The organism is Streptomyces sp. NPDC024687 (genome assembly GCF_055559055.1).
Map to the genome: position 1 here is coordinate 983,650 of NZ_JBVHLJ010000002.1, position 56,581 is coordinate 1,040,230.

The window sequence follows — 56,581 nt, forward strand, 5'->3', positions numbered from 1 at the left end:
GCCACGCCCGAACGGTCCGTGTCGACGAACACCTGACGGCGGCGGGCACCCGCAGAGGGTCCTCATCGGAATCTCAGCCGGTGGCCCGGTGATTCAAAGGATCACCCAAGGTGCGAGGCGCACGATGCATGCGCAAAGACGGATGTCTCAGGAAGGCCTGCAGTGGGCGACTCGCACATATCGAACCGGTCCGGGCAGTCGGAGAAGTGGTCCCGGCGCGGGATCCTCGCCGCGCTCGGCGCCGTACCGGCCGCGACCCTGCTGACGGGGTGCGGCGGCGAAGGTTCGGCGGACGCCTCGCCGGGGTCGGGGGCGACCGCGTCCGTGCAGACGGTGACCAAGAAGGCGGTCGTCTCGGTCACCCCGGCGGACGGCAGCACGAAAGCCGGCTTCACCAGCCCCGTCGTGGTCACGGTGACGGACGGCACCCTCGCCTCGGTGAAGGTGACGGGCAACGACGGCTCCACGCTCGACGGCTCCTACAACGGCGCCCGGACGACATGGACCTCGTCGAAGAACCCGTACTCGGGCACCAAGTACACGGTCAAGGCGACTGCGGAGAGCGGCACCGAGCAGACCTCGACCTTCACCACCACAGCCCCCGGCGAGACGTTCGTGGGCTACTTCACGCCCGAGGCGAACTCCACCTCCGGCGTCGGCATGCCCGTGTCGATCAACTTCAGCCACGCCGTGTCCGACAGGGCGGCCGTCCAGAAGGCGATCACCGTGACCGCGGAACCCGCGGTCGAGATCGTGGGCCACTGGTTCAGCGACACCCGGCTCGACTTCCGGCCCGAGACCTACTGGGCGCCCGGCACGAAGATCACGCTCGGTCTGCGGCTCAAGGACGTCCAAGGCACGGACGGCGTCTACGGCGTGCAGTCGAAGGACGTCACCTTCCACATCGGCCGCGAGCAGATCAGCACGGTCGACCTCGACACCAAGCAGATGGTCGTCAGGCGGGGCGGCAAGACCGTGGCAACCTACCCGGTCAGCGGCGGCGACTCCGACCACACCACCTGGTCCGGGGTCATGGTGATCAGCGAGCGGTTCAAGCAGACCCGCATGGAGTCCTCGACGGTCGGGCTCGGCGACGAGTACGACATCTCCGACGTTCCGCACGCCCAGCGCCTGACCACCTCCGGGACCTTCGTGCACGGCAACTACTGGGCCTCCACCGCGGTGTTCGGCCATCAGAACACCAGCCACGGCTGCGTCGGCCTGCACGACGCCAAGGGCGCGAACGACACGTCGGTGGACGGCTACAAGTTCTACGACAGCTCCATGCTCGGTGACGTCGTCATCGTGCAGAACTCCGGCGAGAAGACCGTCGAACCGTCCAACGGACTCAACGGCTGGAACCTGTCGTGGTCGGACTGGAAGGCCGGCAGCGCGCTCTAGAAGTCACAGGAGCCTGGCGAGGGCGGCCTCGGAGGGGCTGCCCGGGACCGCCTGGTAGACGATGATCACCTGCTGCTCGGCGCCCCCGACGGTGAGCGCCTGCCGCCGCAGGGCCAGTTCCCCGACGACCGGATGCGCGAAGCGTTTGAGCTCGTCGCGGGAGGGGCGCACGTCGTGCCGTGACCACAGCTCACGGAAGTCCTCGTCCGCCTCCAGCTCGGCGACGAGCCGCGCGACCCGGGGATCACGCGGGTCGGCCTCGGCGCGCAGGGCCGCGGCGGTCTGCGCGGCGATCCCGGGCCAGTCCGGGAACAGCCGGCGGGCTCCCGGGTCGAGGAACATGTCCCGGGCCAGGTTGTGCCCGGGCTCGTACAGCGGGGCGAGCGCGCGGGCCCACTTGTTGGCGGCCAGCACGTCGAACCTCCGGTCGCGCACATACGCCGGAGTGCCCGCCCACGCGTCGAGCAACTGGTGCACGTCCGGGGCGACTTCGGTCTCCGTGGGCGGTACGGGGCCGGGTGCGGCGAGCGCGAACAGGTGCGCGGAGGCATCGGCGTCCAGTTCCAACGCCCGGGCGAGCGCCCGCAGCACCTGCGGCGACGGATGCTGGTCGACACACTGCTCCAGCCGGGTCAGATACGGCTCGCTGATGCCGGCCAGCCGGGCCAGCTCGTCGCGGCGCAGTCCCGCGACCCGGCGCCTGCCGTGCGCGGGCAGGTCCGCACGCGAGGGCGGGACCCGGCCCCGCCGGGCCTTCAGGAACTCTCCGAGCGCGTTGTCGGCCGCCACCCCCGCAGGGTAACCCTGCGGGGGTGCTGGCTGCCGTCCGGTGGAAGTCGCAGGGTCGAGGGCATGAACAAGACCTGGTTCATCACCGGCGCGTCCCGCGGCTTCGGCCGGATCTGGGCCGAGGCCGCACTGTCCCGAGGCGACCGTGTGGCCGCCACCGCCCGCCGCCCCGAGACCCTGAAGCCCCTCGCCGACACCTACGGGGACAGCGTCCTGCCCCTCGCCCTCGACGTCACCGACCGGGCGGCCGCCCTCACCGCCGTGCGGCGGGCCGCCGACACCTTCGGCCGCCTCGACGTGGTCGTCAACAACGCGGGCTACGGCCTGTTCGGCATGGTCGAGGAGACCACCGAGGAACAGGCCCGCGCCCAGCTGGACACGAATGTGCTGGGCCCGCTGTGGGTGACGCAGGCGGCTCTGCCGGTCCTGCGCGCCCAGGGCGCCGGGCACATCCTTCAGGTGTCCAGCATCGGCGGCCTGGCCGCCTTCCCCTCCCTGGGCCTCTACAACGCCTCCAAGTGGGCGCTGGAGGGGATGAGCGAGGCGCTGGCCCAGGAGGTCTGCCCGCTCGGCGTCCGCGTCACCATCGTCGAACCCGGCCCCTACGGCACCGACTGGTCCGGCTCCTCCGCCGTGCACACCGAACCCCTCGCCGCCTACGACCCGATCCGCGAGGCCCGCCGGGCCGGCGCCGCCGCCCGCGCCCCGCAGGATCCCCGGGCCACCGCGGACGTCGTCCTCGAACTGGTCGACACGGACGAGCCGCCCCTGCGGCTCTTCCTCGGCACCTACCCCTATCCCGTCGTCGAGGCCGCCTACCGACAGCGACTGGACACCTGGAACGCCTGGCGGCCTCTCGCTGCCAGGGGTTGAGGCGGACTCGCGGGCCGGCACCTCGGCGGTGACCGAGGCGTCGGCGCCGATCCGCACCCTTCACTGGGTGAACTCACCTGCACCGCAGCGACTTTCACTGTTTCACCTCTTGACGACCGGAGTGACCGAGAGCACATTGGGCGCACTTTGAGAGCGCTCTCAGGGCGCTCTCGAAGGGCACCCCCGCACCCGCACCCCCACTCCGTACACGAGAGGCAGCACCCCCATGAGCGAACCCTCCGGCATACCCAGACGGCGACGGGCCCTCGTCGCCGTGCTGAGCACCCTCGGCCTGGCCGCCGCCCTCGCGACAGCAGCGACCCTCCCCGCCGACGCCTCCGCCTCCGCACCTCCCACGGGCTGGTCGCAGGTCTTCCTCGACGACTTCAACGGCTCCGCCGGGACCGGCGTCAACACCTCCAACTGGCAGTACGCGACGGGGACTTCCTACCCCGGCGGCCCCGCAAACTGGGGCACGGGCGAGGTCGAGAGGATGACCAACAGCACCAGCAACGTCGCCCTCGACGGCAACGGCAACCTGCGCATCACCCCGCTCCGCGACTCGGCCGGCAACTGGACCTCGGGCCGCATCGAGACCAACCGCACCGACTTCCAGCCCCCGGCCGGCGGCAAGCTGCGCGTCGAGGCACGCATCCAGATGCCCAACGTCACGGGCACCGCGGCCGAGGGCTACTGGCCGGCCTTCTGGGCCCTGGGCGCGCCGTACCGCGGCAACTACCAGAACTGGCCGAGCGTCGGTGAGCTGGACATCATGGAGAACGTCCAGGGCATGAACCGCGTGTGGGCCACCATGCACTGCGGCACCAACCCGGGCGGCCCGTGCAACGAGACGACGGGCATCGGCAACAACGTCGCCTGTCCGGGCTCGACCTGCCAGTCCGGCTTCCACACTTACACGATGGAGTGGGACCGCTCGGTGAGCCCCGAGACGATCCGCTTCCTCGTGGACGGCACGCAGTTCCACTCGGTCAACGCGAGTCAGGTGGACGCGACGACCTGGTCCAACGCCACGAACCACGGGTTCTTCGTCATCCTCAACGTGGCGATGGGCGGCGCCTTCCCGGACGCGTTCGGCGGCGGGCTCGACTCCGGCACCCAGTCCGGCGTGCCCATGGTCGTGGACTACGTCCAGGTGCTGTCGGCGGGCGGGGGCGGCACCACCCCTCCGCCGAGCGGTGGCCGTGACGCCTACGGCACCATTCAGGCCGAGTCGTACAACAGCCAGAGCGGTGTGAGCGCCGAGACCACCACGGACACCGGCGGCGGCCAGGACATCGGCTCGCTCGCGAACGGGGACTGGGCGCTGTACCAGAACGTCAACTTCGGTTCCACGGCGGCGACCCAGTTCGTCGCGCGGGTGGCGAGCGGCGCGGCGGGCGGTGTCAGCGGTCTGGTCGAGGTGCGCCTGGACAGTCGTACCGCCACTCCTGTCGGCAGCTTCGCCCTCGCCAACACCGGTGGCTGGCAGTCCTGGAGAACGGTCCCGGCGAACATCAGCGCCGTCACCGGCACTCACGACGTCTATCTGACCTTCACCAGCGGCCAGCCGGCGGACTTCGTGAACGTGAACTGGTTCAACTTCGGCCACTGACCAGGCCGTCGGGATGCCTCGCGAGGGCGGTCGCCGCCTCGCGGGGCATCACTTCGCCACGAACAGACAGAACTCGTTGCCCTCGGGATCGGTCAGCAGAAGATGGTCCGCGTACCGGGCCACGACGGTCGCACCGAGACCGGTCAGCCGCCCGGCCTCCGTCTCCGGGTCGGCGGCGGACAGATCAAGGTGAACCCGGTTCTTGACGCTCTTGCCCTCCGGTACCAGCTGGAACCACAGCCGGGGCCCGCCCCGCGAGGACTCCACCAGCACGCTCGGATCGTCCTCGACGTCCGTGATCCCGAGGGCCCTGAGCCGGGCCAACTCCTCGTCGTCGTACGGCGCGACGGCACAGCCGTCCATCGCGGCGGCCCAGAACCGGGCCAGGGCCGCGGGTCGGGCGCAGTCGAAGACGATGTCACGCAGTCGGGCCATGGGGCACCTCCTACCGGAGTTCCGTCCGGAACGCCGCCGGTGTCATGTCGGTGTGCTGCTGGAAGAACTTGGAAAAGTTCGCGGCGTCGGGAAACCCCACCGCCGCCCCCACCCGCCCGATCGGCAGGTCCGTGTGGGCCAGCAGCCGCTTCGCCTCCAGTACGACCCGCTTGTCGATGAACCCCTTGGGGGTCTCCCCCGTCGCGGCGCGCACCGCACGCACCAGGGTCCGGCGGGAGTAGCCCAGCGCGTCGGCGTACGCGCTGACACTGTGGTTGGTGGCGAAGCCCTTCTCCACCGCGTCCCGGAACAGGGTGAACGTCGAGTCGGCCCGCCGCCCGGCCTCCGCCGAACTCGCCGCGAGGTGGGCCAGCCGCAACAGGAACGCCGTCAACGAGTGCCGCAGGACCGAGGTGTGCAGGCTCAGCGGGAGCGTCGAGGAGTCCTCGTACTCCCGCTGAAGCTGGGTCACCGAGGCCTTCAGACCCGCCAACTGGGCGTCGGAGGGCCGCAACAGCGGCGGCAGGTCGTAGCGGTAGAGCCCCGTCGCCTCGACCGTCGCGCGCGGCAGAAAGCCCGGTTGCATGGTCAGGACGGTTCCGCGGTACTCGCTCGTCGGTGAGAAGCGGTGGACCTGGCCCGGGCGGATCCACAACAGATCGCCCGCCGTCGCCTCGTACTCGGCGAAGTCGATCATGTGGCGCACGGGACCGCCGTCGAAGAGCATCACGACATGGAAGTCGATGCGGTGGACGCGCTCCAACGGGGCATCCGCGTGCCAGGTGCGCCCTGCTCCCATCGGGCCGACCTGCATGCCGACTCCGCACACACTCAGTTCGCTGGGGAAGGGGAACGTTCTGATCCCGTCCACTCCGCCGTCACCGTCTCCGCCTTGGACGGAGGCTTGGGGTGTTCTGTCCGCCATGTCGTGCTCGTGCCGCCTGCCTGGAGCGTTCCGTGTCCCACTTTCACCACAGGCTGACACACCGCGACCTTCCACCGTAAAAGTCAGACTTTTAAGTTTGAACACGTCAGACCAGTCATCCCGCTCCGATCGAGGACTTCTTGAAGATGAGCACGCAGACACCGGACAGCTTCGAATGGACCGAACTCGACCGGCGTGCCGTCGACACCGCCCGCCTTTTGGCGGCGGATGCCGTGCAGCAGGTCGGGAACGGCCACCCGGGCACCGCGATGGCCCTGGCCCCCGCGGCGTACACGATCTTTCAGAAGGTGATGCGTCACGACCCGGCCGATCCCGAATGGACCGGCCGTGACCGCTTCGTCCTCTCCCCCGGGCACACCTCGCTGACGCTCTACACCCAGCTCTACCTCTCCGGGTACGAGCTGGAGCTGGACGACCTGAAGGCCTTCCGCACCCACGGCTCCAAGACGCCCGGTCACCCCGAGTACGGGCACACCGCCGGCGTCGAGACCACGACCGGGCCGCTCGGCCAGGGTGTCGCCAACGCCGTCGGCATGGCGATGGCCGCCCGCTACGAGCGCGGCCTCTTCGACCCCGAGACCCCCGAGGGCGAGTCCCCCTTCGACCACACCATCTGGGGGATCGTCTCCGACGGCGACCTGGAGGAGGGCATCTCCGCCGAGGCCTCCTCCCTCGCCGGCCACCAGAAGCTCGGCAACCTGGTCTTCGTCTACGACGACAACCACATCTCCATCGAGGGCGACACCGCCACCGCGTTCTCCGAGGACGTGCTGAAGCGGTACGAGGCCTACGGCTGGCACACCCAGCGCATCGAGCCCGGCGCCGACGGTGACATCGACGTCCACGCCCTGTACGCGGCCCTGAAGGCGGCGCAGGCCGAGACCGAGCGCCCCTCGATCATCGCGATGCGCACGATCATCGCCTGGCCCGCCCCGAACGCCCAGAACACCGAGGCCGCCCACGGCTCCGCGCTCGGCGCCGACGAGGTCGCCGCCACCAAGCGGGTCCTCGGTTTCGACCCGGAGAAGAGCTTCGAGGTCCCGGACGAGGTCATCCGCCACACCCGTCTGGCCCTGGACCGGGGCGCCGAGGCGCACGCGGCCTGGGACAAGCAGATCTCCGTGTGGCGCGGTGAGCAGCCCGAGCGGGCCGAGCTCTTCGACCGGATCGTCGCCGGCCAGCTCCCCGAGGGCTGGGAGTCCGCGATCCCGGTCTTCGAGGAGGGCTCCTCAGTCGCCACCCGTGCCGCCTCCGGCAAGGTCCTGCAGGCGCTGGGCCCGGTGCTCCCCGAGCTGTGGGGCGGTTCCGCCGACCTCGCCGGGTCGAACAACACCACCATCGACAAGACCAGCTCCTTCCTGCCGAAGGGCAACGCGCTCCCGGAGGCCGACCCGTACGGCCGTACCGTCCACTTCGGAATCCGCGAGCACTCGATGGCGGCCGAGATGAACGGCATCGCGCTGCACGGCAACACACGGATCTACGGCGGCACCTTCCTGGTGTTCTCCGACTACATGCGCAACGCGGTGCGCCTGTCCGCCCTGATGCAGCTGCCCGTCACCTACGTCTGGACGCACGACTCCATCGGCCTCGGCGAGGACGGCCCGACCCACCAGCCGGTCGAGCACCTCGCCTCGCTGCGCGCCATCCCGGGCCTGAACGTGGTCCGCCCGGCCGACGCCAACGAGACCGCGACCGCCTGGGCCGAGATCCTCAAGCGGCACGCCACCAACCCGGCCCCGCACGGCCTCGCGCTCACCCGCCAGGGTGTGCCGACGTACGCCCCGAACCCGGACGCGGCCAAGGGCGGGTACGTGCTCCGGGACTCCTCCACGGAGGTTCCCGACGTCGTCCTCATCGCCACCGGCTCCGAGGTCCAGCTCGCCGTCGCCGCACGGGAGCAGCTGGAGGCGGACGGGGTGGGCACCCGGGTGGTGTCGATGCCGTCCGTGGAGTGGTTCGAGGAGCAGCCGCGGGAGTACCGGGAGAGCGTCCTTCCGCCGTCCGTGCGAGCCCGCGTCGCAATCGAGGCCGGTATCGGTCTCACGTGGTACCGCTTCACAGGTGACGCAGGACGCATCGTCTCCCTCGAACACTTCGGCGCCTCCGCCGACGCGAAGGTCCTGTTCGCCGAGTTCGGCTTCACCGCCGAGAACGTCGTCGCGGCCGCCAGGGCTGCACTTGATTCAGCTACGGGCCTGGCCGCCGCGCGTGATTGATCCGACCGCCAGAAAGAAGATGATCACTGTGACCGAAGCGACCGCGACCGCGGGAGCACTCAAGCGCCTGTCCGACGAGGGCGTCTCCATCTGGCTGGACGACCTGTCACGCAAGCGGATCGAGTCGGGCAACCTCGCCGAACTCGTCGCCACGAAGCACGTCGTCGGCGTCACCACCAACCCGTCCATCTTCCAGGCCGCCATCGGCTCCGGAGCGGGGTACGAGGAGCAGCTGAGCGACCTCGCCACCCGGGGCGTGACGGTCGACGAGGCCGTACGGATGATGACCACGGCCGACGTCCGCGCCGCCGCCGACGTGCTGCGTCCGGTGTACGAGGCCACCGGCGGCCGGGACGGCCGGGTCTCCATCGAGGTCGACCCGCGCCTCGCCCACAACACGGCGGCGACGATCGCCGAGGCCAAGCAGCTCGCCTGGCTCGTGGACCGCCCCAACGTCATGATCAAGATCCCCGCGACGAAGGCGGGTCTCCCCGCCATCACCGAGGTCATCGGCCTCGGGATCAGCGTCAACGTCACGCTGATCTTCTCCCTGGAGCGCTACCTCGAGGTGATGGACGCCTACCTGGCCGGTCTGGAGAAGGCCGCCAAGAAGGGCCTCGACCTCTCGGCCATCCACTCCGTCGCCTCCTTCTTCGTCTCCCGCGTCGACTCCGAGATCGACAAGCGGCTGACGGTCCTCGGCACGGACGCGGCCCTCGCGCTCAAGGGGAAGGCCGCGCTCGCCAACGCGCGGCTCGCCTACCAGGCGTACGAAGAGGTCTTCGCGGGTCCGCGCTGGACCTCGCTCGGCGGCGCCCGCGCCAACAGGCAGCGCCCGCTGTGGGCCTCGACCGGCGTGAAGGACCCGTCCTACAAGGACACCCTCTACGTCGACGACCTGGTCGCGCCCGGCACGGTCAACACCATGCCGGAGGCCACGCTGAACGCCACCGCCGACCACGGCGAGATCACCGGCGACACGGTGAGCGGCCGTTACGCGCAGGCCCGCGCCGACCTGGCCGCCGTCGAGGCGCTGGGGATTTCCTACGACGAGGTCGTGCGGCAGCTGGAGGACGAGGGTGTCGCCAAGTTCGAGGCCGCCTGGCAGGAGCTGCTGGACGCCGTCACCAAGTCGCTGAACAGCAAGGGAGTGGACGCGGAATGACCATCACCGCCGACTGGGACAACCCCCTGCGCGACGAGCGCGACCGGCGCCTGCCGCGGATCGCCGGGCCCTCAGGGCTCGTCATCTTCGGGGTCACCGGCGACCTGTCCCGCAAGAAGCTGATGCCGGCCGTCTACGACCTCGCCAACCGCGGCATGCTCCCGCCGGGCTTCTCGCTCGTCGGGTTCGCCCGCCGGGACTGGGAGGACGAGGACTTCGCGCAGATCGTGCACGACTCCGTGCGCGAGCACGCGCGGACCGAGTTCCGTGAGGAGGTCTGGCAGCAGCTCGCCGAGGGGATGCGGTTCATCCCGGGCGACTTCGACGACGACACGGCGTTCAAGCAGTTGCGCCAGACCGTCGAGGAGCTGGACAAGGCCCGCGGTACGAGTGGCAACTACGCCTTCTACCTCTCGGTACCGCCGAAGTTCTTCCCGAAGGTCGTCCAGCAGCTCAAGAAGCACGGCCTGGCGAACGCGCCCGAGGGGTCCTGGCGGCGGGCGGTGATCGAGAAGCCGTTCGGCCGCGACCTGAAGAGCGCCCGCGAGCTCAACGCCCTCGTGCACGACGTGTTCGAGCCGGACCAGGTCTTCCGCATCGACCACTACCTGGGCAAGGAGACCGTCCAGAACATCCTGGCGCTGCGCTTCGCCAACCAGATGTACGAGCCGATCTGGAACCGGTCGTTCGTCGACCACATCCAGATCACGATGGCCGAGGACATCGGCATCGGCGGTCGGGCCGGCTACTACGACGGCATCGGCGCCGCCCGTGACGTCATCCAGAACCACCTCCTCCAGCTCATGGCGCTCACCGCCATGGAGGAGCCGGCCGCCTTCGACGCCGAGTCGCTGCTCACCGAGAAGCTGAAGGTCCTCAGGGCCGTGAAGCTGCCGGAGGACATCGGCGCGCACGCCGTGCGCGGGCAGTACGCGGGTGCCTGGCAGGGCGGCGAGAAGGTGCTCGGCTATCTGGAGGAGGAGGGCATCGACCAGGCCTCCACGACGGACACCTACGCGGCCATCAGGCTGAACGTCGACAACCGCCGCTGGGCGGGCGTCCCCTTCTACCTGCGCACCGGCAAGCGGCTGGGCCGCCGGGTCACCGAGATCGCGGTCGTCTTCCAGACGGCCCCGCACTCGCCCTTCGACTCCACGGCCACCGAGGAGCTCGGCTCCAACGCCATCGTCATCCGGGTGCAGCCGGACGAGGGCATGACGGTCCGGTTCGGGTCGAAGGTGCCGGGCACCTCGATGGAGATCCGGGACGTGACGATGGACTTCGCCTACGGCGAGTCGTTCACCGAGTCCAGCCCGGAGGCCTACGAGCGGCTCATCCTGGACGTCCTCCTCGGGGACGCCAACCTGTTCCCGCGTCACCAGGAAGTGGAAGAGTCCTGGAAGATCCTCGACCCGATCGAGGAGCACTGGGCGAACCACGGCCGTCCGGCGCAGTACGCGTCGGGTACCTGGGGACCCGAGGAAGCCGACGAGATGCTCGCACGAGACGGACGGAGCTGGCGCAGGCCATGAAGATCGACCTGACCGACACCACGGCAAGCAAGATCAACAAGGCGCTGGTGCAGGGTCGCCGCGCCATCGGAACCCCCGCGGTGGGCATGGTCCTGACGATGGTGATCGTCACGGACGAGGAGAACGCCTACGACGCGATCAAGGCGGCCGAGGAGGCCTCGCACGAGCACCCCTCGCGCACCCTGGTCGTCATCAAGCGGCACGCCCGCACCCCCCGCGACCGCACCAACTCGCACCTCGACGCCGAGGTCCGGGTGGGCGCCGACGCCGGCACCGGCGAGACGGTCGTCCTGCGGACCTACGGCGAGGTCTCCGACCACGCCGACTCCGTGGTGCTGCCGCTGCTGCTGCCGGACGCCCCGGTCGTCGTGTGGTGGCCGGTGGAGGCGCCGCAGAACCCCGCGAAGGACCCGCTGGGCGCGCTGGCCCAGCGCCGGATCACCGACCTGTACGCGGTGGAACACCCGATGCAGGTGCTGGAGACCCGGGTCCGCTCCTACGCGCCGGGCGACACCGACCTCGCCTGGACCCGGCTGACCCCGTGGCGCTCGATGCTGGCGGCGGCCCTCGACCAGGCCCGTACGGAGATCATCTCCGGGGCCGTGGAGGCCGAGGCCGACAACCCGGCCGCCGAACTGCTCGCGCGCTGGCTGGAGGCACGGCTGAAGGTGCGTATCGACCGCGTGGTCACCGACGGTCCGGTCGTCACGGCCGTCCGTCTGGGCACCGCGAACGGCGAGATCGTCATCGACCGTCCCGAGGGCCCGCTGGCCACGCTGTCCCTGCCGGGTCAGCCTCCCCGGACGCTCGCGCTGAAGGTCCGCACCACCTCCGAACTCATCGCCGAGGAGCTCCGCCGCCTCGACGCCGACGAGATGTACGCCGTCGCCCTGCAGGGCGAGGCCACCGAGGAGACCCCTGCTCATGTCTGACTCCCCTCTTCTGACGCGTCGCCCCGAGTGGACGGCCCTGGAGGACCACCGGGCCGCACAGCACGCGCATCTGCGTGAGCTGTTCGCCGACGACCCCGGGCGCGCGGAGCGGTACGTGGTGCGCGTGGGCGATCTGCGCATCGACTACTCCAAGCACCTGATCACCGACGAGACGCTGGCCCTGCTCCAGGAACTGGCCGCCGCCACCGACGTGTTCGGGCTCCGCGACGCCATGTTCCGCGGCGAGCGGATCAACCTCACCGAGGACCGGGCGGTACTGCACACCGCGCTGCGCGCACCCGCGGGCGCTGTCGTCGAGGTCGACGGCGAGAACGTCGTGCCCCGCGTGCACGCCGTCCTCGACAGGATGAGCGACTTCGCGAACCGGGTCCGCTCCGGCGAGTGGACCGGCCACACCGGCAAGCGGATCAAGAACGTCGTCAACATCGGCATCGGCGGCTCCGACCTCGGCCCCGCGATGGCCTACGAGGCCCTGCGCCCCTACACGGCACGGGAGTTGACGTTCCGTTTCGTCTCCAACGTGGACGGCGCCGACCTGCACGAGGCCGTGCGGGACCTGGACCCGGCGGAGACCCTGTTCATCGTCGCGTCCAAGACCTTCACCACGATCGAGACGATCACGAACGCCACGTCGGCCCGCACCTGGCTGCTCGACGGCCCGGCGGGTCTGCGCGACGACAAGGCCGTCGCCAAGCACTTCGTCGCGCTGTCGACGAACGCCGAGAAGGTCACGGACTTCGGCATCGACCCGGACAACATGTTCGAGTTCTGGGACTGGGTCGGCGGCCGCTACTCCTTCGACTCGGCGATCGGGCTCTCCCTGATGATCGCCATCGGCCCGGACCGCTTCCGCGAGATGCTCGACGGGTTCCGGATCGTCGACGAGCACTTCCAGAACGCGCCCGCCGAGGCCAACGCACCGCTGATCCTGGGCCTGTTGGGCATCTGGTACGGCAACTTCCACGACGCCCAGTCGCACGCGGTACTGCCCTACTCGCACTACCTGTCGAAGTTCACCGCCTATCTCCAGCAGCTGGACATGGAGTCCAACGGCAAGTCGGTGGACCGGGACGGCAACCCGGTCCAGTGGCAGACCGGACCGGTGGTGTGGGGCACGCCCGGCACCAACGGGCAGCACGCCTACTACCAGTTGATCCACCAGGGCACCAAGGTCATCCCGGCCGACCTCATCGGCTTCGCCCGCCCGATGGACGAGCTGAGTGACGAACTCAAGGCGCAGCACGACCTGTTGATGGCGAACCTGTTCGCGCAGGGGCAGGCGCTCGCCTTCGGCAAGACCGCCGAGGAGGTGCGCGCGGAGGGCGTGGCCGAGGAGCAGGTGGCCCACCGCACCTTCCAGGGCAACCACCCCACGACCACGATTCTGGCCAAGGAGCTCACCCCCTCCGTGCTCGGCCAGCTCATCGCCCTCTACGAGCACAAGGTGTTCGTGCAAGGCGCGGTCTGGAACATCGACTCCTTCGACCAGTGGGGCGTCGAGCTCGGCAAGGTCCTCGCCAAGCGCGTCGAGCCCGCCCTGTCCGAGGGTGCGGACGTCCCCGGTCTCGACCCCTCCACCACCGCCCTGGTGGCCGCCTACCGTGAACTGAAGGAAGTGCTCTGACATGACAGCGATGCAGCTCGGCCTGATCGGCCTCGGCAAGATGGGCGGCAACATGCGCGAGCGCATCCGCCGCGCCGGCCACACCGTCGTCGGCTACGACCGCAACCCCGAAGTGTCCGACGTGGCGAGCCTGTCCGAACTGGTCGACAAGCTCGAGGCGCCGCGCACGGTGTGGGTGATGGTCCCGGCCGGCGCCGCCACCCAGTCCGTCGTGGACGAGCTCGGCGACCTCCTCTCCCCCGGTGACACCGTGGTCGACGGCGGCAACTCCCGCTGGAGCGACGACGAGAAGCACGCCGAGGAGCTGGGCGCCAAGGGCATCGGCTTCGTCGACGCCGGTGTCTCCGGCGGCGTGTGGGGCCTGAAGAACGGCTACGCGCTGATGGTCGGCGGCGACAAGGAGCACGTGGAGCGGCTCCAGCCGATCTTCCACGCGCTCAAGCCCGAGGGGCCGTACGGCTATGTCCACGCGGGCAAGGTCGGCGCCGGGCACTTCTCCAAGATGGTCCACAATGGCATCGAGTACGCCATGATGCAGGCCTACGCCGAGGGCTGGGAGCTCCTGGAGAAGGTCGAGTCGGTGGACAGCGTTCGGGAGGTGTTCCGCTCCTGGCAGGAGGGGACCGTCATCCGCTCCTGGCTGCTCGACCTCGCGGTCAACGCCCTCGACGACGACGAGCACCTGGACAAGCTCAAGGGCTACGCGGAGGACTCCGGCGAGGGCCGCTGGACCGTGGAGGCGGCCATCAACAACGCGGTGCCGCTGCCCACGATCACCGCCTCGCTGTTCGCGCGGTTCGCGTCCCGCCAGGACGACTCCCCGCAGATGAAGATGGTCGCGGCACTGCGCAACCAGTTCGGCGGGCACGCCGTCGAAGCGAAGAAGTAGGCGCGTCATGGGGGATCTCCTCCTGGTCCGCCACGGCGAGACGGAGTGGAGCGCGTCGGGACAGCACACCAGCTGGACCGACCTGCCCCTCACCCGGCACGGCGAGGAACAGGCCAAGTCACTCGCTCCGCTCCTCTCGGGCCGGTCCTTCTCGCTCGCCCTGACCAGTGAGCTGGGCCGTGCGATACGCACCGCCGAGCTGGCGGGCATCACCGGGGCCCTGACCGACCCCGACCTCCACGAGTGGGACTACGGCGCCTACGAGGGCGTCACCACCGTCGACATCCACCGCACCCGGCCCGACTGGGACCTGTGGACCGACGGGGTTCCGCCCGGCCCGGACGGACACCCCGGCGAATCACCCGGGGAGGTCGGCCGCCGCGCCGACCGGGTCCTCGCCCGCGTCGAGGCCGCGCTTCCCGACGGTGACGTGGTCCTCGTGGCCCACGCCCACTTCCTGCGGGTCCTGACGGCCCGCCGACTGGGGCTCGCCCCGGCGGAGGGCCGGCTGTTCCAGCTGGCGACCGGCACGGTGAGCCGACTGTCCATGGAACACGACCGTCCGGTGATCGCGGAGTGGAACACCAGGGTCTAGAACGGCAGTTGCGCACGGCCCGGGAGCACAGGCTCCCGGGCCGTCGTCGTCCGCGGGCGTGTTGACACCGTGACGTGTGCGTTGGAGAGTCACGGCTGATGGAGATCGACAACCTGACCCCGGCCGAACTGCGGGTGTGGCGTGCCTTCCCGAAGGGCGAGGCCGTGGACTTCGGTACGGCCGAGGACGAGGACGTGGCGACCGGCGCCGCGTGGGGCCCCGAACGCACGGTCCGGGCCGTCGTGTTGCGGGCGCTGATGCTCAACGGGCCGGTCGAGGACGGGGAGATACCCGCCCTGAAGCTCGCGGGCGCCCGGATCACCGGGGTGCTCGGCCTCCAGTACGGGACGGTCGACCACGCGGTACGCCTCAGCCGGTGCTTCTTCGAGGACACCCCGCTGCTCTACGGCTGCCGGCTGCGCCAGTTGAACCTCAGCAACTCCGTGCTGCCCGGACTGACCGCCGCCACCATGCGCGTGGACGCCGTACTGCGGCTGACGGACTGCAGGGTGAACGGCCCGGTGCGGCTCGGCGGGGCACAGATCGCCGGAGCACTGTTCATGGACCGCGCCGAGATCACCGCGGTCGACGCGGGTGAACCCGCGCTCCAGCTCAACCACATGAGCATCGGCGACGACCTGTGGGCGCCGGGGCTGCGCGCCCACGGCGAGGTCCGCCTCAACGGTGCCACCGTCGCCGGTTCCGTCAACCTCATCGACGCCCGGCTCAGCCACCCCGGCGACATCGTCCTCGACGCGCAGACCCTCGTCGTGGAGGGCGACATCCATCTGCGCCGGGTGCACACCTTCGGCTGGATCGGTCTGCGGGGCGCGCGGATCGCGGGCCGGCTCGACTTCTCGTACGCGCATCTGTCGAACCCGGGCGACGCGGCGCTCCGGGCGAACAGTTCCACCATCGGGGAGCTGTGGCTGCGCAAGGGGCCGCGCATTCAGGGCACCCTGAGCCTGCGCCGTGCCCAGATCGACGACCTGTTCCTGGAACCCGAGGTGGTGCCGGAGGAGGTCCAGTTCAACAAGCTCGTCTACACCTCGCTCACCCCCCAGGAGCCCGCCGAGCGCCGCCTGCCGATGCTGGAGCGGGACCGCGAGGGCTATGTCCCGCACGCCTACGAGCAGTTGACCGCCGCCTACCGCCGGATCGGCGACGATCGCGCCGCACGACTGGTCCAGCTCGCCAAGCAGCGCCGCCACCGCGCCACCCTCGCCTGGTACGGGCGCCTGTGGGGCCACGTCCAGGACGCCACCGTCGGCTACGGCTTCCACCCCCTGCGGGCCTGCGTCTGGCTGCTCTCCCTGCTCGCCGTCGGCACGGTCGCCTACAGCCTCCACCACCCGCCGCCGCTCAAGGCGGACGAGGCCCCGCACTTCAACGCGCTGTTCTACACCCTCGACCTGCTGCTGCCGGTGATCTCCTTCGGCCAGGAGGGCGCCTTCGCGCCGCAGGGGTGGTACCAGTCGCTGTCGTACACGCTGGTCATCGCGGGCTGGATCCTGGCGACGACGGTCTTCGCCGGTGTGACCCGGACCGTCAACCGCCAGTGAACCCTGCTTACTTGGGAGCGCCGACCACGCCCGCCAGCTCCGCGATGTCCCCGAGCATCCGCGCCGCGTCCGGCTCGCGCCCCGTGAACAGCCGGAACGCGTCCGCGGCCTGGAAGACGGCCATCCCGCCTCCGTCGAGCGTGGCGCAGCCGAGTGCGCGGGCGGTGCGCAGCAGTTCCGTCTCCAGCGGGCGGTAGACGACCTCGGCCACCCACAGTTCGGGGCGGAGCAGGTCGGCCGGGAGGGGCAGACCGGGGTGGGCGGCCATGCCGGTGGGGGTGGCGTGCACGAGGCCGTCGGCGTCGGCGAGCAGCCGCGGCAGTCGGTCGGGTACGGCCGCGGCCGCCCGGCCCTCGCCGAAGTGACGGTTCAGGGAGGCCGCGAGGTCGGCGGCCCGGTCGGCGAGCGCGTCGACGACGGTGATCCGCCCGGCGCCCAGGGTGAGCATGGCGTGCGCGACGGCCGCCCCCGCACCGCCGGCGCCCAGCTGGACGACCCGCTCCAGGGGTGCGTCGGGCAGTCCGCGCGCGAAGGACGCGGCGAAGCCGGTGACATCGGTGTTGTGGCCGGTAGCCCGGCCGTTCTCGAAGACGACGGTGTTGACCGCGCCGAGCGCCTCGGCCTGCGGGGCGAGCGCGTCCAGGTGCCCGATGACCAGCTGCTTGCAGGGGTGGGTGATGTTCAGCCCGTCGAAGCCCAGGTCGCGGGCGGCGCGCAGCAGTTCGCCGACCGCCTCGGGGCGCACCCCGAGCACGTCGATGTCGATGAGCCGGTACAGATAACGCAGGCCCTGCCGGTCCGCCTCCCGCTCGTGCAGCGCCGGGCTCAGCGAGGGGCCGACACCGGCGCCGATCAGTCCGACGAGAAACGAGTCCTTGGCCACACGGACCTCCCGAGCCGAGCACGAATGTACGAACCAGTACGTTAGCTATATCAGCCGGGCCGCCGCCGGGGAAGAGCCGGGCGGCGCCTTCTAGAATCTGCGGCACCGGCCGCTCTCCCGAAGGAACCCGATGACCAGCGTCGACGAACCGGCACGACCGAACGGGCGGATCCGCGACGCCGCCCGCACCCAGGCCGAGATCCTCGACGTGGCGACCCAGGAGTTCGCGCGGGCCGGCTACGACGGCGCCCGCGTGGACGAGATCGCCGCCCGCACCCGCACCACCAAGCGGATGATCTACTACTACTTCGGCGGCAAGGAGCAGTTGTTCACCGCCGTCCTGGAGCGGGCGTACGGCGTGATCCGCGAGGCCGAGCAGGAGCTGGACGTCGAGCACCTGGACCCGGTCGCGGCGATCCGGCGCCTGGCCGAGGTGACCTTCGACCACCACGAGCAGCACCCGGACTTCATCCGCCTGGTCAGTATCGAGAACATCCACGGGGCCGAGCACATCGCCGCCTCCGAGAAGCTGGGAAAGATCGGCTCGCCCGCGCTCGACGTGATCCGCCGCATCCTGGCCTCGGGGCAGGAGTCCGGCCTGTTCACGGCCGACGTGGACGCGGTCGACCTGCACGCGATGATCAGTTCCTTCTGCTTCTTCCGGGTCGCCAACCGGCACACCTTCGGCGCCCTGTTCGGTCGCGATCTGGTCGCGCCGGAGCAGCGCGAGCACTACCGGGCCATGCTCGGCGACATGGTGATCGCCTACCTGACGGCGGAACGGTCCGGCCGCTGAGGCGGTGCGGCCGGACCCCTTGACACCCGGGACCCGTGAGCGCAACATCCGTGGGCAACCGCTACTAACTACCCAGTGGGTTAATTAACTGGGTAGCTCCCCCGGAGTCCCCCCGAATGGAGCACCGCCGTGTCCGTCCCCGCCGAAGCCGTCGGGCAACCGAAAAAGGCCGCCACCGCCGCCTGGATCGGCAGCGCCCTGGAGTACTACGACTTCTTCATCTACGGCAGCGCCGCAGCCCTGATCTTCCCCAAGGTGTTCTTCGACGAGTCCGACCCGGCCACCGCGACCCTGCTGTCGCTGGCCACGTTCGGTGTCGCCTACGCGGCCCGGCCGGTCGGTGCGCTCTTCCTCGGGCACTTCGGCGACAAGGTCGGGCGTAAGAAGATCATGGTCTTCACGCTGATCCTGATGGGCCTGTCGACGTTCCTCATCGGCTGTCTGCCCACCCGCCACCAGGTCGGCACCCTCGCCCCGGTCCTGCTGGTGCTGTGCCGGGTCCTCCAGGGCATCTCGGCGGCCGGTGAGCAGGCCAGCGCCAACTCCATGAGCCTGGAACACGCGCCGGCGCACCGGCGGGGCTTCTTCACGAGCTTCACGCTCAGCGGTACCCAGGGCGGGCAGCTGCTCGCCACCCTGGTCTTCCTGCCCGTCGCCGCGCTGCCCGAGGACCAGTTGCTGTCCTGGGGCTGGCGGGTGCCGTTCTGGCTGAGCGTGGCGGTCGCCGTGGTCGGCTTCGTCATCCGCCGCAAGCTGGACGAGACACCCGCGTTCGAGCAGCAGGCCGCCTCCGAGGGCGTCCCGAAGCTGCCGCTCGTGGTGCTGCTGCGGGAGCACTGGGCGGATGTGCTGCGGGTGATCGGGGGCGCGCTGATCGCCTCGGTCTCCACGATCTTCACGGTGTGGGCGCTGGCGTACGCGACGAGCGACGCGGTCGGGATGAGCCGTTCCTCGATGCTGTGGGTGGGCGCGCTGGCCAACCTCGTCGCGCTCGCGGCGATCCCTCTGTGGGCCACGCTGTCGGACCGCATCGGGCGGCGGCCGGTCTTCCTGATCGGCGCGGCGGGGAGCGCGGTGACGATGTTCCTCTACCTGTGGGCGATCTCCACGGGCAACTACCCGCTGACGCTGCTGCTCGGCATCGTGGCCTTCGGTGTCGTCTACAGCGCCGCGAACGGTGTCTGGCCGTCCTTCTACGGCGAGATGTTCTCCACCCGGGTCCGGCTGTCGGGCATGGCGATCGGCACGCAGATCGGTTTCGCGGTGGCCGGTTTCGCGGTCACCTTCGCGGCGCGGATCGCGGGCCCCGACGGCACCGACTGGTTCTCGGTAGCCGTGTTCACCGCGGCCCTGTGCGTCCCGCCGGTGATCGCCGTCCTGACGGCCCGCGAGACCCACAAGGTCCCCACGGAGGCGCTCGGCACCCGCGCACCGCGGGAGGCGCCCCGCCCGGAGACGGTGACGGCCTGACCGGGCCTACCTGTTCGACCAGCCCCGTGTGCACAACACCAGCCGGTACCCGTCCGGGTCCTCCACCGTGACCCCCCACTCGTTCCAGTACGGGTTGGGCGACCGCACCTGCTTGCCGCCGTGGCTCTCCAGGCGGGCGACGAGGTCCTCCGGCACCGGACCGTCGACGTAGATCACCAGCAGGTCCTCCTCGGTGGGGCGGGGTTCGACGGGGTGGCCCTGCTCGTGGACGAGCTCCAGATGCCAGTCGGCGTCCGGCCAGCCGAGCATCAGGAGGTCGTGTTCACCGGGTTCGGGGCCACCCTCGGCACGCCACACGACCCCCAGCCCGAGCCCCTCGACCCAGAACCGCTCGGCGGCGGCCAGGTCTCGGGAGGGACGGGCGATACGGACGTGGCTGCGGCCGTCGACGGGCATGCTGACCTCTTCCCTCGGTGTCCCGGTCAGCCTAGGCAGCCGCCGACCCCCGGCGCATCGGCCATCCGGCCTGCGCCCGGGGTCGTAGGACCGGCGGACCGGGATGGCTCATGCGTCCCCGGGGCGCCACCCCGTATCCGGCCGGCGCGCCCTCGCCCTCGGTCGGTCGGGCCGGACGTCCGGCCCGCCGGTCAGCCGCCCAGCGTTCCTGTGGGAATGCCGTACGCCCGCTCCACCCGCAACCGCAGCACCAGCCGCCGGTCCCGGACCATCGCCGCCCGGTAGTCGTCCCAGTCGGGATGCTCGCCCTGGACGTCCCGGTACAGGCGGACGAGTTCCTCGACCGTGTCGTCGTACGGGTCCGCCGCCACGGGGGTGAGGTCGGCCGTGCCCTCGGCGACCGTGTACGCCCACCGGTCCGGCGTCGTCACGTGGTACGAGGCACGGGGATCCCGGCGCAGATTGCCGGTCTTGGCGCGGTCGTCGGTGAGGGAGACCCGGATGATCCGCTCGTCGGGGTAGTAGGCGTGGGTGACGTTCGACAGCTGGGGCCTTCCGTCGCGTTTGAGGGTGATCAGCACCCCGCCGTGGCTCTCGGCGAGCAGCCGGAGCAGTGCGTCCTGCGTCGCGTCATCGGTCATGACACGATGAACCGGCCCGCCCGTGCCCGGCATTCCCGCGACCGCCGGATCCCGGCCGACCCGCCGCTCGTCGCGGTTTTCTGAGCGACGATGATGTCTGAGGTGGTCCGGGCGGGGTATGTCGGTCCGCACCTCGAAGGACGCGACGGAGGAGAGCGATGGCACAGCTTCGGCAAGAGGTGGATCCCGGTGAGGTGGGGCTGGACGCGAAGGCGCTGGACCGCCTCGACCAGCACTTCGCCCACTACGTCGACGAGGGCCGGATCCCCGGCTTCCTGGTGTCCGTCGCCCGCGGCGGACGCGTCGCCCACCTCGCCACGCACGGCCGGCGCGACCTCGCGGCCGACCTGCCCGTCGAGGCCGACACCCTGTGGCGGATCTACTCGATGACGAAGCCGGTCACCGCGGTGGCCGCCCTGATCCTGGTGGAGGAGGGCCGGCTGTCGCTGGACGACCCGGTCGCCGAGTACCTGCCGGCGTTCGCGCGGCCCCGGGTCTACGTCGACGGCTCCGGCGACAGCCTCACGACCCGTCCGGCGGACGGCCCGATCCTGGTGCGGCATCTGATGACCCACACCGCGGGTCTGACCTTCGCCTTCTACCACTCCCACCCGGTCGACGCCCTGTACCGCGAGGCCGGACTGGAGTCGTCCGTGCTGCCGGGCTCGGACCTCGCCGAGACGGTCGCCGTGTACGCGAGCCTGCCGCTCCAGTTCGAGCCGGGCACCCAGTGGAACTACTCGGTCGCCTCCAACGTCCTGGGCCGGGTCATCGAGATCGCGTCCGGCCAGACCCTGGACGCCTTCCTCGCCGAGCGGGTCTTCGGCCCCCTCGGGATGCCCGACGCCGGCTTCTGGGTGACGGACGAACAGGCGCCCAGGCTCTCGGAGTTGTACGGCGAGAAGGACGACGGCACCATCGAGCCGGTCCCCGGACTGCCGCTGCGGGGCCGCCCCCGTCTGCTGTCCGGCAGCGGCGGCATGGTGGCGTCGGCGTACGACGTCCACCGCTTCGCGGAACTGCTGCGGCGCCGCGGCGAACTGGACGGAACCCGCCTGCTGTCCGCCGACACGGTGGACCTGATGACCTCCAACCACCTCCCGGGCGGCGCCGACCTGCGCGCGTTCGGCACCAAACCGGCCCACGACGAGCCCGGCAACGACGGCGTCGGCTTCGGCCTCGGCGTCTCCGTGGTGATCGACCCCGCCCGCACCGTGGCCCCCTGCGGCCTCGGTTCCTTCGGCTGGAGCGGGGCGGCGTCCACGACCTTCTGGGTCGACCCGGGCCGCGATCTGACCGTGCAGTTCTTCACTCAGGTGCGACCGAAATCGCTGAAGCTCTTCCCCGATCTCAAGCGGCTGGTCCACGAGGCGGTCGTGTCCTAGGCGTCTACTGATCGATCCGCAGGGTGAAGTGCACGCCGCTGCGGGCGAGTTCGCCCAGCCACTTCTCGGAGCGGGCCGCGGTCTCGGCGGCCCGGTTCAGGCCTGCGGGCAGGGAGCCGTCCAGGATGTGGCCGACGCCCAGGGCGAGGGTCCGGGAGACGCAACGGGCCATGGCGCTGTCCTCGTCGTCACCCACCAGGTCGAGCAGATAGCCGCCGGACCAGGTACGGCCGTCCTCCGCGCGCACGTCCAGGGAGACGGCGAGGACGACCCGGTCGCGGTCGGCGTCCGTGGTCGGGTACGTGGCCGCCAACTCCTGGGCGAGGGCGGCGATCCGGGTGTCGTCACCGGCCTTCAGCTCCTCGAAGACCGGCTCCCAGGCCCGCAGCCAGCCGTCCAGACGCAAGGTGCCGCGCACGAAGGTCCGCGGGGTCCAGGCGGCGGGCAGGCCGTACTGCTCGACGAAGGGGACGCTGTCGCGGTTGGGGTAGACCTCGAAGGTCTCGCCGTCCACGGCATGGCGCCGGGTCGCCTCCCAGGGCCGTTCTGCGGTGACCGGGGTGCCGTGGTCGAGGTAACGGGCGGGCGAGCGCAGGGCGTTCAGGACTCCGGCGGGGGCCCAGCTGAAGCGGTACCTGAAGTCGTTCGGGACGGCGGGCACACCACCGCAGTAGGAGGTGAGACCGTACGACGCCGGTGTCGTGTCGCCGATGGCCTCGCGGGCCCGGGCGACGAGGCTGTGCGCGAAGAGGTGGTCGATGCCCGGGTCGAGGCCTGCCTCGGTGAGGACGACGATCCCGGCCTCGTGCGCCTGCGGGACCTGTTCGATGACTGCGTCGGACACGTAGCTGGAGCAGGCGAAGTGGGCGTTCTCCCGGACACAGGCGACGAGGATTCCGGCGTGCTCGGGGGCGGGCAGCATCGACACGACGACGTCCCCGGGCGTCAGTTCGGCCGCGAGCGCGGACAGCGTGTAGGCGCGCGGCACGGCCCGTCCGTTGAGTCCCCGTTCCTCGAGGGCCCCTTCCGCCCGCTCCTCGGTGCGGTGCCACAGCAGCACGCGGTCGGCCGTGTCGCACAGGGCGGCCAGACCGCTGCCGGTGGAGAGCCCGGCACCGATCCAGTGAACGGTGCCGGTCGCGGGAACCAGGTCAGCCACGACGGAACTCCCCTTCCTCGATGCCGAGTTCACGGCATGCCTGGTGGAACCGTTCCAGACAGCGCCCCCAGGGGCCGCCGGTCCCGAACGCCGGCAGGAGAGGCAGCAGGGACTCCGAGAAGCCGACGCTCGACTCCTCCGGGAGCAGGGACGGCAGGTTGTCGATGGCGATCAGGTCGAGCGGGGGCTCCTTGTGCAGCCGGCGGACCGGCTCGGCCCACTCGGTGACGCGGTCGTAGACCGGCAGGACGTTCAGGGGCGAGCCGACGTCGCAGGTGACGTCGGAGAGGGTGCGCAGTCGGCGGCCCGGGTCGTCCAGTTCCGCCTCGCGGACGAAGGGCGGGACGGGGGTGGTGGCGAGGACGCAGTTGACCAGCACGTCGTGGGCGAGCAGGGCCGCGCGGTCCAGGTCACGGGTCTCTGCGAGGTCCCAGCAGGTCGGCTCGACCCCGGCGGCCCGGAGCGCGACGCGGGCGCCCTGCCCGCTGCGGCCCAGCGCGCCGATCACCAGCGCCGTGAACTCCTCGTCCCCGGCGACGGGCCGCAGCACCTCTTCCAGTTCCTCCCGCGCGGTGGGCGTGAGGGGCACGGACAGCCTGCCCCGGTGCTGGAGCACGGCCAGGGCCGCGCCCAGGTAGCCGGCCCAGTACCCGAAGGCGGCGAGCCTGCGGCCGTGGTCGTCGACCAGGTACTCCAGGTCGAGCAGGGCCCCTCCCCCGGCGGCGAACCGGCGCAGCAGTTCCGGGGCGCCCGGCTGCCCCTTGTAGGCGTGCCCGAAGAAGACGTGCCGGTGCGGCAGGGCGGCCGGCTCGTCGGGGAGTTCCTTCAGACCGAGAATCACGGCGTCCCGCGGCGCCCGGGTGGCCCACGAACCCGCTGGGGCGACACCGCAGCCGGCCGCCTCGTACTGCTCGATCGGGAAGATCCGCTGCGGGGACTCCTCGACGGTCAGCGTCACCCCGCTGTCGACGAGGCGCCGGGCGTCGGACGGCACCACGGGGGTGCGTCGCTCGGTGGAGCGGACCTCGTGGCGCAGCCACAGATGGAGCTCGGTCATACGCGGTTGGCCTCCGGGCGCGGGGCGTCGGCCGCGAACCGGCCGGCGCTGAGCGGGCTGATGTCCACGAAGGGTACGCGGCCGAGGTACAGGTCACGGACGACCTCGCCGACGGCCGGTCCCTGGAGGAAGCCGTGGCCGGAGAAGCCGGTCGCGTACAGGAAGCGGGAGACCGAAGTGGCCTCGCCGATGAGGGCGTTGTGGTCCGGGGTGAGCTCGTACAGGCCGGCCCAGCCGCCGGTGCGGCGCAGGTCGAGGAGGGCGGGGGCGCGATGCGTCATGGCGTCGGCCAGGCGGGGGATCCAGCGGTCGTGGGTGGTGGTGTCGAAGCCGGGTGTCTCGTCGGGGTCGGACATGCCGAGGAGGAGACCGGGGCCCTCGCCGTGGAAGTAGAGGCTGGTGGTGAAGTCGATGGTCATGGGGAGGTCGGGCGGCAGCCCCGGGACCGGTTCGGTGACGGCGATCTGGCGGCGCAGCGGCTCGACCGGCAGGTCCACGCCGGCCATCGCGCCGACGGCCCGCGACCAGGCGCCGGCCGCGCAGACAACCGTCCCGGTGGCGATCCGGCCCCTGCTCGTCACGACGGCCGTGATGTCGTCGCCGCGCAGGTCGATGCCGGTGACCTCGGTGTGCCGCAGGATGGTCACGCCGTGCCGGCGGGCGTCGGCCGCGTATCCCTGGACGACGGACTCGGGGGTGCAGTGGCCGTCGGCGGGCGAGAAGGCGGCGGCGAGCAGTCCGTCGGTGGTGATGAGCGGGGAGAGCCCGCGCGCCTCGGCCGGGTCGATCATGCGGCTCGGGACGCCGAGGGAGTTCTGCAGCCGCACGCTCTCCTCGAAGGAGGCCACCTCCTGCGGCGTCGACAGCAGGAAGAGATAGCCGACCCGGTGCAGCCCGATGTCCTGCCCGGTCTCGGTGGCGAACCGCCCGAACGCCTCCAGACTGCGCGCCCCCAGCCGGATGTTGAGCTCGTCGGAGAACTGCGCCCGCACCCCGCCCGCCGCCTTCGCGGTGGAGCCGGAGGCGAGCTCGTCCCGCTCGACGAGCACCACGTCCGTCACGCCCGCGCGCGCCAGATGGCGGGCGATGCTCGTGCCCATGACACCGCCACCGATGACGACGACCTCGGCCGTACGCGCGCTCACCGGCGTTCCCCGGTCGGGCACCACACACGTACGGATGTCAGGTCCCGCACCCCGTCGGTCAGGTGCGTGACCCGCTCTCCGGAGAGGAAGAGGACGTCGTCGGTCATTCCCTCTTCCTCTCCGGATCCAGCCTCCCGGAACCCCTCCCGACGGTCAGGACAGGTGGGCCACCGCGTCCAGATGGGGCAGGTGGTGGTCCATCCGCTCCCGCTTGGTGCGCAGATAGGTGATGTTGCTCTCGCACGGCGTGATGAGCAGCGGCACCGTCTCGGAGACCTTGATGCCGTGCCGTTGCAGCGCCTCGCGCTTGCGCGGGTTGTTGGACATCAGGCGGACCGAGTTCACGCCCAGGTCGTGGAAGATCCCGGCGGCGACGCCGTAGTCGCGGGAGTCCACCGGCAGGCCGAGCGCGAGGTTCGCCTCGACGGTGTCCAGGCCCTCCGCCTGCAGCGCCATCGCGCGCAACTTGGCGAGCAGTCCGATGCCCCGGCCCTCGTGGCCCCGCAGATAGACGACGATGCCGCTGCCCGCCTTGACCACGGCGCGCAGCGCGGCATCCAACTGGTCGCCGCACTCGCAGTGCTGGGAGCCGAACGCGTCACCGGTCAGGCACTCGGAATGCAGCCGCACGAGGACGTCTTCCGATCCGATGTCTCCGTGGACCAGGGCGACTTGTTCGTCACCGCGGTCGTGATCGAGGTAACCGACCGCCTGGAATTTCCCGTACACGGTGGGCAGCGGGGCATTCACCACGCGTTCCACGCCGGTGCGCTGTGGTGCCTTCTTGCCGAGGACGCCAACTTTATCTGTCATGATCTGTTTCCTAAGCAGAGACGAAAGGCCGTGAAAAGATGAGCGGTTCGGGAATAGGGTCGGCGGCGCACGGTCTGGTGCCGACGGACACTACGGAAGACGTACGGACGCGAGGGGCGGGCGTCTCAACACAGATCGCCGTTCTTCCGGTCGGGAGCTTCGAGCAACACGGTGCGTACCTTCCGCTGGCGACCGACACCCTCGTCGCCTGTGCCGTCGCGCGGGAGATCGCCGCGGCGTACCCGGTGCACCTGCTCCCCCCGGTGACGATCTCCTGCTCGCACGAGCACGCGGCCTGGCCGGGGACCGTCAGCATCTCCGCCGTCACCCTTCACTCGGTGGTTCGGGACATCGCGGCCTCGCTGCGCCGCTCGGGCGTAGAGGCCCTGGTCGTGGTCAACGGGCACGGGGGGAACTACGTGCTGGGCAATGTCGTCCAGGAGGCCTCCGCCCGCGGGGAGCGGATGGCGCTGTTCCCGGCCGCGGAGGACTGGGAGACGGCCCGTGAAGAGGCGGGTGTGGTCACCTCGTTGCTCACCGACATGCATGCGGGAGAAATCGAGACCTCCATTCTTCTGCACGCGCACCCGGAATGTCTCCGCCCCGGTTACGAGACCTCCGATTTCGTCGCGGACGACCGTCGTCATCTCCTCACCCTCGGCATGTCCGGTTACACCGATTCCGGTGTCATCGGGCGCCCTTCGCTGGGCTCGGCGGAAAAAGGGAAAGCCTTGCTGGAGAGCCTTGCGGCCTCCTTCGGGACGTATTTCTCGATGCTGACCGCGGCCGACGCCGAGTAGGGCTTGGCCGGGCGTCGCAGTCCCTGGTACCAGCGGACGACCAGGACGGCCGCGCCCGGCAGGCTCGCCACGAAGCTGAGGACGCCGTACACGATCGCGGTCGCGAGGCCGGCGCCCGCTCCGAGGCCCATGGCGGCGAAAGCCCAGGCGGTGACGCCTTCCCGGGGGCCGAACCCGCCGATGTTCAGGGGCAGTCCCATGGCGAGCAGGGCGAGCACGGCCAGCGGCAGCAGTACGGCGACGGAGGCACCGGAGCCCGCGATGCGGGCGGCGAGCACGAACATCCCGAGGTGGCCGGCGAGGACGACGGCCGAGGAGAGCGCGACACCGGGCCAGTTGCGGCGGGACAGCAGTGCCTCGCGTGCCTCGCCGAGAGTCTTGCGCAGGGCCCGGCCCCTGCGGGTGGAGGGGGCCCGGTTCATCCGCAGGGCCACGACGACGGCGAGCGCGCCAAGAGCGGCGAGGCCGACGACGGGGGCGAGGTGGCGGGCCTCGGCCAGCACCGGGGACTCCATGGTGAGCAGCACGGCACCGCCGACGACGGCCAACGCGATCTGGCCGGCGACCCGTTCGAGGACGACCGCCCGCACCCCGCGGCCCATGTCGCCGGCGCTCTGCCCGTGCCGCACCGCGCGGTGCACGTCGCCGAGGACACCGCCGGGCAGGGCCGCGTTCAGGAACAGGGCCCGGTAGTAGTCGGCCACGGCCTCGCCGAGCGGCAGTCGGATGCGCAGCCCGCGGGCCACCAACTGCCAGCGCCAGGCGCTGAACACGGTGGTCAGCACGCCGATCGCGAGCGCCGCCAGCACGGCGGGTCCGTCGATCCGGCGCAGCCCGTCCAGGAACACGCCGGTGCCGAGGCGCCACAGCAGGAGGGCGAGGATGGTGACGCCGGCGACGGTGCCGAAGTGGGTGCGCAAAGCACGGGAGTTGAGGACCGCGCGCAGTGCGGTACGCCACCGGGGGGCCTGGGCGGGCCGGGGCCGCACCTCGGTCACGATCACACCGATGCGGTCCGGGGAGACGGCGGCGGCGGTCAGGTCCGTCACGGACTCTCCGGCCGCTTCGAGGATCCGGGCCCGGGCCACGAGGGCGTCGGCCCGCGCCGTGAGCACCTCGTCCCGGGTCTGGACGATCTCTGCCCGCAGCGTGCGGGCCCGGGCGGACAGGGACGACGGCTCGACCGCTGCCGGGGACCGCCGCACGGGCAGGCTCGGCCGCCCGGCGCCCGGCCGCACCGTCTCCACGCTCATGACGCTCCGCCCGTAGGACGGGACAGTGCCAGCAGGTCGCTGTGGTGGACGACGACCTTCAACTCGCCGGCGTTGCAGGCCTCCAGGCGGTCCCGGAGGTAGCGCTCGGCGCGCTCCTTCAGTTCGGGGCGCTCCTCGACGGCCGCGCCGACCCAGCCGCGCAGCCACTGCGCGGTGAGCGCGGACTCGTCGGGGCCCAGACGCCAGGCGCTGGGGTGCAGCCGTACCGTCGCGCCCCGTTCGGAGAACGCCTCGCAGGCGACGGTGACGGCGTCCGGGCCGAGCAGTCCGCCGCGCCGCTGGTGGGCGTTGAACGCGTCGGCGATCTCCTCGTCCAGCGGGTCGGACGGGCTGAGTTCGACCCGTCCGGCGACGGAGAGCGTGAGCAGGGCCGGGATGCCGGCGCCCGTGCAGGCGGCGGCGAGGGTGCCGATCTCCTCGCGGGTGAGGACGTCCAGGAGCGCGGAGGCCGTCACCAGGGAGGCGCCGGCGAGGGCGTCCGGGGTGAGCAGGCCGACGTCACCGCGGCGGGTCTCGACGGTGACCCGGCTGCCGTCGGCGGCGGAGCGCGGGGAGGCGACGGCCGCGAAGTGCAGGAGGTAGGGGTCCCGGTCGTGCAGGATCCAGTGCTGGGGGCCGTCCAGGAGGGGCGCCAGCCAGCGGCCCATCGAGCCGGTGCCGCAGCCCAGGTCGTGGATGACCAGGCCGGCCTTGCCGGGCAGGTTGGCCAGCCGGATGCGCAGCGGGTCGAGCAGGTCGCCGGCCCGCGCGGCCGCGTCGGGCCCCTCCCGCAGCTCCAGCCACTCGGGGGCGTAGCGGGGACCGTCGTCGGGCCCGGCGTCCCTGAGGCGCACGGTCGGACGCTCGCCGGGGCGGGTGCTGGGCCCGGCACCGGGGATGACCGAGTCCGCGTCGGAGGACACACCGGGCTGCACGGACGCCACCTCCCGAGGTCCCGGCTGGGCCGGGATCGTCCCGCTCTGCTGGATCGCCGTCTTCCTCATGCCGCCCTCCTGGGCTCGCTCGGGAGTCGGCCGAGTACTCCGGCCAGGCTGCGGGCCGTGGTCGCCCAGCCGTCCAGGGCGGCCCGCCGGCCCCGGGCAGCCGCCTTGAGCCTGCGTCGTACGTCCGCCTCGCCGAACCAGCCGCGCAGTTCGGCGGCGAGGGCGGCGGGGTCCTCCGGCGGGACGAGGATGCCGGGCACCCCGCCGTCGGGGGCGCGTCCGAGGGCCTCCGGCAGTCCGCCGACGTCGGTCGCCAGCACCGGGATGCCGCGCGCGAGGGCCTCGGTGACCGCCATGCCGTAGGTCTCGGCGTAGGAGGTGAGGACCATCAGGTCAGCGGCGGCGTAGCTGGCGTCGAGTTCGGCGCCGGCCTGCGGTCCCGCCAGGTGCAGCCGGTCCTGGAGGCCGTACTTCTTGATGAGCATCCGCAGGTGTGCGACGTACTCGGGGTCCTGGGTGATCCCGCCGACGCAGACGCAGCTCCACGGCAGGTCCTGCGCGCCGGCCAGGGCCTCGATCAGCCGGTGCTGTCCCTTGCGGGGCGTCACCGCCGCCACGCACAGCAGCCTGGAGAGGCCGTCGGTGCCGGAGGCGAGGGGGGCGATGTCGGCGCCCGGGGTGGCGACGTGGACCCGCTCGGGGGCGAGGCCGTGGTGCGAGACGAGCCGCCGTACGGCCCAGTCGCTGGTGGCGATGACGGCGGGCACGGCCCGCAGCACCTCGCGCTCCTTGGCGTCCAGGGCGAGGGCGAGCCCGGGTTCGAGGCCGGTCTCGTCGCCGAGCGGCAGGTGGACGAGGACGGCGAGCTGCAGCCGCTCCGCCTCGGGGACGACGATCTCCGGGACGCCGCAGGCCACCAGGCCGTCGAGGAGGACGACGGTGCCGTCGGGCAGGTCCCGCAGGGTGCGGGCCAGTTCGGTACGGGCGGCCGCTCCCGGCCGGGGCCAGCTGCCGGCCACCGCGTGCCGCTCGACCTGCCAGCCGAAGCCGGGCAGGTCCAGGCAGACCCGGCGGTCGTAGGCGTTGCCGCCGCTCGGCGCGGTCGGGTCGTCGACACCGCCCGGCATCACGAAGTGCACGGACCGCAGGGACATCGGGATGATCTCGGCCTTCTTGAGGGCGGCGTGCTGCACGGGCACGTAGTCCAGCGTGCCCGCCCGCCCGGTGGTCATGTCGGTCACAGGGCACGCTCGTAACTCGCCCAGGCGACATGCGACTCGTGCAGGGTGACGGTCAGGCCGGCCAGGCCCCTGGCGCCCTCGCCGAGAGCGCCCTTCTCGATGCGCTCGGCGAGCCGGTCGGCGATGACCTTCGCCAGGAACTCCGTGGAGGTGTTGACTCCGGCGAAGTCCGGCTCGTTGTCGAGGTTTCTGTAGTTCAGCTCGCTGACTACGGCTCCCAGTTCCTGTGTGGCGAGTCCGATGTCGACGACGATGTTGTCGTCGTCCAGCTGCTCGCGCCGGAAAGTGGCGTCCACCAGGAACGTCGCTCCGTGCAGACGCTGCGCGGGGCCGAAGACCTCGCCGCGGAAGCTGTGGGCGATCATGATGTGATCGCGGACGGTGATGCTGAACAACGGACGACCCTCCAGGTGCGGCGCGTCTGGTCCTCCGGCTGATCCCTGCCGGGGGATGCCGTGTAGTACGGCTCTCCGCTTCCCCGTGTTCAGCCGTGTCTCACTCTTTTCTCAGGTCAGGCGCTCTTGCCGTAGCTCACGAGATGACAGAGGGCCGGAATTTCCCCACGGGCGAGCTTCGGCATCACCTCCGGCAGTTCTTCGAACGCGCTTTCCCCCGTGATGAGGGCGTCGAGCGCCGGATCGGCGAGCAGCTTCAGCGCGAGGGCGAGCCGGTCGCCGTAACTGCGGTTGCCGCGGGCCGGGGAGACGGTGCCCACCTGGCTGCTGCGGATGACGAGACGCCGGGAGTGGAAGGCCTCGCCGAGCGGCAGGCTGACACGGCGGTCGCCGTACCAGCTCAGCTCGACGACCGTGCCCTCGGCGCTGAGGAGCTCCAGCGAGCGGGCGAGGCCCTGTTCGGTGGCGCTGGCGTGGACGACGAGGTCGCAGTCGCCGAGGGCGTCCTCGGGGGACGCGAAGCCGACGCCGAGCGCCTCGGCGGTCGCGGCGCGGGCGGGGTCGGCGTCCACCAACTGGACGCGGACGCCCGGAAAGCGGGCGAGCAGCGCGGCGACCGAGCTGCCGACCATGCCACCGCCGACCACGGCGATCCGGTCCCCGACGAGGGGGGCGGCGTCCCAGAGGGCGTTCACGGCGGTCTCGACCGTGCCGGCGAGGACGGCCCGTCGGGCGGGCACGTCGTCCGGTACGACCGTCACGGCGCTCGCGGGAACCACGTACCGCGTCTGATGCGGGTACAGGCAGAAGACGGTCCTGCCCTTGAGCGCGGCGGGCCCCTCCTCCACCAGGCCCACGCTGAGGTAGCCGTACTTCACGGGGGCGGGGAAGTCACCCTCCTGGAACGGTGCCCGCATGGCCGCGTGCTGGCTCTCGGGCACTCCGCCGCGGAACACGAGTGTCTCCGTGCCCCGGCTGACTCCCGAGTACAGCGAGCGGACCAGCACCTCGTCGGCACCGGGGGCCGCGAGGGTGGTCTCCCGTATCTCGCCCTCCCCCGGGGAGCGGAGCCAGAACGCGCGTGCGGCGGCCTTCATCGAGAACCTCCCTGAACGATCGGCAATCCGTGCACGTACCTCGTCACGTACCGAGATGTGCACAGGCCGCGCACAGTACGCGGCCTTGATCGACTCTGTCATCTGGCCGGAGGAATGTGCGGTGGCCCTGAACAACACTTACGAAGCAAGGCTGGTCCAGCAGGAGACCGCTGTGGGAGCGGGTCTGCAGATCCTGTTGCTGGCCCTGCTCGGCACGGCGATAGGCATGGGGCCGGCGGGCTGGCTGACCGGCCTCGCCTTCGCCGTCGCCACCTGGGCCGTGCTCTCCAGGGCGCTGCACCGCACCCGGCCGCGGTCCTTCGGTCCGGCGAACCGGGTGACTCTGGGCCGGGCGACCCTGGTCGGCGGAGTGACCGCCCTGGTCGCGGACTCCTTCCAGGACTCCCCGCCGGTCACCCTCTTCGTCGGCCTGACGGCGGTGGCCCTGATCCTCGACGGCGTCGACGGCAAGGTGGCCCGCGCGACGGGCACCTCGACGCCGCTGGGCGCGCGGTTCGACATGGAGGTCGACGCGTTCCTGATCCTGGTGCTCAGCGTGTACGTGTCGATGTCGCAGGGACCGTGGGTGCTGCTGATCGGCGCCATGCGCTACGGCTTCGTCGCCGCGGCCCGCGTATGGAACTGGCTCAACGCCCCGCTGCCGCCGAGCATGGCCCGCAAGACGGTGGCCGCGCTGCAGGGGATCCTGCTGCTGGTGGCGGCGTCCGGATACCTCCCGTACACCGCGACCTTCGGGGTGGTGGCCGTCGCTCTGGGAACGCTGGTCTGGTCGTTCGGCCGGGACATCCTGTGGCTGTGGCACACGCACCGGGCGGACCAGGCGGCGGTGGGCGAGCTGCTGGAGCTGGAGTTCGTGGCGGCGGAGCGGGAGCCGGAGGCGGTGGCCTCCTGAGGCCCTGCCGGCTCGAAGGTCAGCTTGTGAGCGGCACCCGGTACACCATCGACTCCCGCTGCCGGAAGCCCTGCCGCTCGTACAGCCGGTTGGCCGCCGCCCGGTCCGGGCGGGAGGTCAGGTCGACGGTACGGGCCCCGGCCTCCCGGGCGATCCGGATGGCCTCCCTGATCAGCAGTCCCGCGATGCCCTGGCCGCGGGCCGCGTGGTCGACGATCACGTCCTCGATACGGGCCCGCAGTCCCGCGGGCGCGGGGAACATCACAAGGGTGAGGGTGCCCACGACCGTCCCGGCCGCCGACCTGGCGATCAGCATGGTGTTGGCGTCACAGGCCAGGATGCGGCCGAGCGCGGCGAGGTCGAGGGCCTCGGCCGCGGAGGACAGTTGCGGCAGCATCCGCGCGAAGGCGTCGACAAGTTCCTGGTCCGCCTCCCGGGCGATCTCCACCCGGATGTCCTGAGTCTCCATGGGGTGGACCCTATCGCCGCGCCGCCGAGCGCTACGGCAGATCCGATCCGCCAGGGCCTGAGCCGTTCGGCGGATCGTGGCGCAGAGGCCGGTGGCGTCCGGCGGTTTCGTGGTCTGGCCGGCCGGGACCGACCAGTGCGATCCAGGCCCGGCCACTGAGCGGCCCGGCACGTTCCCCGCCCGACCACAGAGTTGTCCTGCGGGTTCCCGGCCCGGCCGCCTGAACCACCTGGCGAGTTCGTTGCCGGCACCGAGCCCTTCGACGCAATCCTGGCCCGGCACCGCGCAATCCAGGCCCGGCACCGCAGCCCACCCACGCGGCCCTGGTCCGACACCTCAGCACTCCCACGCCACCCTGACCCGCCCAGCGGCTGTGCCCTCCAACGAGTCCCTGCCCTAGGGCATACGTGGTCAGCAGTGGAGACGCACAGCAGAGCCTCGAAGGACGACCGCCCGCCCCTCCAAGGCGCCGGTCCTCGGTCCGTGCCCGTACCGGCGCTCACAGAGCCGCACTGCAGGCCGGAACCGGACTGCCTTCGCCCGCCCGACCCGTTCGTTCTACCGCCGCGGCAACAACCCGACCGCCGCCACCGGTACCCCGGCCAGCACCAGCCACGGCACCGCGGCCGGCAGTCCGGCGTCCAGGAGGGAGCCGGTGACGGAGCTGCCGGCCAGGACGATCAGCCCCGAGACCGAGGAGAGCGCCCCGGTGTAGAGGCCGAGTCGGCCGTCCTCCGCGAGGTCGGGGACCCAGGCCCGGGCCACGGGTGCGACGAGCATCTGTCCGAGGGTGAGCAGGACGACGTATCCGGCCGAGGGCAACAAGCCCGCCGTACCGGTCCAGTTGGCGGGCCGGCACATCGCGACGACCGCGAACCCGGCCCCGATCAGCAGCAGTCCGGCCACCATCGAGCGGCGCAGCGACAGCCGGGAGCCGACCCAGCGGGTCACAGGGAGCTGGGCGGTCACCACCAGCAGTGCGGACAGCGCGAACAGCCAGGCCAGCGCCGACTGCGAACCCGTCGCGCGCTCCACCTCGTCGGGAAGGGCGAGGTAGAGCTGGTTGTAGGCGAGCAGGTAGGCGCCGTACGCGCAGCACAGCGCGAGGAAGCGCCGGTTGCGCAGCAGCACCCCCACGCCGCCCCCCAGCCGTACCCGCCGCCGCCCCGGGATGTGCTGCGGCAACATCCACGCGTGCCCGGCGAGGACGAGCACGAAGACTCCCGCGCCCGCCAGACACACCGTGCGGAAGTCCACCGACAGCAACAGCGCGCCCAGCAACGGCCCGACGAAGGCACCGGCCTGCCCGGCGACGGTGAAAAGGGCCAGCACGCGGGTGCGTTGACCTCCCGCTTCCTCATGGACGACGGCCTGCCGGGCGACCTCGGACTCCACCGCCGGCGAGAACAGCGCGGCGGCGAACCCGATGAGCAGAACGGCCCCGATGACCGCCTCCGTCCGTTCGGCATACCCGAGCCAGGCGAACCCGGCGATCCGCAGCGCGCATCCGGCGAGGACGACCGGCCGGATCCCGTACCGGTCGGCGAGCGCCCCGCCCACCACGAACAGCCCCTGCTGGCTGAACGTCCGGAGCCCCAGCACGAATCCGACCAGCCAGCCCGCCATCCCGACGGTCTGTCCCAGGTGTTCGGACAGGAAGGGCAGCACGGCGAAGAAGCCGATGTTGAAGGCGAGTTGGGTGAGGATCAGCAGCCGCAGCAGCGGAGAGAGCCGGGGGGTGATCCTCGGCGGATGCACCGGCGTGGACGTCGTCATCCGGCCTTCACCAACTCGCGCGAAGACAGGGCCGGTTCAGCCCCCTCCTTGGCCGTACGACGACTTGCGTGCCGTCGCGGCCACCGCACCCCGCCCGCCGCGCTCACCGCGAGCGCGCCCAGCAGGGCGAGTGCGGCGGCGGGCGCGAGGACGGCCCAGGGGGCGCGTTCCGCGTAGGGCTGGTTCTCGGCCAGGAGCAGGCCCCACTCCGGGGACGGCGGCTGGGTGCCGAGGCCGAGGAAGCCGAGTGAGGCGAGAGCCAGCGCGACGCCGGGCAGGCGCAGCAGGGCGTGCCGGGTGACGGGCGGGAGGATCGCGGGCAGTAGTTCGTGCCGCAGGAGGTACCAGCGGTTCGCCCCGAGTGCTCGGGTGGCCGTCAGATGCGGGGTGGCGTGTTCCTGCCGGAGCAGTGCGGAGGTGTGCGCGGCGAGCGCCGCCCAGGAGACGGTGGCCACGGCGATCGCGGGCGTGGCGGCGCCGCTCCCGGCGACCGCGGTCACGAGCAGCGCGGCGAGCACCGGCGGTACGGCGTTGACGGTGTCGACGAGCGGCCCGGACAGCCGGGGCAGCAGTCCGAGCAGGACGCCGACGACCAGTGCGGTGACGCTGATGGCCAGGGCGGTCAGCAGGGTGTCGAGGGCCCCGTGTCCGACCCGGGCGAGCAGGTCTCGGCCGAGTGCGTCGGTGCCGAACGGGTGGGCCCAGGAGGGGGGTTGGAGCCGGGCCCCGGTGTCCAGGGCGAGCGGGTCGCGGACCAGACCGAGCGCGATAACGGCTGTCAGGAGGCCGCCGTACACGAGGGGCAGGGTGCTGCGGGTGGGCCGGCGCGGGCGGTGCAGGGAGTCCAGGGCACCGTCGCGCAGGGCCGGGCCGGCCAGGAGGCGGACGCCGAGTGCCGCGAGGCCGGTGGCGGTGACCGCGAGGAGCAGCAGGGCGAGGGTGCCGGCCTGGAGTAGGGGCAGGTCCTGTGCGAGGGCGGCCTGGAGGGTGGTGCGGCCGAGGCCCGGGATGTCGTAGATCTGCTCCACGGCGACGGAGCCGGCCGTGAGGCCCACGACGAACAGGCCCAGGTTGGGCAGCAGGGGGGGGGGACGCAGCGGCGGACCGCCTTGGCGGCGACCGTACGGCCCGGCAGTCCGCGGGCGTCCGCGGCCAGCGCCCAGGGTTCGGCGAAGGCGCCGGGCAGCAGGTCGTCGAGGAGGCGGCCGAGCACGGCCCCGGCGGGCAGGCCGAGGGCGAGGGCGGGCAGGACCGTCCATTGGGGGCCGTACCAGCCGAGGGCGGGCAGCCAGCCGAGTTGTACGCCGACGACGGTGGCCAGGACCGAGGCGGTGAGGAACTCGGGCAGCGCGGCGACCATGGCCGAGGCGCCGCCCCCGGCCCGGCGCCCGTCGAGGCGTCGGTGCGCGCCGAGCCGGAGCGTGCGGGCGCACACGAGGGCGGCGGTGACGGCGGCGATCACGATCGCCACCGTCACCAGCAGCAGGGTCACCCCGAGTGCCTGGGCGACGGTCGGGGTGACCTGTGTGCCGTTCAGCCAGGACCGCCCGGCGTCCCCGCGGGGCAGTCCGCCGAGCCATTGGCCGAGCAGGTGCAAGGGGCCTTTGTCCAGGCCGAGTTGGGCCCGGATGTCGGCCAGGACCCGCGGTGTCGGGTCGCGCTCCGCGGAACGCGCCTTGAGGACGGTGAGCGCCGGGTCGGTGCGGGACAGCCACGGCAGCAGCCCGATCCCGCACACCAGGCCCGCCGCGAGCAGGACACGCCACAGCAGGGTGGCCACGCGGTGCCCCATGGATCAGCGTCGCGTTCCGGGGCCGACCAGGGTCCGCTCGTACGGGTCGAGGAGCACGCCCCGCACATCGGTGGCGACGCCGACGATGATGCCCTGGTGGGCCAGCGGGACCACGGCGTCGGTGCCGAGGATCGCCGCTTCGGCGCGCATGGCCGCGTCCTGCCGCTCGCCGGTGTCGGCCACGGCGTCGGCCTCGGCGACCGCCCGGTCGACCTTGCTGTCGCACAGCCGGGCGAGGTTGTACCCGCCGTCGCAGGTGTAGTCGCTCGCGAGGACGCCGACGGGGTCACCGGTGTCGACGAGGCTGTTGCGGGCGCCGATGAACGCGTCGAACTTCCCGTCGAGCGCGTCGCTCTCGATCCGCGAGTACTCGCGCACCTCCAGGGTGACCTTGAACCCGGCCTTCTGGAGCTGCTGTTGGAGGACCTGCGCCGCCTCCGGGAGTTCGGGCCGGTTGTCATAGGTGGCGAGGGTGACGGCGGTGCCGTTCGGCTCGGCCGCGCTCGCACGTCCGGTGGGCGGTACCCGCTTGGCCTCGGCCCAGGTCACGGCCGGTCCGTAGATGCCGGCGCCGGGGTCGGCGTACCCCTCGAAGACGCCCTTGACGACGGTGGAGCTGTCGACGGCCTCGCGGGCGGCGGCGCGCAGTTTCGGATTCTTGAACGGGCCCGCCTTCGTGTTGAGTTGAAGGCTGGTGGTGCGAGTGGTGGCGGTCTCCTTGAGGGTGGCCCTGTCGAGGGAGGCGGCCTGGGCGACCGGGATCGACTCGGCGATGTCGACCTGGCCGGTGCGTACGGCGTTGGCGCGGGCGGTGCCGTCGGCGATGAAGCGGGCGTCGACGCCGGAGGCCTGGGCGCGGCCGCCCCAGTAGTCGTCGAAGCGGTCGAGGGTGGCGGAGGTGGAGCCGTTGACCTTGGTCAGCTCGAAGGGGCCGGAGGCGGTGCCGACCGGATCGACGCGGCCCTCCTTGCCGTAGGCCTTGGCGGCGAACACGGCGAGGCTCGGGCTGGACAGCCTGAGCGGCAGGACGGGATCGGCGGTCTTCGTGGTGATGCGTACGGCGTCCCCGGCCGCCTTGGCCGTCAGCACGACGCCGGACAGCGCGGCCGGGGCGGGCTTGGCCTCGGTGGCGTGGGTGAGAGCGGCGGCGACCGTGGCCGGGGTGAGCGCGGAACCGTCCTGGAAGGTGGCCTCGCGCAGGGTGAACAGCCAGGTGCGGTCGTCCTCGCGGCGCCAGGACTCGGCGAGCGCGGGGGCCGCTGCGCCGTTGGCGTCGAGGGCGGTCAGTCCCTCGGTGACGCCGAGGCGGCTGAGGAGGGTGGCGTCGGCACCGTACGGAGAGAGGTTCTCGGCGGGTGGGAAGGCGAGGGCGACGCGGAGGCGGGAGCCGTCGGCGTCGCCTCCGGAGTCGCCGCCTTCGGGGCCTCCGGAGGCGAAGCAGGCGGTGAGGACGGGGGCGAGCAGCAGGGAGCCAAGTAGGTGACGGCGTCGCATGGTTGTCCTATCGCCCCATCGGTATCTCGAAGTGGACGACGCTGCTCGCGCCGCCCGTGGTCTCGCGCTCGTCGTGCACGACCTTGCCGATCGAGCGCCAGAAGGGTTCGGCACCCGGGACCGCCGGGTCGGTGTGCAGATAGAGGGAGCGGTAGCCGCCGTCCGCGGCCGCGAAGGCGAGCAACTCGTCGACCAGGCGGCGGGCGAGGCCGCGCCTGCGGTGCTCGGGGCGGACGTAGATCCGGCGCAGTTGCGCGGTCTCGCCCGAGGGGTAGCGCTCGGCCAGCTCGCGCGGGTTCGGCGGGTGGGCGGGGCCGCGGGAATCGAGGGCGGCGGTCGCCACGACGCCTCGGTCGTCCGGGTCGAGGGCGACGAGGAGGGTGTGGCGGGCCGGGAGGAGGTAGGCGGCGGCCGGGTCGATGATGTCGCCGTGCCAGCGGGGCACGTACCCGGTTCCGAAGTCGCGGTAGACGGTGTCGAGCATCACGGCTCGCGCACCTTCGAGGGCGTCCGGGCCGGCCACCCTGATGCTGTAGTCACGCACTTGCACATCATATGCATTAAGCCTTCCAGCTTGATCGCGGGGGCGATCGAGGGGTGATTCAGGGGCGATTTGACAGTGATCGAGTTCGCGCCCTAGAACTTACCAACATGACATCCATTTTCAAAAAGACGGTGCGGTAGTGCGCATCGCGTTCGTCGGCAAGGGCGGCAGCGGCAAGACCACCCTGTCGGCGCTCTTCTCGCGCCATCTGGCCCGTTCCGGCGCACCGGTGCTGGCCGTGGACGGCGACATCAACCAGCACCTGGCCGAGGCGTTGGGCCATGACGGCGACGACCTGGGCGCCCCTCCGCTGGGCGCGCACGTCGCCGACATCAAGGACTACCTGCGCGGCACCAACCCGCGCATCGCCTCCCGCGAGGCGATGATCAAGACGACCCCGCCGGGCCGCGGCTCACGGCTGCTTCGACTGCTGGGCGACGACGAACTGCACGCCAGACACGTCCGGCGGGTGGGTGACGTCCCTCTGATGGTGACGGGCGAGTTCGACGAGAGCGACCTCGGCGTGGCCTGCTACCACTCCAAGCTCGGCGGAGTGGAGCTCTACCTCAACCACCTGGTCGACGGCCCCGGCGAGTACGTGGTCGTCGACATGACGGCCGGCGCGGACGCGTTCGCCTCGGGCCTGTTCACCCGCTTCGACATGACCTTCCTGGTGGCCGAACCCACCCGCAAGGGCGTCTCGGTCTACCGCCAGTACCGGGACCACGCACGGGAGTTCGGGATCCGGATCGCCGTGATCGGCAACAAGGTGACCGGCGAGGACGACCTGCTCTTCCTCAAGGAACACGTGGGCGACGACCTGTTGACCCACCTGGTCCACTCGCCCTGGGTACGCGCGGCCGAACAGGGCCGCTGCGAGGGTGACTTGGAGTCGCTGGAGCCCCACAACCGGCACGCCCTGACGATCCTGCGCGAGGCCGTCGACTCCCATCCCCGCGACTGGCCGGCCCTCCACCGCCACGCGGTCGAGTTCCATCTCCGCAACGCCCGCTCGTGGGCGAACGAGGCGACCGGCCTCGATCTGACGGCCCAGGTGGACCCGGACTTCGTACCGGGCCCGGCCTCCCTCGCCTGACCCGGCCTCCCTCGCCTGCCCCCCCTCCCACTCCCTTCAGTTCACGACAACAGGACAGGAACCCCCCTCACATGTCCCTCGACGTCTCCCCGAAGCTCCTCGCCGAAGCCGAGCAGGGCAACATCCGCGAGGAGGACTTCGTGGACACGGTCCGCACGTCCCTCCCCTACGCCTACGACCTGATCGCCTCCCTGGCCACCGAACTGCGCGACGGCACGGTGGAGTTCACCGACGACCAGACCCCTCCCCCGTCGGAGAAGGAGCGCGGCCAGCTCCTGCGCGCCCTCGCCAGCGACGCCATCCGCGGCAGCCTGGAACGCCACTTCGGCGTGGCCCTGGCGTTCCAGAACTGCCACCGGGTGGCGGCGTTCCGCCCCGAGTCGGTGACGGGTGAGACGTACGCCCGCTTCACGTCGGTGCGCTCACAGGTGCTGAACCAGTCGCCGGAGTTCAGGGACTGCTGAGACCCCCGGTGGTCGGTCGGTGGGGCACAGTATTGGTTCTCGCGTGCCCCACCGACCGCACGTCGTGCACGGAAGGAAAGAACCGCGATGCCCGACGGTCTCGCATGGATAGCCGACGCCTGGCGCGGCACGAGCCCGAGCGCCATCGACCTGTACATCACCTGCGCCCGCGGCCTCAGCCCTCAACAGCTGGCCGAACGCATGGCCGACCATGAACCTGTCGAATTCGGGCCCGCCCTCACCGTCCAGGATGCGCACCGCATGGTCGACCTCACGCAGATCTACTGTGCCGGCCGCATCGGCCGAAGCGGCGACTGGTCGTTCATCGTGGAATGCGTGGGCAGCGAAGGCTGGGCCCTGGACCCGGCAACGTCCCGGGGCGCCGAGGTACTGATCTTCGACCCCCAGCCGGACAATCCGCCCTCCTTCTTCAGATACCTCGCCGACGGCGAGGTGCAGCTGCACTTCGAGTTGGGCTTCGGGTACCACCCCGCAGGAGCCCAACCCGACCTGCTGCGCCCGGCGCTGGAGGCGGCCGGAGCCATTCCACCGGAGGACGACATGGACGACCTGCTGGGCCCGGACGACGAACTGTCACCTGCCGAAGAGACGCGCCGGATACTGAGGGTCATCGGTGAGCACTTCAAGCTGTCGCTCCCACGGGACGTGATCGAAAGCGGGCAGCTTCCTGCCGTGGTCACCCGCACCTCACCTCCGTCCTCCTGGTGACCACGCGTGTGAGTTCCGGTGGAGGGGTCGTAGGGCGGGAGTGCGAGCCGCCCTACGACCCTTCGGTCACGGGACTTCCGTCCCGGCCGTCACCGTGCCGTTGTCACGGCCGGAGCCGGCGCATACCCCGTCGGCCGGGCCGTGAAGGTGCCGCGGCCCTGGGTTCGGCTGCGCAACCTCGTCGCATAGCCGAAGAGTTCGGCCAGGGGCACGGTCGCCGTGACGATCGCCGAACCGCCACGCGTGACCGAGCCCGAGACCCGGCCGCGGCGCGCGGCGAGGTCGCCGAGCACCGCGCCGACGGCGTCCTCGGGCACGGTGACCGTGACCTCGACGACCGGTTCCAGGAGGACCATCGCGCAGGCACGCAGCGCCTCCCGAAGACCGAGCCGACCTGCCGTGCGGAAGGCCGTGTCCGAGGAGTCCTTCACGTGGGTCGACCCGTCGGTGAGGGTGACCCGCAGCCCGGTCACCGGGTGCCCGCCGAGCGGACCCTCGGTCAGGGCGTCCCGGCACCCGGCCTCGACCGCGCGGACGTACTCCTGCGGAACGCGCCCGCCGACGACGGACGAGCGGAACTCGAACCCTGCCGCCGACGGCTCCACGTCGAGCACGACATGAGCGAACTGCCCTGCCCCGCCGTCCTGTTTGACGTGCCGGAAGACCAGCCCGGACACCCCGCGTCCGACCGTCTCGCGGTAACTCACCCTCGGACGGCCGACGTTGAGCGTCAGGCCCTGCTCGCGCCGCACCTTCTCCACCGCGACCTCCAGATGCAGTTCACCCATGCCGGACAGCAGGGTCTGGCCGGTCTCGGCGTCCGTGCGGACGACGAGCGACGGGTCCTCCTCGACCAGCCGGGCGAGTGCCGTGGCCAACCGGTCGGTGTCGACAGCCCGTTGTGGCTCGACCGCCACCGACACGACCGGCTCGGCCGCACTGGGCGGTTCGAGCACGAGCGGGGCGTCCGGCGCGCACAGGGTCGAGCCGGCGCGGGCCGACTTCAGCCCGACCACGGCGACGATGTCACCGGCGACCGCCCGTTCCAACGGGGCGTGCCGGTCCGCCTGCACGCGCAGGATCCGTCCGATGCGCTCGGTGCGCCGCGCGCCCGCGTCCCACACGGTGGCTCCCTTCTCGATCGTTCCCGAGTACACGCGTACGTACGTCAGCCGTCCCGTGGCGGTGGCGTTCACCTTGAACGCCAGGGCCGCGAAGGGCGCCGCCGGGTCGCAGGGCCGCTCCTCGCCGTTCTCACCGCGTACGGCGGGGACGTCGAGCGGTGACGGCAGGTACGCCACGACGGCGTCCAGCAGCGGCTCGATACCGCGGTTGCGGTACGCCGAGCCGCACAGGACGACCACGCCGTCGCCGCTGTGAGTGAGGTCCCGCAGGGCGGCGGTGAGGGTACCGGCGGAGAGGGTCTCCCGGTCGCAGAACTCCTCCAGGGCAACCGGGTGGCGTTCGGCGACTGCTTCCTCCAGAAGCCGGCGTCGTCGTAGGGCCTCCTCACGCAGGTCGTCCGGCACCGGCCCCTCGTCGCCGACGGTGGTGCCGTCCGCCCAGGTCAGCGCCCGCATCCGGATCAGGTCGACGACTCCGTTGAAGCCGTCCTCGCTGCCGATGGGCAACTGCACGACCAGCGGGGCCGGATGCAGCCGCCGCCGGATCGACTCCACGGCCGTGTCCAGGTCAGCGCCCGCGCGGTCCAGCTTGTTGACGAACGCGATCCTGGGCACACCGTGCCGGTCCGCCTGCCGCCACACCGATTCGCTCTGCGGTTCCACGCCCGCGACCGCGTCGAACACCGCGACCGCCCCGTCGAGCACCCGGAGCGAGCGCTCCACCTCGTCGGCGAAGTCGACGTGCCCCGGGGTGTCGATCAGGTTGAGACGGTGACCGTCCCACGCGCAGCTCACGGCCGCCGCGAAGATGGTGATCCCGCGGTCCCGCTCCTGCGGGTCGAAGTCGGTGACGGTGGTGCCGTCATGGACCTCGCCGCGCTTGTGCGTGGTTCCGGTGGTGAACAGGATCCGCTCGGTGACGGTGGTCTTGCCGGCGTCGACGTGGGCGAGGATGCCGAGGTTGCGGACGACGGCGAGCGGGTTGGGGTTGTTGGTGGTGCGCACGGCCCAAGGCCTTTCGGGTGGTGTGATCACAGGGCGGCGCGATGGGCCCGTACGACGGCATGACGGCACGTCGGGTACGCACATGGAATACGCGTGCTACGGCGGTAGTCGACCGTTCAGGCAGTCGTCGCGGGCATCCGGTGCCGGCCGCGCAGCGGGCACCGGAGGGGCGAGGACACGAGGATCACGTCGTACGACGCCCGGGGGACGGCAACAGCGATGCGCATGCACATGGCCGTACTCCCCTCACTCGTCACTCGTCTGCCTGGTCATGGCGAGTGTAGGGAGCCTGGCCGGGGCGGCGCACGGGGTTTTCCTCGGTCAGCGGCGCAGGCCCTGGAGGCCGTCGTAGGCGGACATGACGAGGTCCAACCCCCGCGTGTCCTCCGCGGGTTCGCGCATTTGGTTGGTCGCGTACGCCACCGCCATGCGGGCGTCGGGGTCGATCATGACGAGGGATCCGCCCCAGCCTCCCCAGCCGAAGGTGCCACCGAACAGGCCGTAGCCCAGGCCGTAGCGCTGTGTCACGCCGATCACGCGGTCCTCGCCGCTGAACTGCTCCTCCCGGGCCCGCCCGGCGCCCGGAGCCGACAGCAGCCGTACGCCCCGGACGGTGCCTTCGCAGGCGAGCGCGGACTGGATGAGCGCGATGGAACGGGCGTTTCCGAAGCCACTGGCGGCGGGGATCTGCGCGCGGCGCCACGCCACGCTGTTGCCGTCCCGGACGCGCAGGGCGGTCGCGGTGGAGGGTGTCGCGTGGGGACCGGGCGTGGCGGCGCCCGCGGTGTAGTCCTCGCCCCGGCCGGGCGGCGGGACGATGAGCGCGACCCGGTGGTCGTGCTCGGCGGGGAGTCCGATGTGGAAGTCGGCTCCGAGCGGCCCGGTCACCTCCTGCGCCAGGAACTCGCCGACGGTACGGCCGGTGATCCGGCGCAGGACCTCGCCGACCAGGAACCCCTGAGTCAGCGAGTGGTATCCGGCCGCGGTGCCGGGTTCCCAGAGCAGCGGCTGGGCGGCGAGCCGGGCGGTGGCGGCCGGCCAGTCGTAGAGCTCCTCGACCGGGCCTTCCCAGTGGGGCAGTCCCGCGGTGTGCGACAGCAGGTGCCGTACCAGCACCTTCTCCTTGCCGGCGGCGGCGAACTCCGGCCAGTACCGGGCGACGGGTGCGTCCAGGTCGAGCTCTCCGCGGTCGGCGAGGATCAGCGCGCACAGGGCCGTCATCGTCTTGGTCGTGGAGAAGACGTTGGTGATCGTGTCCCGCTCCCACGGAGACGTCCGGTCGGCGTCGGCGAATCCGCCCCAGACGTCCACCACCGGTTCACCGTCCACGAAGACGGCCACGGAGCCGCCGACGTCCCCCTCGTCCAGCAGCGCTGCCAGCTTGTTGGGGACAGCGGAGAACAGATCGTCGTACGTGCCCTGGATGTCGGCCATGCCGGGTATTGAGCGCCTCGCGGGCGGGCCGGGTCAACCGAATTAGGGGCGCCCGGTGGGCAGTAACGCAAAAGACCCCACATGTAGTGGGGTCCCGCTGGTGTCCGAGGGGGGACTTGAACCCCCACGCCCGATAAAGGGCACTAGCACCTCAAGCTAGCGCGTCTGCCATTCCGCCACCCGGACCAGGTGTCTGCCGCCTTGGCGAAGGTGTTCCCCGCGGCGACACGCACAACAATACCAAGCTTTCGAGGTGCCCTTCACCTGCATATCCGTCCGACGAGACCATGTGGCGACAGTATTCTGTATACTGTTGGCCACCAAATGGCCCCTGCTCGGAGGCGACATGGACGATCTGGATTCCGCGGTGGTGCTGGGCATGGCAGACCAGGCACCCGACGGCATAGTGATCATCGACAGCGAAGGGCTGATCCGCTACTGGAACCGGGGTGCGGAGCGCATCTTCGGGTTTCCGGCGGCCGACGTGGCGGGTCGCAGCCTGGACGTCATCATTCCCGAGAGGCACCGCAAGCGGCACCAGGAAGGCTTCGACGCGGCCATGGAGCGGGGGTCCAGCAAGTACGGCGACGCGGATCTGCTGAGCGTGCCCGCGCTGGCTGCCGACGGCCGCAAGCTGTCCATCGAGTTCAGCGTGGTGCTGCTGCCCCGCCCCGACGGAAGCACCTACTGCGGCGCGGTCATCCGGGACGTCACCGCGCGGCGCGAGCGGGAGCGGGAGCTGATGCGGCGCCGGGCCGAGGCCTCGGTCTGAGCAGCACCGGACCATAGGGAGAGGGCCGTGACCTCACAGGTCACGGCCCTTTCGATGTGCCGCTCAGACGATGACCCCGCTCTCCTTCAGCCGGCCGATGGTCTCCTCGTCGTAGCCCAGCTCCACCAGCACCTCGGAGCTGTGCTCGCCGAGGAGCGGGGCGCCGACGACCTCCGGCTTGAAGGAGGAGAACTTCACCGGGCTGCCGACGGTCAGATAGGTCCCGCGGCCCTTCTGCTCGACCTCGACGACCGTGCCGCTGTTGCGCAGGTCCGCGTCGTAGGCGATCTCCTTCATGCTCATCACGGGGGCGCAGGGCACCTCCCACTCCCGCAGGATGTTCACCGCCTCGTACTTCGTCTTGTCCGCGAGCCACTTCTCGATCTCCTCGAAGATCTCGAAGATGTGCGACTGGCGGGCGCGTGCGGTGGCGTACTCCGGGTCCTCGGCCCACTCGGGTCGGCCGATCACCTCGGCGGTGCGCTTCCAGTTCTGCTCCTGGACGGTGAAGTAGATGTACGCGTTCGGGTCGTCCTCCCAGCCCTTGCACTTGAGGACCCAGCCGGGCTGGCCGCCGCCGCCCGCGTTGCCGCCGCGCGGCACCACGTCGGTGAACTCGCCGTTCGGGTACTGCGGGTACTCCTCCAGGTAGCCGACCCGCTCCAGGCGCTGCTGGTCGCGGAGCTTCACCCGGCAGAGGTTGAGCACGGCGTCCTGCATGGAGACGGAGACCTTCTGGCCGCGGCCGGTCCTCCCCCGGTCGATGATCGCGGTGAGGATGCCGATCGCCAGGTGCATCCCGGTGTTGGTGTCGCCGATGGCGGCGCCGGAGATGGTGGGAGGTCCGTCCCAGAAGCCGGTGGTGGAGGCGGCGCCGCCCGCGCACTGGGCGACGTTCTCGTAGACCTTGAGGTCGTTCCAGGACGACTGGTCGTTGAATCCCTTCACCGAGCCGAAGATCAGCCGCGGGTTGAGCTCCTGGATGCGCTCCCAGGTGAAGCCCATGCGGTCCAGGGCGCCCGGGGCGAAGTTCTCCACCAGCACGTCGGCGTCCTTGATGAGCTTCTCCAGGACCTCCTTGCCCTCGGCGGTCTTGGTGTTGATGGCGAGGGAGCGCTTGTTGCTGTTGAGCATCGTGAAGTAGAGCGCGTCCAGGTCCTCGATGTCCCTGAGCTGACGGCGCGTCACGTCGCCGCCGTTGGGGCGCTCCACCTTCAGGACGTCGGCGCCGAACCAGGCGAGCATCTGTGTGCAGGCGGGACCGGCCTGGACCCCGGTGAAGTCGATCACCTTGATTCCGGCGAGCGGCTTTTCACTCATGTGTGCTTCCTTTTCGTGAAGTTACGCGGTCTACGAGGTCTAGGCGGTCACTTCTTCGCCGGCGTGATGTTGCCGACGGTGATGCCCTTGGGGTTGAGGTGCGAGATGTGGCCGCTCTCGGTACCGGCCGAGGGGTCGATCACGCAGTCGATGAGCGCCGGGCCGCCGGAGGCCAGGGCCTCGGTGAGGGCTGCGGTGACCTCTGCGGGTGTGGTGGCCCGGTAGCCCTTGCCGCCGAACGCCTCGATGAGCAGGTCGTGGCGGGCGGCCGACATGAGGGTCGTGGGCGAGGGGGCGTCGTCGTACGGGTTGGTGTCGTCGCCGCGGTAGACCCCGCCGTTGTTCATGATCACGGTGACGACGGGCAGCTTGTAGCGGCAGATCGTCTCGATCTCGATACCGCTGAACCCGAAGGCGCTGTCGCCCTCGACGGCCACGACCGGGGCGCCGCTCTCGACGGCGGCGGCGATCGCGTAGCCCATGCCGATGCCCATGACGCCCCAGGTGCCGCTGTCGAGGCGGTGGCGCGGCACGTGCATGTCGATGACGTTGCGCGCGATGTCCAGGGCGTTGGCGCCCTCGTTGACGATGTACGTCTCCGGGTGCTGGTGCACGACGTCGCGTACGGCCTTCAGGGCGCCCATGAACTGCATGGGGTGCGGGTCGGCTTCGAGCCGCTTGGCCATCTTGGCGACGTTCTGCGCCGAACGCGCCCCGAGCTCCTCGCGCCAGGCCGAAGGGGCCGTGATCTGGCCGGGCTTGGTGCGTTCCGCGAGCGCGTCGAGGACCGACTCGATGTCACCGACGAGGGGCGCGCAGATGGGCTGGTTGCTGTCCATCTCCTTGGGGTCGATGTCGATCTGGACGAACTTGGCGTCGGGGTTCCATCCCGCCTGGCCGTGTCCGAGGAGCCAGTTGAGGCGGGCGCCGATCAACAGCACGACGTCGGCCTTCTTCAGGGCGAGCGAGCGTGCGGTGGCGGCCGACTGCGGGTGGTCGTCGGGCAGCAGGCCCTTCGCCATCGACATCGGTACGTAGGGAATGCCGGTCGACTCGATGAACTGCCGTACCTTCGCGTCGGCTTGGGCGTACGCGGCGCCCTTGCCGAGCACGACCAGGGGGCGCTCGGCGGACGCGAGAAGTTCGATCGCCCGGTCCACGGCGTCAGGTGCCGGGAGCTGGCGCGGAGCGGGGTCGACCAGGCGGCTCAGTGTCCGGTCGCCCTCCGCCTTGGGCATGATGGCGCCGAGCACCGCGGCGGGGATGTCGAGGTAGACACCGCCGGGACGCCCGGAGATCGCGGTGCGCAGGGCGCGGGCGATGCCGCGGCCGATGTCCTCCACCCGGCTGACCCGGTAGGCGGCCTTCACGAAGGGCTGCGCGGCGGCGAGTTGGTCCATCTCCTCGTAGTCGCCCTGTTTGAGGTCGACGAGGTGGCGCTCGCTGGAGCCGGAGATCTGGACCATGGGGAAGCAGTTGGTGGTCGCGTTGGCCAGCGCGACCAGGCCGTTGAGGAAACCCGGGGCCGAGACGGTGAGGGCCACGCCGGGTTTCTTGTTGAGGTAGCCGGCGATGGCGGCCGCGTGACCGGCGTTGCTCTCGTGGCGGAAGCCGATGTAGCGGATGCCCTGCGCCTGGGCGAGCCGGGCCAGGTCGGTGATCGGGATGCCGACCACGCCGTAGATGGTGTCGACGTCGTTCAGCTTGAGCGCGTCGACGACCAGGTGGTACCCGTCGGTGAGCTCGGTCGGAACGTCGGCTGCTGCCGCGGTCTCCAGGGTCGAGGGAGCGGTCATGGTCCGAGGTCCTCCTTGGGCAGGTCCTGCCGGAGCGGCTACTTCTCTCACCATCGGCAGCGCGCTCGTCCGCGTCCAAGACCCATCGGCGACCAGCCGATAAACGGCGTCTATCGAGGGCTGGTCAGGGGCCTGGCAACGCCCTTGATAGACAGCTCCTATCGGCCGTTCGTCAGCGGGTATTGGACGCCCACCGGGTGCCGCCGCAGGCTCGCAGAGGATGTTTCATCGGACCTGTGCGAGGGGGTGGGGTCATGGCCGTTCCGGCCGCGGCATCCGTGCGTGACGCGGACCGGTACGGGTCTGTGGAGGTCACGGGCCTCGTCGATCTCCTCGACCGGCAGGTGCGCGAACGCCCGTACGCCCGGGCCCTGGTGGTGACCGGTGAGCGGGTGCAGCTGTCGTACCGGACCCTTGCGGCCCTGGCCGACGACGTGGCCGCGCGGCTCGGTGGCGCGGGGCTGGGCCGTGGTGACGCGGTCGGTCTGATCTGCGCCAACACGGCGGAGTTCGTGGTCGGGTTGCTCGGTGCGGCGCGGGCCGGGTTGGTCACGGCTCCGCTGGATCCGGCGCTGCCGGAGTCGCAACTCTCGGCGCGACTGCGGGCGTTGGGGGCGCGGGCGGTCCTCGTCGATTCGTCGCTGTCCGGAGCCGGCGCGCTTCCGGTGCCCGCGTGGCCGTTGCGCGTGGACGTGTCCGGGGCGGGGACGGCTGCGGTGGCGCTCGAACCGGGTGTGTGCGAGACGCCCCAAGGCCGGGGTGCAGCTAGTGAGTTGTCCGACCAGGACGCTCTCGTGCTGTTCACCGCCGGGACCACCGACCGGGCGAAGATGGTCCCGCTGACCCACGCCAATGTGGCCGCCTCCCTGCAGAACATCTGCGCCACCTACGAGTTGGGGCCCGGTGACGCGACGGTCGCGGTGATGCCGTTGTTCCACGGCCACGGGCTGTTCGCGGCGCTGTTGTCCTCCCTGGCGAGCGGCGGCTGTGTGCTGCTGCCCGAGCGGGGGCGGTTCTCGGCGGGCACGTTCTGGGACGACATGCGGGCCGTGGGCGCCACGTGGTTCACGGCGGTGCCGGCCATCCACGAGATCCTTCTGGACCGGTCGGAGCGGGAGCATCCGGGCCCGCAGGCGCCGCCGCTGAAGTTCGTCCGCAGTTGCAGCGCGCCCCTGAACACGGCGACACAGCGGGCGCTGGAGCGTACGTTCGGCGCTCCGCTGCTGTCCGCGTACGGGATGACCGAGTCCTCGCACCAGGCGACCAGCGAGCCCTTGCCGCAGGTCGGGGCGCTCCGCCAGGGGTCGGTGGGCCGACCGACCGGGGTCGCGGTGCGGGTCGTGGACGGCGGCGGACGTTCCTGTCCGGCGGGCGTGGAGGGCGAGGTGTGGGTGCAGGGGCCCACGGTCGCCCGGGGTTATCTGGCCGACGGGGACGAGTCGGCGCGGACCTTCGTCGACGGGTGGCTGCGCACGGGTGATCTGGGGGTGCTGGACGAGGACGGGTACCTGTCACTGACCGGGCGGATCAAGAACCTCATCAACCGGGGCGGGGAGAAGATCTCGCCCGAGCATGTCGAGGACATCCTCGCCGGGTGCCCGGGGGTCGCGGAGGCGGCCGTGTTCGCGGTCCCCGACGCGGTGTACGGGCAGCGGGTCGGTGCCGCCGTGGTGGTGCGCGAGGTGGACGGCATCGGGCGCGAGGAGATCCTGCGGTACTGCCGTGACCGGCTGGCCGCCTTCGAGGTACCGGACCGGCTGGAGCTGGTCGCCGCGCTGCCGTACACCGCGAAGGGGGGACTGGACCGGAAGGCGGTGCAGACGCGGTACGGGTCCTGAGGGGCGCGGGGGGCGTTGTGCGCAGCGAGGGGTGTCGGCCGGGGGAGGAAGGTGCCCGGCATCCTGGACGGGGGCAGGAAGGTGCCCGGCGAAGGCCGGTCGCCGCGTTGGGGCGACCGCCGGAGCGGCTGGGCGGGTAGCTGCAACGGGGTCGGCACGCGCGGTGCCGGGACCTCGGCGGCTGCCAGCGCACTCGGGGCGCGAGCGGCAGGGGCCCAAACCCAGCCCTACGCCAAGCCGCCGCCCTGCCGTACCTCACCATGAACCCAACCGACCCGGTGACGGCACGCGCCCGGGCTCTCGCCCTCACGACAACCGCTGGACCCACCCCGCATCAGGAGCGCGCCCTACAGAACCGGCCAACAACCATCCCCTGCCCGAACCCTCGCCGCCCCGCCGGACCTCACCGCCAACAAACCCGACCCGAGACGGCAAGCGCCCGAGCCTCCCCCCTCACCGCAACCGCCGGCAGGCTCAGCGCACTCGGTGTTCCGGTGGCAGTGGGCGGGCGAAGAAGTCGTCCAGGGACAGGCCCGTCGCCGCGTTGACGAAGGCCCGGGCGGCGACCGAGCCGGGGGTTGCCGCGTGGATGGCCACCGAGACCTGGGCGCCGGCCTCCGGGTCGACCAGCGGCAGGGCTCGCGTCCGGCCGACCACCGGCATCGCGCGCAGCCAGGTGTGCGGCACGATGCTCGCCCAGCCGCCGCCGCCCACGTGCGCGTAGAGGGAGGCGATCGAGTCCGTCTCGACCTGCGGGGTGACCACGTACCCCTTCTCCGCGAACACGGTGTCGACGATCTGGCGGATCCGCATGTCCGGCGTCAGCAGCGCGAGCGGCAGCTGGGCCGCGTCCGCCCAGGAGACGGTGGCGGACTGGGCCACCAGCTGGTCGTCGGAGACCAGCAACATGTATCTCTCCTGGTAGAGGGGGACGATCTGGAGGCCCTCCTGGTCGTCCGGGTCGAAGTGGGCGATGGCCACGTCGAGTTCGTAGTCGCGCAGCTGGCGGTGGAGTTCCTTCGTCGACAGCCGGGAACGGACCTGAACCTTGGCCAGCGGGTGCGCCGCGCAGAACGCGGCCACGGGAAGGGCGAGGGTCGTCGACGCCGTGGGGTCGGTGCCGAGCCGCAGGGTCCCCGTGATGCCGGACTGCACAGCGGCCACCTCGGCCTTGAAGGCGTCCTGTTCGGCGAGGATCCGCTTGGCCCATACGACGAGCCGCTCACCCTCGGGCGTGAGGCCCTGGTAGTTGTGGCCGCGGTTGATCAGCGTGACGTTCAGCTCCCGCTCCAGCTTGGCGATCGCCGCCGAGAGTGCGGGCTGGGAGACGTAGCAGGATTCCGCCGCCCGGGCGAAGTGCCGTTCCCTCGCCACCGCCACGAAGTATTCGAGCTGCCGGAACAGCATGAGCGGCTCCTCCCTGCCCACCGGACCTCTGACTCCATACTGTATGCAGTCTGGGGTGATGTACAGGGAGGAGACCGCACCGGTCAGCGCAAGAGCTTCACCGCGGCCACCACCAGCGGGTCCAGGCCGTCCACTCCGGCGTCGGCGAACTCGTGGAGCCGGGTGCGCATGCGTGGGTCCCAGAACCTGCCGATGTGCCCCGCGATCGCCTCGGCGGCCTCCTCCCCCGGCAGATGGGCGAGGTTCCTGGCGATGTCGTTGGCCATCCTGCACTCGGCCGGCAGGGTCGACGTCATCTCAGTCCACCACCGTCACGAGGTCGTTCCCGGCGACCTCGGTGTCACTCGACCGCTCCGGGCGGGCGAGCGCCACCTGTACGGCGGTCACCTTGTACTCCGGGCAGTTGGTCGCCCAGTCGGAGTTCTCGGTGGTGACCACGTTGGCGCCGGTGACGGGGTGGTGGAACGTGGTGTACACGACCCCGGTCGGCATGCGGTCGGAGAGCTCCGCGCGCAGAGTCGTCTGCCCGACGCGGCTGGCCAGGGTGACCATGTCGCCGTTGTTGATGCCGCGGACCTCGGCGTCGTGCGGATGCAGCTCCAGTACGTCCTCGGGGTGCCAGGCGACATTGCCGGTACGGCGGGTCTGGGCGCCGACGTTGTACTGGCTGAGGATGCGGCCCGTGGTGAGGACCAGTGGGTAGCGCCGGGTGCTGCGTTCGGTGGTCGGCACGTAGGAGGTGACCACGAACTTGCCCTTGCCGCGCACGAATTCGTCCACGTGCATGATCGGCGTGCCCTCGGGTGCCGCCTCGTTGCACGGCCACTGGACGCTGCCGAGCTTGTCGAGGAGGTCGAAGGAGACTCCGGTGAACGTCGGGGTGACCGACGCGATCTCGTCCATGATCTGGCCGGGATGGTCGTAGGACATCTCGTAGCCCATGGCGGTGGCGATCTCGGTGACGATCTGCCACTCGTGTTTGCCCGTCTTGGGCTTCATCACCGCGCGCACCCGGTTGATACGGCGTTCGGCGTTGGTGAAGGTGCCGTCCTTCTCCAGGAAGGACGCCCCGGGCAGGAAGACGTGGGCGAACTTGGCCGTCTCGTTGAGGAACAGGTCCTGGACGACGACGAGTTCCATCGCTTCGAGGGCCGCGGTGACGTGCTTGAGGTTGGGGTCGGACTGGGCGATGTCCTCGCCGTGCACGAACAGGCCGCGGAAGGTGCCGTCGATGGCCGCGTCGAACATGTTGGGGATGCGAAGTCCCGGCTCGGCGAGGAGGGTTCCGCCCCAGAGGTTCTCGAAGACGGTCCGGACCGCGTCGTCGGAGACGTGCCGGTAGCCGGGGAGTTCGTGCGGGAAGGAGCCCATGTCGCAGGAGCCCTGGACGTTGTTCTGGCCGCGCAGCGGGTTCACGCCGACGCCGTCGCGGCCGATGTTCCCGCACGCCATCGCGAGGTTGGCCATTCCCATGACCATGGTCGAGCCCTGGCTGTGCTCGGTGACGCCGAGGCCGTAGTAGATGGCCCCGTTGGGCGCCTCGGCGTACAGCCTTGCCGCGGAACGGAGTTCGGCGGCCGGTACGCCGGTGATCTCTTCGACGGCTTCCGGGCTGTGCTCCGGGCGGGCGATGAACTCGGCCCACTCGTCGAAGCCTTCGCAGCGGGCATCCACGAAGGACCGGTCGACCAGGCCCTCGGTGACGACGACATGGGCCATCGCGTTCACCACGGCCACGTTGGTGCTGGGCCGGAGCTGGAGGTGGTGCTCGGCCTCGATGTGCGGGGAGCGTACGAGGTCGATGCGGCGCGGGTCCACGACGATCAACTTGGCGCCCTCGCGCAGCCGGCGCTTCATCCGGGAGGCGAACACCGGGTGGCCGTCGGTGGGGTTGGCGCCGATCACCATGATGACGTCGGCCTCGGCGACCGAGCGGAAGTCCTGGGTGCCGGCCGACTCGCCGAAGGTCTGCTTGAGGCCGTAGCCCGTCGGGGAGTGGCAGACGCGGGCGCAGGTGTCGACGTTGTTGTTGCCGAAGGCCGCGCGGACCATCTTCTGTACGACGTAGACCTCTTCGTTGGTGCACCGTGAGGAGGTGATCCCGCCGATGGCGCTCGATCCGTGCCGGTCCTGGATCTCGCGCATCCGCCGGGCGACCGTGCCGATCGCCTCGTCCCACTCGACCTCGCGCCAGGGGTCGGTGATCCGGTCGCGGACCATGGGCTTGAGTTGACGGTCCGGGTGGGTGGCGTAGCCGAAGGCGAAACGGCCCTTCACGCAGGAGTGGCCCTCGTTGGCGCCGCCGTCCTTGTACGGCACCATGCGCACGAGCTCGTCGCCGCGCAGCTCGGCCTTGAAGGAGCAGCCGACCCCGCAGTACGCGCAGGTGGTCACCACCGACCTGGTGGGCATGCCCAGTTCGACGACCGAGCGTTCCTGGAGCGTGGACGTCGGGCAGGCCTGGACGCAGGCCCCGCAGGAGACGCACTCGGAGTCCATGAAGGTCTCGCCGGCGCCCGGCGAGACCTTGGAGTCGAAGCCGCGGCCCTCGATGGTGAGGGCGAAGGTGCCCTGGACCTCGCCGCAGGCGCGGACGCAGCGGGAGCAGGCGATGCACTTGGCGGGGTCGAAGTCGAAGTACGGGTTGGACGTGTCCTTCTCGGCGTCGAGGTGGTTCTCGCCCTCGTAGCCGTAGCGGACCTGCCTGAGGCCCACCACCCCTGCCATGTCCTGGAGTTCGCAGTCCCCGTTGGCCGGGCAGGTCAGGCAGTCCAAGGGGTGGTCGGAGATGTAGAGCTCCATGACGCCCTGGCGGAGCTTCTCCACCTTCGGTGTCTGGGTGCTCACCCTCATGCCGTCCGCGCACGGGGTGGTGCAGGACGCCGGGGTGCCGCGCCGGCCGTCGATCTCCACGACGCACAGCCGGCAGGAGCCGAACGCCTCCAGGCTGTCGGTGGCGCACAGTTTGGGTATCTCGACGCCGGCCTGCGCTGCCGCGCGCATCACCGACGTGCCCTCGGGGACGGTCACCGCCAGGCCGTCCACCTCGACGGACACCGTCGCCGGGCCGGGCCTCTCGGGGGTTCCGAAGTCGGGTTCCTTGAGGAGTGTCATGCCGTGCCCTCCGTCCTCGGGCCCGTCGCCTGTACGGGCTGGATGTCCAGGAGTCGACGGCCGCCGAGGAAGTCGTCGGGGAAGTGGGTGAGGGCGCTGCGCACGGGAAGCGGGGTGAGCCCGCCCATCGCGCACAGCGAGCCCTCGGTCATCAGGTCGCAGAGGTCTTCGAGCAGGGCGAGGTTCTCGTCCCGGTGGGTGCCAGCGACGATCTTGTCGATCACCTCGACGCCGCGCACCGCGCCGACCCGGCACGGTGTGCACTTGCCGCAGGACTCCTCGGCGCAGAACTCCATCGCGAAGCGGGCCTGCGCGGCCATGTCGACGCTGTCGTCGAAGACGACCACGCCACCGTGGCCGACCATTGCTCCGGCGGCCGCGAACGCCTCGTAGTCCATGGGCAGATCGAACATTTCCGTCGGCAGGTAGGCGCCGAGGGGACCGCCGACCTGCGCGGTGCGCACGGGGCGTCCGGAGAGGGTGCCGCCGCCGTACTCCTCGATGAGTTCGCGCAGGGTGATACCGAAGGCGGTCTCCACGATGCCGCCGTGGGCGATGTTGCCGCCGAGTTGGAAGACCTGCGTGCCGCGGGAGCGTTCGACGCCGAGTTCCTGGTACGCCTGAGCGCCCTCGGCCATGACCACGGGCACGGTGGCGAGGGTGAGGACGTTGTTCACCACGGTCGGTTTGCCGAACAGGCCCTCGATCGCGGGGATCGGCGGTTTCGCGCGGACCATGCCGCGCTTGCCCTCCAGGCTCTCCAGCATGGAGGTCTCCTCGCCGCAGATGTACGCACCGGCGCCGACGCGTACGTGCAGGTCGAAGTCGAGGGCGGAGCCGAGGATGTTCCTGCCGAGCCAGCCGTGCTCGCGGGCGATGCCGATCGCCCGGCGCATCGTGGCCACCGCGTCCGGGTACTCCGAGCGGATGTAGAGGTAGCCCTCGCTCGCCCCGACCGCGTGTGCGGCGATGGTCATGCCCTCGATGAGCATGAACGGGTCGCCCTCCATGACCATCCGGTCGGCGAAGGTCCCGCTGTCGCCCTCGTCGGCGTTGCAGCACACGAACTTCAGCTCGTCGGAGCAGTCCAGCACGGTCTTCCACTTGATGCCGGCCGGGAATCCGGCGCCGCCGCGGCCGCGCAGTCCGGACGCGGTGACCTCGGCGACCACGTCCGCGGGGGCGAGGTCCAGGGCGGCGCGCAGGCCCGTGAGGCCGCCGTGCGCCTCGTAGTCCTCGGCGGACAGGGGGTCGGTCACGCCGACCCGGGCGAAGGTGACGCGGTTCTGGCGTGCGAGCCAGGGCAGTTCGTCGACGACGCCGAGCCGGAGGGGATGGTCCGCGCCGTCGAGCATGCCGGCGGCGAGCAGTCCGTCGATGTCCCCCGGAGCGACCGGGCCGTA

47 protein-coding genes, 1 tRNA gene and 2 pseudogenes (1 of these 50 cut by a window edge) are annotated in these 56,581 nt (G+C 71.2%); 21 read left to right on the top strand and 29 right to left on the bottom strand.

What is annotated here, in order from left to right; genetic code table 11:
- Window positions 1–162 precede the first annotated feature (162 nt).
- Window positions 163–1,401 carry a L,D-transpeptidase gene (locus tag ACZ39I_RS11235; RefSeq protein WP_467244248.1) on the top strand — a complete coding sequence of 413 codons (1,239 nt, stop codon included), beginning with the start codon at window positions 163–165 and terminating at the stop codon, window positions 1,399–1,401.
- A gap of 3 nt (window positions 1,402–1,404) precedes the next feature.
- Here ACZ39I_RS11235 and ACZ39I_RS11240 read toward each other — a convergent pair whose 3' ends face one another.
- Window positions 1,405–2,190, bottom strand: coding sequence for a helix-turn-helix domain-containing protein (locus tag ACZ39I_RS11240; protein WP_467244250.1), 786 nt, complete (start codon window positions 2,188–2,190; stop codon window positions 1,405–1,407).
- Window positions 2,191–2,253: 63 nt separating this feature from the next.
- Here ACZ39I_RS11240 and ACZ39I_RS11245 point away from each other — a divergent pair, with 63 nt between their 5' ends.
- Together ACZ39I_RS11245 and ACZ39I_RS11250 are read left to right on the top strand one after the other, a co-directional pair.
- Window positions 2,254–3,063: an SDR family oxidoreductase gene (locus tag ACZ39I_RS11245; RefSeq protein WP_467244251.1), complete on the top strand. Its 810-nt coding sequence runs from the start codon at window positions 2,254–2,256 to the stop codon at window positions 3,061–3,063.
- Window positions 3,064–3,289: 226 nt separating this feature from the next.
- A complete protein-coding gene (locus ACZ39I_RS11250) occupies window positions 3,290–4,675 on the top strand; it encodes a glycoside hydrolase family 16 protein (protein WP_467244252.1) in 1,386 nt (461 codons plus the stop codon).
- 48 nt (window positions 4,676–4,723) lie between these two features.
- Here the strand turns inward: ACZ39I_RS11250 and ACZ39I_RS11255 are convergent, their stop codons facing one another.
- A complete protein-coding gene (locus ACZ39I_RS11255; RefSeq protein ID WP_467244253.1) occupies window positions 4,724–5,110 on the bottom strand; it encodes a VOC family protein in 387 nt (128 codons plus the stop codon).
- A 10-nt stretch (window positions 5,111–5,120) separates the two neighbouring features.
- A complete protein-coding gene (locus ACZ39I_RS11260; protein WP_467244255.1) occupies window positions 5,121–6,035 on the bottom strand; it encodes a helix-turn-helix transcriptional regulator in 915 nt (304 codons plus the stop codon).
- Window positions 6,036–6,181: 146 nt separating this feature from the next.
- On the opposite strand from ACZ39I_RS11260, the gene tkt reads away from it, so the two are divergent.
- The 8 genes from tkt to ACZ39I_RS11300 all read left to right on the top strand — a co-directional run bounded on the left by tkt (window position 6,182) and on the right by ACZ39I_RS11300 (window position 16,595).
- Entirely contained in the window at window positions 6,182–8,275 is a 2,094-nt protein-coding gene (gene tkt, locus ACZ39I_RS11265; RefSeq protein ID WP_467244256.1) for a transketolase, read from the top strand.
- A 19-nt stretch (window positions 8,276–8,294) separates the two neighbouring features.
- On the top strand, window positions 8,295–9,440 hold the full coding sequence (gene tal / locus ACZ39I_RS11270; RefSeq protein ID WP_467244257.1) for a transaldolase: 1,146 nt from the start codon (window positions 8,295–8,297) through the stop codon (window positions 9,438–9,440).
- The gene (zwf, locus tag ACZ39I_RS11275) at window positions 9,437–10,972 is read left to right on the top strand and encodes a glucose-6-phosphate dehydrogenase (protein ID WP_467244258.1); all 1,536 of its coding nucleotides are present in this window, start codon (window positions 9,437–9,439) and stop codon (window positions 10,970–10,972) included. Before tal ends, zwf begins: the two co-directional genes overlap by 4 nt.
- Window positions 10,969–11,904, top strand: a complete 936-nt coding sequence (opcA, locus tag ACZ39I_RS11280) for a glucose-6-phosphate dehydrogenase assembly protein OpcA (RefSeq protein WP_467244260.1) — start codon at window positions 10,969–10,971, stop codon at window positions 11,902–11,904. The genes zwf and opcA overlap by 4 nt, the downstream gene beginning before the upstream one ends.
- A complete protein-coding gene (pgi, locus tag ACZ39I_RS11285; protein WP_467244261.1) occupies window positions 11,897–13,549 on the top strand; it encodes a glucose-6-phosphate isomerase in 1,653 nt (550 codons plus the stop codon). Before opcA ends, pgi begins: the two co-directional genes overlap by 8 nt.
- 10 nt (window positions 13,550–13,559) lie before the next feature.
- Window positions 13,560–14,438 carry a phosphogluconate dehydrogenase (NAD(+)-dependent, decarboxylating) gene (gnd, locus tag ACZ39I_RS11290; protein ID WP_467244377.1) on the top strand — a complete coding sequence of 293 codons (879 nt, stop codon included), beginning with the start codon at window positions 13,560–13,562 and terminating at the stop codon, window positions 14,436–14,438.
- Between the two features lie 7 nt (window positions 14,439–14,445).
- The gene (locus ACZ39I_RS11295; protein ID WP_467244262.1) at window positions 14,446–15,033 is read left to right on the top strand and encodes a histidine phosphatase family protein; all 588 of its coding nucleotides are present in this window, start codon (window positions 14,446–14,448) and stop codon (window positions 15,031–15,033) included.
- A gap of 98 nt (window positions 15,034–15,131) precedes the next feature.
- A complete protein-coding gene (locus ACZ39I_RS11300; RefSeq protein WP_467244263.1) occupies window positions 15,132–16,595 on the top strand; it encodes a membrane-associated oxidoreductase in 1,464 nt (487 codons plus the stop codon).
- A 7-nt stretch (window positions 16,596–16,602) separates the two neighbouring features.
- Here the strand turns inward: ACZ39I_RS11300 and ACZ39I_RS11305 are convergent, their stop codons facing one another.
- The gene (locus tag ACZ39I_RS11305; protein WP_467244264.1) at window positions 16,603–17,478 is read right to left on the bottom strand and encodes a shikimate dehydrogenase; all 876 of its coding nucleotides are present in this window, start codon (window positions 17,476–17,478) and stop codon (window positions 16,603–16,605) included.
- A gap of 130 nt (window positions 17,479–17,608) precedes the next feature.
- Between ACZ39I_RS11305 and ACZ39I_RS11310 the strand changes: the two genes are divergently transcribed.
- Together ACZ39I_RS11310 and ACZ39I_RS11315 are read left to right on the top strand one after the other, a co-directional pair.
- A complete protein-coding gene (locus ACZ39I_RS11310) occupies window positions 17,609–18,274 on the top strand; it encodes a TetR/AcrR family transcriptional regulator (protein WP_352381104.1) in 666 nt (221 codons plus the stop codon).
- Window positions 18,275–18,403: 129 nt separating this feature from the next.
- Window positions 18,404–19,744: an MFS transporter gene (locus ACZ39I_RS11315; RefSeq protein WP_467244265.1), complete on the top strand. Its 1,341-nt coding sequence runs from the start codon at window positions 18,404–18,406 to the stop codon at window positions 19,742–19,744.
- A 6-nt stretch (window positions 19,745–19,750) separates the two neighbouring features.
- On the opposite strand, the gene ACZ39I_RS11320 is transcribed toward ACZ39I_RS11315, so the two are convergent.
- Both ACZ39I_RS11320 and ACZ39I_RS11325 read right to left on the bottom strand, forming a co-directional pair.
- Entirely contained in the window at window positions 19,751–20,161 is a 411-nt protein-coding gene (locus ACZ39I_RS11320; protein WP_467244266.1) for a VOC family protein, read from the bottom strand.
- A 191-nt stretch (window positions 20,162–20,352) separates the two neighbouring features.
- A complete protein-coding gene (locus tag ACZ39I_RS11325; protein WP_467244267.1) occupies window positions 20,353–20,802 on the bottom strand; it encodes a PPOX class F420-dependent oxidoreductase in 450 nt (149 codons plus the stop codon).
- Between the two features lie 158 nt (window positions 20,803–20,960).
- On the opposite strand from ACZ39I_RS11325, the gene ACZ39I_RS11330 reads away from it, so the two are divergent.
- Window positions 20,961–22,187 (top strand): serine hydrolase domain-containing protein, encoded by a 1,227-nt coding sequence (locus ACZ39I_RS11330; protein WP_467244268.1) that lies wholly within the window; start codon window positions 20,961–20,963, stop codon window positions 22,185–22,187.
- A 4-nt stretch (window positions 22,188–22,191) separates the two neighbouring features.
- Here the strand turns inward: ACZ39I_RS11330 and ACZ39I_RS11335 are convergent, their stop codons facing one another.
- From ACZ39I_RS11335 to ribA, 4 genes are all read right to left on the bottom strand, one after another.
- The gene (locus ACZ39I_RS11335; RefSeq protein WP_467244269.1) at window positions 22,192–23,346 is read right to left on the bottom strand and encodes a saccharopine dehydrogenase family protein; all 1,155 of its coding nucleotides are present in this window, start codon (window positions 23,344–23,346) and stop codon (window positions 22,192–22,194) included.
- Entirely contained in the window at window positions 23,339–24,403 is a 1,065-nt protein-coding gene (locus ACZ39I_RS11340; protein WP_467244270.1) for a saccharopine dehydrogenase, read from the bottom strand. The genes ACZ39I_RS11335 and ACZ39I_RS11340 overlap by 8 nt, the downstream gene beginning before the upstream one ends.
- Complete coding sequence (locus ACZ39I_RS11345; protein WP_467244271.1) at window positions 24,400–25,548, bottom strand: NAD(P)/FAD-dependent oxidoreductase; 1,149 nt, start codon at window positions 25,546–25,548, stop codon at window positions 24,400–24,402. Before ACZ39I_RS11345 ends, ACZ39I_RS11340 begins: the two co-directional genes overlap by 4 nt.
- Window positions 25,549–25,701: 153 nt before the next feature.
- Window positions 25,702–26,361: a GTP cyclohydrolase II gene (ribA, locus tag ACZ39I_RS11350; protein WP_352381117.1), complete on the bottom strand. Its 660-nt coding sequence runs from the start codon at window positions 26,359–26,361 to the stop codon at window positions 25,702–25,704.
- 38 nt (window positions 26,362–26,399) lie between these two features.
- On the opposite strand from ribA, the gene ACZ39I_RS11355 reads away from it, so the two are divergent.
- Window positions 26,400–27,161, top strand: coding sequence for a creatininase family protein (locus tag ACZ39I_RS11355; RefSeq protein WP_467244272.1), 762 nt, complete (start codon window positions 26,400–26,402; stop codon window positions 27,159–27,161).
- Window positions 27,162–27,226: 65 nt separating this feature from the next.
- Here ACZ39I_RS11355 and ACZ39I_RS11360 read toward each other — a convergent pair.
- The 5 genes and pseudogenes from ACZ39I_RS11360 to ACZ39I_RS11380 all read right to left on the bottom strand — a co-directional run.
- Window positions 27,227–28,414: pseudogene (locus ACZ39I_RS11360) on the bottom strand (lysylphosphatidylglycerol synthase transmembrane domain-containing protein); the annotation flags it as partial.
- The gene (locus ACZ39I_RS11365; protein WP_467244273.1) at window positions 28,411–29,418 is read right to left on the bottom strand and encodes a class I SAM-dependent methyltransferase; all 1,008 of its coding nucleotides are present in this window, start codon (window positions 29,416–29,418) and stop codon (window positions 28,411–28,413) included. The gene ACZ39I_RS11365 and the pseudogene ACZ39I_RS11360, both read right to left, overlap by 4 nt.
- Window positions 29,415–30,590 carry a glycosyltransferase family 4 protein gene (locus ACZ39I_RS11370; protein ID WP_467244378.1) on the bottom strand — a complete coding sequence of 392 codons (1,176 nt, stop codon included), beginning with the start codon at window positions 30,588–30,590 and terminating at the stop codon, window positions 29,415–29,417. Before ACZ39I_RS11370 ends, ACZ39I_RS11365 begins: the two co-directional genes overlap by 4 nt.
- 5 nt (window positions 30,591–30,595) lie before the next feature.
- Window positions 30,596–30,994, bottom strand: a complete 399-nt coding sequence (locus tag ACZ39I_RS11375) for a 6-pyruvoyl trahydropterin synthase family protein (protein WP_210575166.1) — start codon at window positions 30,992–30,994, stop codon at window positions 30,596–30,598.
- A 116-nt stretch (window positions 30,995–31,110) separates the two neighbouring features.
- Window positions 31,111–32,091, bottom strand: a complete 981-nt coding sequence (locus tag ACZ39I_RS11380; RefSeq protein ID WP_467244274.1) for a zinc-dependent alcohol dehydrogenase — start codon at window positions 32,089–32,091, stop codon at window positions 31,111–31,113.
- A 121-nt stretch (window positions 32,092–32,212) separates the two neighbouring features.
- Here ACZ39I_RS11380 and ACZ39I_RS11385 point away from each other — a divergent pair, with 121 nt between their 5' ends.
- Complete coding sequence (locus tag ACZ39I_RS11385) at window positions 32,213–33,004, top strand: CDP-alcohol phosphatidyltransferase family protein (RefSeq protein WP_467244379.1); 792 nt, start codon at window positions 32,213–32,215, stop codon at window positions 33,002–33,004.
- A 19-nt stretch (window positions 33,005–33,023) separates the two neighbouring features.
- Here ACZ39I_RS11385 and ACZ39I_RS11390 read toward each other — a convergent pair whose 3' ends face one another.
- The 5 genes and pseudogenes from ACZ39I_RS11390 to ACZ39I_RS11410 all read right to left on the bottom strand — a co-directional run bounded on the left by ACZ39I_RS11390 (window position 33,024) and on the right by ACZ39I_RS11410 (window position 39,079).
- The gene (locus ACZ39I_RS11390; RefSeq protein WP_467244275.1) at window positions 33,024–33,473 is read right to left on the bottom strand and encodes a GNAT family N-acetyltransferase; all 450 of its coding nucleotides are present in this window, start codon (window positions 33,471–33,473) and stop codon (window positions 33,024–33,026) included.
- 558 nt (window positions 33,474–34,031) lie between these two features.
- On the bottom strand, window positions 34,032–35,249 hold the full coding sequence (locus tag ACZ39I_RS11395) for an MDR family MFS transporter (protein ID WP_467244276.1): 1,218 nt from the start codon (window positions 35,247–35,249) through the stop codon (window positions 34,032–34,034).
- Window positions 35,246–37,041 (bottom strand): annotated as a pseudogene (locus ACZ39I_RS11400) (ABC transporter permease subunit). The gene ACZ39I_RS11395 and the pseudogene ACZ39I_RS11400 overlap by 4 nt, the downstream one beginning before the upstream one ends.
- Window positions 37,042–37,044: 3 nt before the next feature.
- Window positions 37,045–38,535, bottom strand: coding sequence for an ABC transporter substrate-binding protein (locus ACZ39I_RS11405; RefSeq protein ID WP_467244277.1), 1,491 nt, complete (start codon window positions 38,533–38,535; stop codon window positions 37,045–37,047).
- A 7-nt stretch (window positions 38,536–38,542) separates the two neighbouring features.
- Window positions 38,543–39,079, bottom strand: a complete 537-nt coding sequence (locus tag ACZ39I_RS11410) for a GNAT family N-acetyltransferase (protein ID WP_467244278.1) — start codon at window positions 39,077–39,079, stop codon at window positions 38,543–38,545.
- Between the two features lie 139 nt (window positions 39,080–39,218).
- Between ACZ39I_RS11410 and ACZ39I_RS11415 the strand changes: the two genes are divergently transcribed.
- The 3 genes from ACZ39I_RS11415 (at window position 39,219) to ACZ39I_RS11425 (ending at window position 41,368) form a co-directional block, all read left to right on the top strand.
- On the top strand, window positions 39,219–40,175 hold the full coding sequence (locus ACZ39I_RS11415) for an ATP-binding protein (RefSeq protein WP_467244279.1): 957 nt from the start codon (window positions 39,219–39,221) through the stop codon (window positions 40,173–40,175).
- A 71-nt stretch (window positions 40,176–40,246) separates the two neighbouring features.
- Window positions 40,247–40,639: an SCO5389 family protein gene (locus ACZ39I_RS11420; protein ID WP_467244280.1), complete on the top strand. Its 393-nt coding sequence runs from the start codon at window positions 40,247–40,249 to the stop codon at window positions 40,637–40,639.
- A gap of 87 nt (window positions 40,640–40,726) precedes the next feature.
- A complete protein-coding gene (locus ACZ39I_RS11425; protein ID WP_467244281.1) occupies window positions 40,727–41,368 on the top strand; it encodes a DUF6461 domain-containing protein in 642 nt (213 codons plus the stop codon).
- Window positions 41,369–41,457: 89 nt separating this feature from the next.
- On the opposite strand, the gene fusA is transcribed toward ACZ39I_RS11425, so the two are convergent.
- The 3 genes from fusA to ACZ39I_RS11440 all read right to left on the bottom strand — a co-directional run bounded on the left by fusA (window position 41,458) and on the right by ACZ39I_RS11440 (window position 45,117).
- The gene (gene fusA / locus ACZ39I_RS11430) at window positions 41,458–43,497 is read right to left on the bottom strand and encodes an elongation factor G (protein WP_467244282.1); all 2,040 of its coding nucleotides are present in this window, start codon (window positions 43,495–43,497) and stop codon (window positions 41,458–41,460) included.
- 321 nt (window positions 43,498–43,818) lie between these two features.
- Window positions 43,819–44,931 (bottom strand): serine hydrolase domain-containing protein, encoded by a 1,113-nt coding sequence (locus ACZ39I_RS11435; protein WP_467244283.1) that lies wholly within the window; start codon window positions 44,929–44,931, stop codon window positions 43,819–43,821.
- Window positions 44,932–45,029: 98 nt separating this feature from the next.
- Window positions 45,030–45,117, bottom strand: a tRNA-Leu gene (locus ACZ39I_RS11440).
- Window positions 45,118–45,277: 160 nt separating this feature from the next.
- On the opposite strand from ACZ39I_RS11440, the gene ACZ39I_RS11445 reads away from it, so the two are divergent.
- Window positions 45,278–45,703: a PAS domain S-box protein gene (locus tag ACZ39I_RS11445; protein ID WP_467244284.1), complete on the top strand. Its 426-nt coding sequence runs from the start codon at window positions 45,278–45,280 to the stop codon at window positions 45,701–45,703.
- Between the two features lie 63 nt (window positions 45,704–45,766).
- Here ACZ39I_RS11445 and frc read toward each other — a convergent pair whose 3' ends face one another.
- Together frc and oxc are read right to left on the bottom strand one after the other, a co-directional pair.
- Window positions 45,767–47,023 carry a formyl-CoA transferase gene (frc, locus tag ACZ39I_RS11450; protein WP_467244285.1) on the bottom strand — a complete coding sequence of 419 codons (1,257 nt, stop codon included), beginning with the start codon at window positions 47,021–47,023 and terminating at the stop codon, window positions 45,767–45,769.
- 47 nt (window positions 47,024–47,070) lie between these two features.
- A complete protein-coding gene (oxc, locus tag ACZ39I_RS11455; protein WP_467244286.1) occupies window positions 47,071–48,819 on the bottom strand; it encodes an oxalyl-CoA decarboxylase in 1,749 nt (582 codons plus the stop codon).
- A 254-nt stretch (window positions 48,820–49,073) separates the two neighbouring features.
- Between oxc and ACZ39I_RS11460 the strand changes: the two genes are divergently transcribed.
- Window positions 49,074–50,657 carry a FadD7 family fatty acid--CoA ligase gene (locus ACZ39I_RS11460; RefSeq protein WP_467244287.1) on the top strand — a complete coding sequence of 528 codons (1,584 nt, stop codon included), beginning with the start codon at window positions 49,074–49,076 and terminating at the stop codon, window positions 50,655–50,657.
- Window positions 50,658–51,131: 474 nt separating this feature from the next.
- Here ACZ39I_RS11460 and ACZ39I_RS11465 read toward each other — a convergent pair whose 3' ends face one another.
- The 4 genes from ACZ39I_RS11465 to ACZ39I_RS11480 all read right to left on the bottom strand — a co-directional run.
- Window positions 51,132–52,064, bottom strand: coding sequence for a LysR family transcriptional regulator (locus tag ACZ39I_RS11465; RefSeq protein WP_352381169.1), 933 nt, complete (start codon window positions 52,062–52,064; stop codon window positions 51,132–51,134).
- 83 nt (window positions 52,065–52,147) lie between these two features.
- Window positions 52,148–52,360, bottom strand: coding sequence for a formate dehydrogenase subunit delta (locus ACZ39I_RS11470; RefSeq protein ID WP_467244288.1), 213 nt, complete (start codon window positions 52,358–52,360; stop codon window positions 52,148–52,150).
- 1 nt (window position 52,361) lies between these two features.
- On the bottom strand, window positions 52,362–55,178 hold the full coding sequence (fdhF, locus tag ACZ39I_RS11475) for a formate dehydrogenase subunit alpha (RefSeq protein WP_467244289.1): 2,817 nt from the start codon (window positions 55,176–55,178) through the stop codon (window positions 52,362–52,364).
- Window positions 55,175–56,581: the 3' portion of a formate dehydrogenase beta subunit gene (locus ACZ39I_RS11480; protein ID WP_467244290.1), read on the bottom strand. The gene runs 207 nt beyond the window's last position; 1,407 of the gene's 1,614 nt are visible here — the last part of the coding sequence; the start codon falls outside the window, past its right edge — the gene reads right to left on this strand; it ends in the stop codon at window positions 55,175–55,177. Before ACZ39I_RS11480 ends, fdhF begins: the two co-directional genes overlap by 4 nt.

Bases quoted from the DNA above. Each gene is read 5' to 3' on its own strand.
- ACZ39I_RS11445 (WP_467244284.1), top strand. From the start codon at position 45,278: ATGGACGATCTGGATTCCGCGGTGGTGCTGGGCATGGCAGACCAGGCA.
- ACZ39I_RS11260 (WP_467244255.1), bottom strand. From the start codon at position 6,035: ATGGCGGACAGAACACCCCAAGCCTCCGTCCAAGGCGGAGACGGTGAC.
- ACZ39I_RS11390 (WP_467244275.1), bottom strand. From the start codon at position 33,473: ATGGAGACTCAGGACATCCGGGTGGAGATCGCCCGGGAGGCGGACCAG.
- ACZ39I_RS11470 (WP_467244288.1), bottom strand. From the start codon at position 52,360: ATGACGTCGACCCTGCCGGCCGAGTGCAGGATGGCCAACGACATCGCC.
- pgi (WP_467244261.1), top strand. From the start codon at position 11,897: ATGTCTGACTCCCCTCTTCTGACGCGTCGCCCCGAGTGGACGGCCCTG.
- zwf (WP_467244258.1), top strand. From the start codon at position 9,437: ATGACCATCACCGCCGACTGGGACAACCCCCTGCGCGACGAGCGCGAC.
- ACZ39I_RS11370 (WP_467244378.1), bottom strand. From the start codon at position 30,590: ATGACCACCGGGCGGGCGGGCACGCTGGACTACGTGCCCGTGCAGCAC.
- tal (WP_467244257.1), top strand. From the start codon at position 8,295: ATGATCACTGTGACCGAAGCGACCGCGACCGCGGGAGCACTCAAGCGC.
- ACZ39I_RS11420 (WP_467244280.1), top strand. From the start codon at position 40,247: ATGTCCCTCGACGTCTCCCCGAAGCTCCTCGCCGAAGCCGAGCAGGGC.
- frc (WP_467244285.1), bottom strand. From the start codon at position 47,023: ATGAGTGAAAAGCCGCTCGCCGGAATCAAGGTGATCGACTTCACCGGG.
- ACZ39I_RS11245 (WP_467244251.1), top strand. From the start codon at position 2,254: ATGAACAAGACCTGGTTCATCACCGGCGCGTCCCGCGGCTTCGGCCGG.
- ACZ39I_RS11465 (WP_352381169.1), bottom strand. From the start codon at position 52,064: ATGCTGTTCCGGCAGCTCGAATACTTCGTGGCGGTGGCGAGGGAACGG.
- ACZ39I_RS11340 (WP_467244270.1), bottom strand. From the start codon at position 24,403: ATGACCGAGCTCCATCTGTGGCTGCGCCACGAGGTCCGCTCCACCGAG.
- ACZ39I_RS11365 (WP_467244273.1), bottom strand. From the start codon at position 29,418: ATGAGGAAGACGGCGATCCAGCAGAGCGGGACGATCCCGGCCCAGCCG.
- ACZ39I_RS11295 (WP_467244262.1), top strand. From the start codon at position 14,446: ATGGGGGATCTCCTCCTGGTCCGCCACGGCGAGACGGAGTGGAGCGCG.
- ACZ39I_RS11405 (WP_467244277.1), bottom strand. From the start codon at position 38,535: ATGCGACGCCGTCACCTACTTGGCTCCCTGCTGCTCGCCCCCGTCCTC.
- ribA (WP_352381117.1), bottom strand. From the start codon at position 26,361: ATGACAGATAAAGTTGGCGTCCTCGGCAAGAAGGCACCACAGCGCACC.
- ACZ39I_RS11255 (WP_467244253.1), bottom strand. From the start codon at position 5,110: ATGGCCCGACTGCGTGACATCGTCTTCGACTGCGCCCGACCCGCGGCC.
- fdhF (WP_467244289.1), bottom strand. From the start codon at position 55,178: ATGACACTCCTCAAGGAACCCGACTTCGGAACCCCCGAGAGGCCCGGC.
- ACZ39I_RS11395 (WP_467244276.1), bottom strand. From the start codon at position 35,249: ATGACGACGTCCACGCCGGTGCATCCGCCGAGGATCACCCCCCGGCTC.
- ACZ39I_RS11460 (WP_467244287.1), top strand. From the start codon at position 49,074: ATGGCCGTTCCGGCCGCGGCATCCGTGCGTGACGCGGACCGGTACGGG.
- ACZ39I_RS11320 (WP_467244266.1), bottom strand. From the start codon at position 20,161: ATGCCCGTCGACGGCCGCAGCCACGTCCGTATCGCCCGTCCCTCCCGA.
- gnd (WP_467244377.1), top strand. From the start codon at position 13,560: ATGCAGCTCGGCCTGATCGGCCTCGGCAAGATGGGCGGCAACATGCGC.
- opcA (WP_467244260.1), top strand. From the start codon at position 10,969: ATGAAGATCGACCTGACCGACACCACGGCAAGCAAGATCAACAAGGCG.
- ACZ39I_RS11425 (WP_467244281.1), top strand. From the start codon at position 40,727: ATGCCCGACGGTCTCGCATGGATAGCCGACGCCTGGCGCGGCACGAGC.
- ACZ39I_RS11380 (WP_467244274.1), bottom strand. From the start codon at position 32,091: ATGAAGGCCGCCGCACGCGCGTTCTGGCTCCGCTCCCCGGGGGAGGGC.
- ACZ39I_RS11355 (WP_467244272.1), top strand. From the start codon at position 26,400: ATGAGCGGTTCGGGAATAGGGTCGGCGGCGCACGGTCTGGTGCCGACG.
- ACZ39I_RS11300 (WP_467244263.1), top strand. From the start codon at position 15,132: ATGGAGATCGACAACCTGACCCCGGCCGAACTGCGGGTGTGGCGTGCC.
- ACZ39I_RS11330 (WP_467244268.1), top strand. From the start codon at position 20,961: ATGGCACAGCTTCGGCAAGAGGTGGATCCCGGTGAGGTGGGGCTGGAC.
- tkt (WP_467244256.1), top strand. From the start codon at position 6,182: ATGAGCACGCAGACACCGGACAGCTTCGAATGGACCGAACTCGACCGG.
- oxc (WP_467244286.1), bottom strand. From the start codon at position 48,819: ATGACCGCTCCCTCGACCCTGGAGACCGCGGCAGCAGCCGACGTTCCG.
- ACZ39I_RS11310 (WP_352381104.1), top strand. From the start codon at position 17,609: ATGACCAGCGTCGACGAACCGGCACGACCGAACGGGCGGATCCGCGAC.
- ACZ39I_RS11325 (WP_467244267.1), bottom strand. From the start codon at position 20,802: ATGACCGATGACGCGACGCAGGACGCACTGCTCCGGCTGCTCGCCGAG.
- ACZ39I_RS11250 (WP_467244252.1), top strand. From the start codon at position 3,290: ATGAGCGAACCCTCCGGCATACCCAGACGGCGACGGGCCCTCGTCGCC.
- ACZ39I_RS11435 (WP_467244283.1), bottom strand. From the start codon at position 44,931: ATGGCCGACATCCAGGGCACGTACGACGATCTGTTCTCCGCTGTCCCC.